General features: G+C 68.3%; 37 protein-coding genes and 5 pseudogenes. 26 read left to right on the top strand and 16 right to left on the bottom strand.

Annotated features, from left to right (window positions below):
• The first annotated feature begins 288 nt into the window (after window positions 1–288).
• Complete coding sequence (locus C6Y14_RS44415; protein WP_159074427.1) at window positions 289–447, top strand: hypothetical protein; 159 nt, start codon at window positions 289–291, stop codon at window positions 445–447.
• 395 nt (window positions 448–842) lie between these two features.
• Here the strand turns inward: C6Y14_RS44415 and C6Y14_RS43525 are convergent, their stop codons facing one another.
• Together C6Y14_RS43525 and C6Y14_RS43520 are read right to left on the bottom strand one after the other, a co-directional pair.
• A complete protein-coding gene (locus tag C6Y14_RS43525) occupies window positions 843–1,751 on the bottom strand; it encodes an SDR family oxidoreductase (RefSeq protein WP_107022464.1) in 909 nt (302 codons plus the stop codon).
• Window positions 1,752–1,873: 122 nt separating this feature from the next.
• Entirely contained in the window at window positions 1,874–3,331 is a 1,458-nt protein-coding gene (locus C6Y14_RS43520) for an aldehyde dehydrogenase family protein (RefSeq protein ID WP_107022463.1), read from the bottom strand.
• Between the two features lie 177 nt (window positions 3,332–3,508).
• Between C6Y14_RS43520 and C6Y14_RS43515 the strand changes: the two genes are divergently transcribed.
• The 3 genes from C6Y14_RS43515 to C6Y14_RS43500 all read left to right on the top strand — a co-directional run bounded on the left by C6Y14_RS43515 (window position 3,509) and on the right by C6Y14_RS43500 (window position 5,823).
• Entirely contained in the window at window positions 3,509–4,378 is an 870-nt protein-coding gene (locus C6Y14_RS43515; protein WP_107022462.1) for a helix-turn-helix domain-containing protein, read from the top strand.
• Window positions 4,379–4,963: 585 nt separating this feature from the next.
• Window positions 4,964–5,461 (top strand): Ku protein, encoded by a 498-nt coding sequence (locus C6Y14_RS43505; protein ID WP_107022461.1) that lies wholly within the window; start codon window positions 4,964–4,966, stop codon window positions 5,459–5,461.
• 74 nt (window positions 5,462–5,535) lie between these two features.
• Window positions 5,536–5,823: an ATP-dependent DNA ligase gene (locus tag C6Y14_RS43500; protein ID WP_107022460.1), complete on the top strand. Its 288-nt coding sequence runs from the start codon at window positions 5,536–5,538 to the stop codon at window positions 5,821–5,823.
• Window positions 5,824–5,963: 140 nt separating this feature from the next.
• Here the strand turns inward: C6Y14_RS43500 and C6Y14_RS43495 are convergent, their stop codons facing one another.
• The 3 genes and pseudogenes from C6Y14_RS43495 to C6Y14_RS43485 form a co-directional block, all read right to left on the bottom strand.
• Window positions 5,964–6,536, bottom strand: a complete 573-nt coding sequence (locus C6Y14_RS43495) for a S1 RNA-binding domain-containing protein (protein WP_107022459.1) — start codon at window positions 6,534–6,536, stop codon at window positions 5,964–5,966.
• A gap of 46 nt (window positions 6,537–6,582) precedes the next feature.
• A pseudogene (locus tag C6Y14_RS43490) lies at window positions 6,583–7,700 on the bottom strand (IS630 family transposase).
• Between the two features lie 458 nt (window positions 7,701–8,158).
• Window positions 8,159–9,130, bottom strand: coding sequence for an SGNH/GDSL hydrolase family protein (locus C6Y14_RS43485; RefSeq protein WP_199855079.1), 972 nt, complete (start codon window positions 9,128–9,130; stop codon window positions 8,159–8,161).
• A gap of 515 nt (window positions 9,131–9,645) precedes the next feature.
• On the opposite strand from C6Y14_RS43485, the gene C6Y14_RS44715 reads away from it, so the two are divergent.
• Window positions 9,646–10,065, top strand: coding sequence for a hypothetical protein (locus tag C6Y14_RS44715; RefSeq protein ID WP_199855078.1), 420 nt, complete (start codon window positions 9,646–9,648; stop codon window positions 10,063–10,065).
• A gap of 16 nt (window positions 10,066–10,081) precedes the next feature.
• Here C6Y14_RS44715 and C6Y14_RS43475 read toward each other — a convergent pair whose 3' ends face one another.
• On the bottom strand, window positions 10,082–10,537 hold the full coding sequence (locus C6Y14_RS43475) for a MarR family winged helix-turn-helix transcriptional regulator (RefSeq protein WP_199855077.1): 456 nt from the start codon (window positions 10,535–10,537) through the stop codon (window positions 10,082–10,084).
• Window positions 10,538–10,670: 133 nt separating this feature from the next.
• Here C6Y14_RS43475 and C6Y14_RS43470 point away from each other — a divergent pair.
• The 4 genes and pseudogenes from C6Y14_RS43470 (at window position 10,671) to C6Y14_RS43455 (ending at window position 14,553) form a co-directional block, all read left to right on the top strand.
• A pseudogene (locus C6Y14_RS43470) lies at window positions 10,671–11,586 on the top strand (SDR family NAD(P)-dependent oxidoreductase).
• Window position 11,587: 1 nt separating this feature from the next.
• Window positions 11,588–12,469: pseudogene (locus tag C6Y14_RS43465) on the top strand (amidohydrolase family protein); the annotation flags it as partial.
• Between the two features lie 43 nt (window positions 12,470–12,512).
• Window positions 12,513–14,060, top strand: a pseudogene (locus tag C6Y14_RS43460) (acyl-CoA synthetase).
• A gap of 34 nt (window positions 14,061–14,094) precedes the next feature.
• A complete protein-coding gene (locus C6Y14_RS43455; protein WP_107022458.1) occupies window positions 14,095–14,553 on the top strand; it encodes a MaoC family dehydratase in 459 nt (152 codons plus the stop codon).
• 206 nt (window positions 14,554–14,759) lie between these two features.
• Here the strand turns inward: C6Y14_RS43455 and C6Y14_RS43450 are convergent.
• Together C6Y14_RS43450 and C6Y14_RS43445 are read right to left on the bottom strand one after the other, a co-directional pair.
• Window positions 14,760–15,596, bottom strand: a pseudogene (locus C6Y14_RS43450) (IS5 family transposase).
• 102 nt (window positions 15,597–15,698) lie between these two features.
• Window positions 15,699–16,379: an NAD(P)H oxidoreductase gene (locus C6Y14_RS43445; RefSeq protein WP_225891576.1), complete on the bottom strand. Its 681-nt coding sequence runs from the start codon at window positions 16,377–16,379 to the stop codon at window positions 15,699–15,701.
• 110 nt (window positions 16,380–16,489) lie between these two features.
• Here C6Y14_RS43445 and C6Y14_RS43440 point away from each other — a divergent pair, with 110 nt between their 5' ends.
• The 5 genes from C6Y14_RS43440 (at window position 16,490) to C6Y14_RS43420 (ending at window position 20,008) form a co-directional block, all read left to right on the top strand.
• On the top strand, window positions 16,490–17,419 hold the full coding sequence (locus C6Y14_RS43440) for an AraC family transcriptional regulator (protein WP_107022456.1): 930 nt from the start codon (window positions 16,490–16,492) through the stop codon (window positions 17,417–17,419).
• 342 nt (window positions 17,420–17,761) lie between these two features.
• The gene (locus tag C6Y14_RS43435; protein WP_107022455.1) at window positions 17,762–18,040 is read left to right on the top strand and encodes a hypothetical protein; all 279 of its coding nucleotides are present in this window, start codon (window positions 17,762–17,764) and stop codon (window positions 18,038–18,040) included.
• A gap of 399 nt (window positions 18,041–18,439) precedes the next feature.
• Complete coding sequence (locus C6Y14_RS43430) at window positions 18,440–18,862, top strand: DUF6924 domain-containing protein (RefSeq protein ID WP_107022454.1); 423 nt, start codon at window positions 18,440–18,442, stop codon at window positions 18,860–18,862.
• 559 nt (window positions 18,863–19,421) lie between these two features.
• Window positions 19,422–19,628 (top strand): hypothetical protein, encoded by a 207-nt coding sequence (locus C6Y14_RS43425; RefSeq protein ID WP_107022453.1) that lies wholly within the window; start codon window positions 19,422–19,424, stop codon window positions 19,626–19,628.
• On the top strand, window positions 19,625–20,008 hold the full coding sequence (locus tag C6Y14_RS43420; RefSeq protein WP_107022452.1) for a hypothetical protein: 384 nt from the start codon (window positions 19,625–19,627) through the stop codon (window positions 20,006–20,008). The genes C6Y14_RS43425 and C6Y14_RS43420 overlap by 4 nt, the downstream gene beginning before the upstream one ends.
• A gap of 269 nt (window positions 20,009–20,277) precedes the next feature.
• Here C6Y14_RS43420 and C6Y14_RS43415 read toward each other — a convergent pair whose 3' ends face one another.
• Both C6Y14_RS43415 and C6Y14_RS43410 read right to left on the bottom strand, forming a co-directional pair.
• Window positions 20,278–21,495, bottom strand: a complete 1,218-nt coding sequence (locus tag C6Y14_RS43415; protein WP_107022467.1) for a CoA transferase — start codon at window positions 21,493–21,495, stop codon at window positions 20,278–20,280.
• A 224-nt stretch (window positions 21,496–21,719) separates the two neighbouring features.
• Window positions 21,720–22,094, bottom strand: coding sequence for a Tn3 family transposase (locus C6Y14_RS43410; RefSeq protein WP_159074426.1), 375 nt, complete (start codon window positions 22,092–22,094; stop codon window positions 21,720–21,722).
• Between the two features lie 379 nt (window positions 22,095–22,473).
• Between C6Y14_RS43410 and C6Y14_RS43405 the strand changes: the two genes are divergently transcribed.
• Window positions 22,474–24,630 (top strand): MMPL family transporter, encoded by a 2,157-nt coding sequence (locus tag C6Y14_RS43405; RefSeq protein WP_107022450.1) that lies wholly within the window; start codon window positions 22,474–22,476, stop codon window positions 24,628–24,630.
• A gap of 340 nt (window positions 24,631–24,970) precedes the next feature.
• Here C6Y14_RS43405 and C6Y14_RS43400 read toward each other — a convergent pair whose 3' ends face one another.
• Together C6Y14_RS43400 and C6Y14_RS43395 are read right to left on the bottom strand one after the other, a co-directional pair.
• Complete coding sequence (locus C6Y14_RS43400) at window positions 24,971–26,422, bottom strand: HAMP domain-containing sensor histidine kinase (protein WP_107022449.1); 1,452 nt, start codon at window positions 26,420–26,422, stop codon at window positions 24,971–24,973.
• Window positions 26,419–27,111, bottom strand: coding sequence for a response regulator transcription factor (locus C6Y14_RS43395; protein ID WP_107022448.1), 693 nt, complete (start codon window positions 27,109–27,111; stop codon window positions 26,419–26,421). The genes C6Y14_RS43400 and C6Y14_RS43395 overlap by 4 nt, the downstream gene beginning before the upstream one ends.
• Window positions 27,112–27,526: 415 nt before the next feature.
• Between C6Y14_RS43395 and C6Y14_RS43390 the strand changes: the two genes are divergently transcribed.
• Complete coding sequence (locus C6Y14_RS43390; RefSeq protein WP_107022447.1) at window positions 27,527–28,657, top strand: amidohydrolase family protein; 1,131 nt, start codon at window positions 27,527–27,529, stop codon at window positions 28,655–28,657.
• A gap of 177 nt (window positions 28,658–28,834) precedes the next feature.
• On the opposite strand, the gene C6Y14_RS43385 is transcribed toward C6Y14_RS43390, so the two are convergent.
• Window positions 28,835–29,731, bottom strand: a complete 897-nt coding sequence (locus C6Y14_RS43385) for a helix-turn-helix transcriptional regulator (RefSeq protein WP_107022466.1) — start codon at window positions 29,729–29,731, stop codon at window positions 28,835–28,837.
• Window positions 29,732–29,850: 119 nt separating this feature from the next.
• Here C6Y14_RS43385 and C6Y14_RS43380 point away from each other — a divergent pair, with 119 nt between their 5' ends.
• The 6 genes from C6Y14_RS43380 to C6Y14_RS43355 all read left to right on the top strand — a co-directional run bounded on the left by C6Y14_RS43380 (window position 29,851) and on the right by C6Y14_RS43355 (window position 34,104).
• Entirely contained in the window at window positions 29,851–30,558 is a 708-nt protein-coding gene (locus C6Y14_RS43380; protein ID WP_225891575.1) for a DsbA family protein, read from the top strand.
• Between the two features lie 32 nt (window positions 30,559–30,590).
• The gene (locus tag C6Y14_RS43375) at window positions 30,591–31,352 is read left to right on the top strand and encodes a nuclear transport factor 2 family protein (RefSeq protein ID WP_107022465.1); all 762 of its coding nucleotides are present in this window, start codon (window positions 30,591–30,593) and stop codon (window positions 31,350–31,352) included.
• Between the two features lie 32 nt (window positions 31,353–31,384).
• Window positions 31,385–31,708: a MoaF-related domain-containing protein gene (locus tag C6Y14_RS43370; protein WP_107022446.1), complete on the top strand. Its 324-nt coding sequence runs from the start codon at window positions 31,385–31,387 to the stop codon at window positions 31,706–31,708.
• A gap of 169 nt (window positions 31,709–31,877) precedes the next feature.
• Window positions 31,878–32,924: a protein-ADP-ribose hydrolase gene (locus tag C6Y14_RS43365; protein WP_225891573.1), complete on the top strand. Its 1,047-nt coding sequence runs from the start codon at window positions 31,878–31,880 to the stop codon at window positions 32,922–32,924.
• On the top strand, window positions 32,846–33,727 hold the full coding sequence (locus tag C6Y14_RS43360) for an SIR2 family NAD-dependent protein deacylase (RefSeq protein ID WP_107022444.1): 882 nt from the start codon (window positions 32,846–32,848) through the stop codon (window positions 33,725–33,727). Before C6Y14_RS43365 ends, C6Y14_RS43360 begins: the two co-directional genes overlap by 79 nt.
• Window positions 33,724–34,104, top strand: a complete 381-nt coding sequence (locus tag C6Y14_RS43355) for a nuclear transport factor 2 family protein (protein WP_107022443.1) — start codon at window positions 33,724–33,726, stop codon at window positions 34,102–34,104. Before C6Y14_RS43360 ends, C6Y14_RS43355 begins: the two co-directional genes overlap by 4 nt.
• 131 nt (window positions 34,105–34,235) lie before the next feature.
• Here the strand turns inward: C6Y14_RS43355 and C6Y14_RS44410 are convergent, their stop codons facing one another.
• Entirely contained in the window at window positions 34,236–34,919 is a 684-nt protein-coding gene (locus tag C6Y14_RS44410; RefSeq protein WP_159074425.1) for an SGNH/GDSL hydrolase family protein, read from the bottom strand.
• Window positions 34,920–35,537: 618 nt separating this feature from the next.
• On the opposite strand from C6Y14_RS44410, the gene C6Y14_RS43345 reads away from it, so the two are divergent.
• On the top strand, window positions 35,538–36,428 hold the full coding sequence (locus C6Y14_RS43345) for a MerR family transcriptional regulator (protein ID WP_107022441.1): 891 nt from the start codon (window positions 35,538–35,540) through the stop codon (window positions 36,426–36,428).
• Between the two features lie 787 nt (window positions 36,429–37,215).
• Here the strand turns inward: C6Y14_RS43345 and C6Y14_RS43340 are convergent.
• Entirely contained in the window at window positions 37,216–38,022 is an 807-nt protein-coding gene (locus C6Y14_RS43340; RefSeq protein ID WP_225891572.1) for a helix-turn-helix transcriptional regulator, read from the bottom strand.
• 61 nt (window positions 38,023–38,083) lie between these two features.
• Here C6Y14_RS43340 and C6Y14_RS45465 point away from each other — a divergent pair, with 61 nt between their 5' ends.
• Window positions 38,084–38,245 carry a hypothetical protein gene (locus tag C6Y14_RS45465; protein WP_225891571.1) on the top strand — a complete coding sequence of 54 codons (162 nt, stop codon included), beginning with the start codon at window positions 38,084–38,086 and terminating at the stop codon, window positions 38,243–38,245.
• Between the two features lie 320 nt (window positions 38,246–38,565).
• Window positions 38,566–39,489 carry an NADP-dependent oxidoreductase gene (locus tag C6Y14_RS43335; protein ID WP_107022439.1) on the top strand — a complete coding sequence of 308 codons (924 nt, stop codon included), beginning with the start codon at window positions 38,566–38,568 and terminating at the stop codon, window positions 39,487–39,489.
• Window positions 39,490–39,736: 247 nt separating this feature from the next.
• Here the strand turns inward: C6Y14_RS43335 and C6Y14_RS43330 are convergent, their stop codons facing one another.
• On the bottom strand, window positions 39,737–41,203 hold the full coding sequence (locus C6Y14_RS43330) for a non-reducing end alpha-L-arabinofuranosidase family hydrolase (RefSeq protein ID WP_107022438.1): 1,467 nt from the start codon (window positions 41,201–41,203) through the stop codon (window positions 39,737–39,739).
• A 478-nt stretch (window positions 41,204–41,681) separates the two neighbouring features.
• Here C6Y14_RS43330 and C6Y14_RS43325 point away from each other — a divergent pair, with 478 nt between their 5' ends.
• Complete coding sequence (locus C6Y14_RS43325; RefSeq protein WP_107022437.1) at window positions 41,682–42,056, top strand: AraC-like ligand-binding domain-containing protein; 375 nt, start codon at window positions 41,682–41,684, stop codon at window positions 42,054–42,056.
• The last annotated feature ends 132 nt before the right edge of the window (window positions 42,057–42,188 follow it).

The raw sequence follows: 42,188 nt of genomic DNA, 5'->3' as shown, positions 1-42,188 counted from the left end.
CCACTGCGCATCACTCAGTTCATGCCGCCGCACCATGCCCCGCACCTGCCCGCTCAGAAGCTTGGTCCACCCCACCCAACAAGAGCCATCAGAAACGACCTAGTGGGACCGTAGCTACACTCGCCACAAATGGCAGGCAAATTCTACCAATTGTGGGTTGGGTCAAGCCTCAGCACCTCAACCGGCGGACCGAACTCCCCGACAAGGGTCTTCAGGCCCGTTCGCCCGCCAACGGTGGCACCCATGTCAGAGACCCATGTCAGAAGACCGTGCGCTGTCATTCCCCGCATGCCCCCTGGGCAGCATGCACTTCGCGGCAGCCAGGGAGACCGGATCGGCCGCCCCAACACGCTCCTCACCGTGATCCCGCTGATGTCCGGTTCCGCCGCCGCCATCGAACTGCTGCCGACCTGCTCCGCGGTGGGACTGGCCTCCTTGCCCAGCTGATCGGGGAGGCACGGGTGAAAGTGTGGGGATGGCGAGTCCTGTTCCTGATCTCACTGCCGCTCGGACTGACGGGCCTGTACCTGCGCCGCCGCGTGGAGGAGAGCGCGGTCTTCATCGAGGTGACCAGGAGGGGCACAGTGTCCGAGCGGCTATGTAATGCGGTCAACTGCCTGGATACCTCGGGCCGGGGAAGTTGGTCAGAGCCCGGTGCCAGGCCGCGGCATCGTCACAGTCCTCGCCGCTGCCGTTCACCCCTTTCAGGGAGGGGTGGCTCGATGGGTGTCAGCAGATACGACTACGTCATGGTCAATCTCCAGATGTTGCTGGGCGTACGACGGCGGAGGCGGGTTGGTCCCGAGGCTGATGACGGGCCGCCGCGCGCCCGATCCAACCAGCTAAGCGTGACGTCCCGCGGTGGCCGAGGCGGACTTGGCCTTGTCCGGGTAGTGCTTGCGCAGATCGGACATGGTCATCCGGTCGAACACCCGGTCGGGAAGGAGGTTGGAGGCGCGGATGAGGAAGGCAGTCAACGCGCCGATGGTGTAGCGAGTGCGGGGCTTACGGGCTGTCGCGGCTTTGGCGATCTTTTGAGCCGCAGTGTCAGAGGTCGCGCCGGCCTCGGTGAACGCGGCGACATGGGAGGGAATCGCCTGCATCAAGGCGCCGTATCGCTCGTTCTGCTCCGCGGTCATCCGGGTGGTGAGGTCGCTCAGGCCCGAGAGTCCGACGCGGGCCATTTCGGTTTTGACACCGCCCGGCTCCACGATCACCACCTGCACGCCGTACGGGGCCAATTCGTTGCGCAGGGCGTCGCTCAGCGCCTCCACCGCGTGCTTGCTGCTGGCGTACACGCCGTAGCCGGCCATGGACACCTTGCCGTTCATCGAGCTGATGTTGACGACACGGCCCTTGCTGCGCACCAGGGCGGGCAGCAGAGCCTGGGTGAGTGCGACGGTCCCGAAGACGTTCACCTCGAACACGCGACGCCACTCGTCGAGCGGCACCACTTCGACCGGACCCGCGCAGGGGAGGCCGGCGTTGTTGATCAGTGCCCGCACGGCGCGGCGGTGCGGGTCGCCGTCGATACGTGCCACCAGCGCCGCGATGTGCTCCTGGTCGGTGATGTCGAGGATCACCGGCTCGACCCCGGCTGCGAGGAGGGCCTCGCCGTCGCTGTCGCGGCGCACGCCGGCCAGGACATGGAATCCGCGCCGGGCCATTTCCCTCGCGGTGGCCGCGCCCATCCCGGTCGACGCCCCGGTCACGACGACGATTTCCTGAGTTTGCGGTGACTTCTTGGACATGCTGTGCTCCTGGGAGAATTGGTACGAACAGTGGCTCATGCCGGTCAGGCCGTCGGCGGGAACTGCGCGGTCCTGACCGGCGCGTGGAGCCGGGGTGTGGGCGGCCCTGCCAACCGCGATCCTCAGTGCTGTCGCGGCACGGCGGTGGCGTAGGTCTTGATGTTCTGGAACTCGCCGATGGCCGAGGGACCGCACAGCACGCCGATTCCGCTCTGCTTGAAGCCACCCTGCTCGAAGTGCTCGGACATCGAGCCCCAGGTGTTGACCCACATCCCGCCGAACCGGAGCTCGCGTCCGACCCGACGGGCCCGGAAATCGTCGTGCGTGTACAGCGCGGCGGCCAGGCCGAAGTCGGTGGCGTTCGCCCGCTGGATCGCGTCGGCCTCGTCCTCGAAGATCTCGAAGGTCTGGACCGGGCCGAAGACTTCCTGCTGTACCAGGGGGACATCGAGCCGATCCACCTCCAGCAGTGCCGGACGGAAGAACGCGCCGCCCGCGAGAGCGGGGTCGGTGACGGGCCCGCCCCTGACGATGACCTCGGCGTAGGAGGAGGCTTCCTCGACGATGCTGTCGACCCGTGCGACGGCGGCCCTGTCGATCAGTGGTCCGAGCTGGGTGGAGGGGTCCTCGGCGGGCCCGACCCTGACCGCCTCCAGTGCCGCGGCCAGCCGCGTGCGCAGTTCATCGGCGATGCCCCGCTGCACGAGCACGCGTGAGCCGGTACAGCAGAACTGCCCGTTCATCAGGATGGATGCCATCACCAACTGCGGGACGACGGCGTCCAGGTCGGCGTCCTCGAAAACGATCAGCGGGGTCTTCCCGCCCAGTTCGAGGTTGAGCCGCTTGAGCGTCGGCGCGGCAGCGGCGGCGATGAGGCGGCCGACGTGTGTGCTGCCGGTGTAGCTGAGCACATCCACGTCCGCCGATTCGACCAGCGCCGGTGCCACCTCGTTGCCCGCCTCGGTGAGGATGTTGACCACGCCCGGGGGCAGGGATTCGGTGGCGGCGACGGCCTCGGCGAGCAGGGAGTTGGTCAGTGCGGTCTGTCCGGGCAGCTTCACCACGGTGGTGCAGCCCGCGCCGATCGCCGGACCGAGGGCACGCACCGTCAGGCATATCGGGGAGTTCCACGGCGAGATGATGCCGGCGACCCCCATGGCCTCGGGCGACGAGTAGAAGTACTGGCCCGGCGTCGGCTCGGCGGCCCGGCCGGCCACCTGGGTGAGTGCGGACGCGGCGCTGTAGCGCAGCCAGTCGACGGAGATCGCGGCCTCCCAGGCCGTTTCGTCCAGTCGCTTGCCGTTCTCCCGGGTCAGGGTCCGGCTCAGAGCGGGGATGCGTTCGGCGATCCGGTCGGCCAGCTCGAACAGGGCCCGGGAGCGCAGTGCCGGATCACGGGACCAGCCGGTGGTGTCGAAGGCGGTACGTGCCGTGGCGATCGCGGCCTCGGCCTCCGCGCGGCCCGCCGAGACGTACGTACCGACGGCCTCGCCGGTCGAGGGGTTGACCGATTCCTGTACGGAGCCGGACTCGCTCCACTCTCCGCCGATCAGGTTCCGGGCGAGCGTGTTTTCAGACATTGACCTCAGCCTGTCGTAGTGGACTGCCAGGCAACCGCCTGCTTGAACCTGAGAGGTCCATGTGCGTTGCCTGCTGCGACCACTGTCGACCGGTGCGAGGGCCGCAACCAGTGCAACAGACAACGGTAGGAATGGCAGTACCACCCTCACCACGAGCCGGGCGGTGATACTGGGACGGTGACCGAGGAACAGAATCAGCTGGGCACAGCACTGCGGCGTTGGCGCGACCGGCTCGCACCTGCAGACGTGGGTCTTCCTGCCACAGGCAAACGCCGGGCTGCGGGTCTGCGCCGGGAGGAGCTCGCCGCGCTCGCCGGACTCTCCGTCGACTACCTCGTCCGCCTGGAGCAGGGACGCGCCAGCCGCCCCTCCGAACAGGTCGCTGCGGCGCTGGCCCGCGCGCTGCACCTGGAGGTGACCGAACGGGATCACCTCTACCGCCTCGCACACCTTCCCCTGCCGGGATCCGGGCGCATCTCCACCCACATCCCGCCCAGCGTGCAGCGCCTGCTCGCTGCCCTCACCGATCAGGCGCTGGGCGTCTTCACCGCGGACTGGACACTCATCACGTGCACCGGGCTGTGGGCCGCACTGTTCGGCGAGCCCGCGCAGCCCCCCGCGGACCAGCGCAACCTGGTACTCGAAACGTTCCTGCCCGCAGTCGACTCCGGCCCTCTGCCTCGCTCCGAACGTGGTCAGGAAGCCCTGGAAGCCGCCCTCGTCGCCGATCTGCGTACCGCACAGGGCACCTTCCCGGACGACCCCCGCCTACGCCGGCTCATCCAGGACTGCACCACCCGCAGTCCCCGCTTCGCGCAACTCTGGTCACAGGGTGTCGCGGGCGCACTCGGCCATGACCGCAAGACCGTCACCCATCCCTCTGTAGGAGACATCACCCTCGACTGCGACATCCTCACCGTTCCCGGATCAGACCTCAGGATCGTCGCCTACACCGCGGCCGCCGGAACACCCTCCGCGGAACAACTCGACTTCCTCAGAGTCACCGCCACACGCGCCCCACTGGCCACCCGCACTGGAAAATCCTGAGCTTGACCCCGTCGGGGATCTTGGAGCCTCCCGGTGCGGCAGCGTGGTCAACGGGCATGCTCGGACAGTTCGGCCGACCGATGCAGTTGTCGAGGTGCCCGTTGTCCCTTCGCCCCCTGTCCGGTGAGCAAGTCCCGTCTCTGACTGCGCAGGTTGCGCGGGCGAGCAACCGGGGGGCTACGACGGCGATATGGGTACGTGACCGGCTGGACAGCTGTGGAACGACGAGGACTTCGCCGACTGGTACCCGCAGGACAGGCGTTCAGGTCTTCCACCTGCTCAACTGGCCCCCGTCTGCGTGCTCTGCAGCGCCTGCTCAGCCCTCCTCCGACGGCCGCGACGGGACCGAGAACGTCGGCGACGTTGTCGGCCTCGTGCTGGACATCCTCTTCGACTGAGACGGTCGCTCAGGCCTCCGGCTGACCCTCACCGCCGGAAACGCGTGCTGTGTCCGGCCACTGATGCCGGGCACAGCACGCGGTCGTAGGGGGCGTGCCCTGCCCGCGGTGGACGTATGTCCCATGCGCGCCGAGACGGGGCGCCGCTCGTAGGCTGGGGGTCTCGGGGCCGTACAGGAGGTTCGTCGTGCCCCGAACTGTCTGGTCAGGTGCCATCTCGTTCGGCCTGGTGACCGTGCCCATCCACGTGGTGTCCGCGACCGAGAACCACGCGATCCGCTTCCACCAGTACCACCTCGAAGACATGAGCCGCGTCCGCAAGATCTGCGAGATCGAGGACCGCGAGGTACCCCAGGACGAGATCGGCAAGGCGTACGAGATCAGCAAGAACACCCTCATCGCCCCGCAGGCCCTCATCGGCCACATGACCCGCGACGGCCAGGCCCCTCCTGAGACACCGGCGTCCGAAGCACCGGCCGGGAAGGTCGTCGACCTCATGGCCGCCCTGGAAGCCTCCGTGAAGAAAGCCCGGAACTCCCGCGGCGAGGGCGACGCGGACGTCCACGAACTGCACCCGAAGAAGAAGACCCCAGCCAAGAAGCCAGCGAAAAAGACGGCCACCAAGAAGACCACCGCGAAGAAAGCAGCCAAGAAAACGGCCACCAAGCCGAAACGCAGCGCCTGACGTGGATCCTGCCCGAGCCGATCCCCATCCATATGGTGCGCATCCCCGTCCTACCAGCGGGGTCGGCCGCGTAATTGAAATGGGACGGCTTCCGCGCTGCCCCGTCCGTCGAAGGCAGCTGGATCGTGCTGCACTCGCGGCGCAGCACCCAAGTGGGGCCTGCGTTCCCCGAAGTCGTGGCCGGCGCCGCGCGACTGCAGGACGCGACCGCCCTGGACGGCGAACTCATTGCCTGGAGCGCCGACGGGCGTGACGCGTCCGAGCAGCTGCAGGACCGGCTGCACCGCCGCGACCTCTCAGCCGTCCAGGCCGCCGCACAGCAGTCGGCCCACGTTGTCACTGAATCGTGTACGGGTTCCTGATGCGCCGCAGCGGAAGCCGGGGAGCACGTCAGCTAGTGCTCTGACCGGGAAGGTTCACCGGCCTGGCGAGTGTGCCTCCTTTGACTGAGCAGGCGGCCAGGAACAGTCGCGCAAGGGAGCTGTCGCAGGAAGGCAGCGCATCACACGTCGGCGGATGAGCCTTGTCGTCGGGAGAGGGCCAGCCTACGTCGCTCTCGGTCGATCTCGGTGACGACCACCGTGATCTTGTCGCCGACCTGGACGACATCTGATGGACTCTCCACCGGTGTCCAGGCGAGCTCTCGCAGGTGAACCAGTCCCTCGATTCCGTCGGCGACCTGAACGAAGACGCCGAACGGGATCAGCTTGGTGACCTGGCCAGGCAGCTTCTGCCCCACCGCGATGGTGTCGGCGAATATCTGAAAGGGGTCCGGCTGTGTGGCTTTCAAGGACAGTCTGGCCTCCAGGTTCCACGTGTCGAACTGGAGAAACTCGCATGAGAGGCGCTGCCCGACCTGCACGACGTCGGAGGCCGCATCGAAATGTCGCCAGGACAGTTCCGCGAAGGAGATGAATCCGACGCCGGGGAAGACCGGATGGTCGGGTCCGTCGTCCAGCGCCACGAACACACCGAACCGTTCGATCGCTGTGACGGTGCCGGAGAGGAGTTCGCCACGGTGCAGTGATTCCAGGAAGGCCCAGAGTTCTGGGTTCTCAGACGGTCCACCCATCATGCTCCCAGCCTTTCACGAGGAGCTGCGCACTGGGTGGGAAGTGCGGTCACGCTGCGGTCTTGAGGGGACGTCCGCCCCAGCGGATGTCTTTCTCGCTGCGGATGCGGGCGCGTTCACGTCGTTCGGCGGCCAGGACGTCATGGTGGCGGGCGCTGGCGTTGCGCCAGCGAAGGTAGGCGTGCAGGGTCCGGGTTTGGACGGTGTGGTTGGGGTGGTGGGAGTTGGCGATGGTGAACTGCCGAAGTGGTCCGAAGTGGGCTTCGATCGGGTTCGCCCAGGATGCATAGGTCGGGGTGAAGTACAGCTCGACCTTGTTCTTCCTGGCCCGACGGCGGATGTCGGCGCCTTTGTGGGCGGATAGGTTGTCCAGGATCACGTAGATCGGGGCACCGTCTGGCCGGGCAGCGCGGATCGACTTCAGCGCAGCCAGCGTGTTGCGGCGCCCTTTCTGCGGCGGTTGACGCCCCACAGGGCGTCGTCGCCCACCGAGTAGCAGCCGTGGAAGTAGCGCACGCCGTGGGTGCGGTGGTAGGTGGCGGGCAGCCGGTCGGGGTGCTTCTGCTCAGCTCAGCCTGAGCCCGCGGTGGGACGGATCCCGAGCGGGCCGAACTCGTCGAAAGCGAAGACCCGGTCGGGGAAGCGGTCGAGGACCTCCTCGATCCGGCCCAGCTTCGCCTCGCGGTCGGGGGATTCCTTCCATGTCTTGGTGCGCTGAAAGGTAATGCTGCGGCGGGTGAGCAGGCAGCGTAACGTCTCGCGTCCGATGCGGATCATGTGGCCGTGGGCTTTGCGCAGGTAGGCGACGAGCTTGCGCAGGGACCAGCGTGTGAAGGGCTGGCCGAGCTTGGCCGGGCGGGTGATGGCAGCCGCCTGGATGACGAAGTCTTCGTCGCCAGAGCTGAGTTGGCGGGGAGGGCCTCCCGCCCACCTAGGGTCCAGGCAGGCCAGGCCGATCTAGTTGAACCTGTGGATCACGTCCCGGACGGTGTCCTCGTCGGCCTGCACCAGCTGGGCGATCACGGGCACCCGGTTCCCGCCGGCCGAGGCCAGCAGCATCATCGCGCGCCGGTAGCGCACCGAGCTGGTGCTGCCCCGCCGCACGCTCTGCTGCAGCTTCTGCCCCTCCTGGTCGGTCAGTCTGCGCACACCGACGGGCTCGGCCACCGCGCCTCCAGCGGTTGCATCGGACGTCACCACCCATCCAACCGTCACGATCACCAAACCGGTCAACCCATGCGGTCAGAGCACTAGTCACAGACACGGGTTCGAGGCGCCTCTCAAGGCGGGGGGGGGATTTCAGTGATCACCCGCAGGTCCTGCAAGTAGCTCTCGTAATCTGCGTCGTTTTGGAGGAATCGGCAACTCCGCGCCTCGTGGTCCTGCTTAGCGCTGATCCGCCGACCCCCTCGGGCTGATGAGGCTCTCCGGGGCGACGGAACGGACCGCCATTCACTACGTCATAAATGTCCACCCCGAGCGTATGACGAAGCTGCGCGGTGATGGCTCGAAGCACGGCCGGCTCGTGCGGATGACACGGGGTAAGGAACGGAGTTGCCTCCGGACCCGACGGCCGGAGGCAACTCCGTCTTGGATCGGATCGAGGGTCGGGTGCGGTGTGCGGGTCAGTCCGTCGGGGCGAGGGCGTTCAGGATCTCCGAGGTGATGTGGTCGGCGGCGTTGCGGTGGCCCCTGGCGTTCGGGTGCACGAGGGCCGGCCTGTCATCGCTGTCGAAGATGCCCTCGACCCACTTGCCGGCGTCACAGACGCTGTGCTCCTCGGAGGAGTCGTAGAGGTTGACGAAGGTGGCCGTGTCCTGCGTGCCGGTCGACTTCTCGATGGTTTTGTTGAGGGGGTCCAGGACGTCCTGGCGCAGCCAGTCCAAGTCCCCCTGCGTGATCGAGAAGAACTGGTGGATGTCGTTGTACCGGCACTTGGAGGTGTCCCTGGGGATGACCGTGGGATATCCGACGGCCAGGATCTTGGCGTGCGGGCCCTTCTCATGGAGCCTGGCGAGCATCTCGTCGTAGTCGCGGCTCACCGTTTTCAGCTTGCCGGGGATACCGGCGGCCAGTTCGTCCTTGCAGGGCGTGCCAACTCCGCCGCTGCCCTGTCCCAGTTCCAGGCATTTGAAGAGGATGTCGGCGAACCCGAGGGTGTTGCCGCCCACGCCGACGGTGATGACGTCGGTGGCGGGCCCGACCGCCTCGGACTGCGGCGGCACCGGGGGGAAGGGGTAGTCCGGGTCGGGGTTGCCCGGCATGTTACGGCCGATCGGCTGCTGCGCGTTGAAGGTGATGTCCTCGATCGTGGCGGCGCCGCAGCTGACGTTGGTCAGCTCGATCAGGGAACCGAGGTCCCGGTCGATGACCTGCGGGTAGGACCGGTCGGTGCGTTCGCAGCCGTCCCGGGGGATCTCGAAGACGTCTCCGGCGGCCTGGATGACCCCGGCGGTGTAGGAGTCGCCCAGCGCGACCCAGTCGTAGTCCGCGGCGGCGGCGGGCTGCGCCCCGACGAGTTGTGCGGGAGTGAAGGCGCCGGCGGTGAGAGCCGCTACCGAGCCGAGCAGTGCCAGACGAGTGCGGAACCTTGCCACGAATCCTCCAGGGATACGGTGTTGGCGACGGTTTGACACTAAAAGAGACGTCACTCACTGCACTAGATTCAATGCGGACAGTTATCATCGGTAGAACCCGAGGGTGCACTCGCTCGCGCCAGACGCGTTCTGAAAGGGTTGCTTCCGTATTCGGATCACACACTTCCGAGACTGACCAGCCCTGCGCGTTATGGGCCGTGATGCGGCGCCCTCGACCGATTCTCCAGCGTCAATGAATGTCTCATTCGTGATCACCGGAAGCCTGGGCGGGGTGGCCATCACCCACCCTCGCTTCAACACTGTCTGGACTCACCCGCGCGGCACACTGGTGTTGCGAACTCACCCCACCCGCGACCTCGGAGCTTGACCGATCACAACGGCCAGCCGGACCGAACCCACTCGTTCCACGTCGGCAACTCCAGCTGGCGAACCAGTTCCGTCAGACCGTTGCCAGATTCTGCGAACCCGTGCGCTTCCGCGTTCGACGTCCTACGCCTGTCGGGTACCGACAGCATGTGCGCCCGAACACCAGGAACGGGCCGACGGCCGGCGGTGTCGGCCCGTCGCCGGAGTCAACCGATCGTTGGCCCGAACGCGCGCAAGGACGTCGGCTGCCAGTCGCGCCAGGTCTGCAGGCGCTCCTGGTAGATCGCCTCGATGCCGGGGAACAGCCGCCCGAGGAGGAGGACCGGCCTCGCGCCCAGCAGGTCTTCGTCCAGATCTACGACCGCCTCGGGCCGCTCGCCGAACTGCACTTCCGGCAGATCCTCGCCACCGTCTCCCCCGAGCTGGCCGAGCTGGCGTCCCACCACGACTCCGCCGCGATCGCGGAGCTCTACGCGTCGCTGGGCGACCGCAGGGCACACGGCGACACGCCCTTCGAGCAGGCCGCGCGGGCGCGCAAGCTGGAAGAGGTGAAGCGCTCCAAGCCGTGAGTGCCCCGGCGTCACGTCAGGACAGTGCCCGGTGCGCGCTCTTCAGCGCGTTCCGGAAGCGCTCGACGTCGGCGGGCGCCAGTTCGGTGACCATGCGCTCCTCCAGGCGCCGGGCCTGCTCGGCGTAGTCGGCGAGCAGCCGGCGTCCGGGATCCGTGAGCCGGATGACCTTTTCACGCCGGTTGCGCGGGTTCGACTCGCGCCGGACCAAGCCGCGGCTCTCCAGCGCACGGACCATGTCCGCCATCGACTGGGCGGTGACGAAGGAGTCCCGCGCGAGCTGGGCGGCCGATACGCCGTCATGCCGTTCGAGCACGGTCAGCGCGGTGTACTGCAGGGCCGTGACCCCGGCCGGCTTGAGCAGCTCCTCCAGCCGGGCCCGTACGACGAGCTCCGCCCGCTTGAGCAGGTAGAGCAGGGAAGGCCCCGCCTCCGCCTCACTCCCGGCCACCGGCTGCGCCGCCTCCGTCATGCCGTGCCTCCGCTGCGGGCCGTTCGGTCCCTCCTGGCGACTCACCCTAGCCCATTGACAGGATTCCTGATGAATGAGAACACTGGAGTCGTCGAACCAACAGGATTCCTGTCAATAGCGAAGAGGGGCAGTCATGGACCTGCACGGCAAAGTCGCCGTCGTCACCGGAAGCGGACGCGGCCTTGGACTGGCCTACGCCGAGGCGCTCGCCGCGGCCGGAGCCTCCGTCGTCGTCAACGACGTCGACGCAAAGGTGGTCGACGCGGCCGTCGCCGCCATCACGGAAGCCGGCGGCAAGGCGACCGGCGCGGTGGCCGCCGTCGGCGACAGCGAAGCGGCCGAACTGCTGACCGAGACCGCGGTGCGGGAGTTCGGACGCCTCGACGTCCTCGTCACCAACGCCGGCATCCTGCGCGACCGGGTGCTGTGGAAGATGACCGACGACGACTTCGACGACGTGGTCAGGGTGCACCTGCGCGGTACCTTCACCTGTCACCTGTGCCCGCTCCGCCGCGGTGCGGATGCGCGAGCAGGGCGAGGGCGGCCGCATCGTGCTGATCTCCTCCCCCGCCGGCCAGCGAGGCAATGGGCAGACCAACTACGCCGCCGCCAAGGCCGGCATCGTCGCGATGGCCCGCACCTGGGCCATGGAACTGTCCCGCGCGAACATCACCGTGAACGCGATCGTGCCGGTCGCGGCCACCGAGATGACCAAGACCATCCCGGCCTTCGGGCCGGTCATCGAGGAGGCCGAGCGCACCGGCGCACCGCTCCCCGACTGGCTGCGCAAGGACGAGGGCCTCGGCACCGTGGAGGACGTGGCCGGCCTCATCACCTTCCTCGGCTCCGACAGCTCCAAGGACGTCACCGGCCAGGCCATCGGCATCGGCGGTGACCGGCTCGCGCTCTGGTCCCACCCGGCGGAGAAGGCGGTCGCCTTCGCCGACGGTGGCTGGAGCGCCGACACGATCGCCGAACGATGGCACGAGGGCGTCGGCGCCGAGCCCGAGACGTACGGCATCCCCGCCCCGAAGGCCCCGGAGGCCTGAAATGAGCGACCAGGCCATCGACGTCGCCGCGCTGGCCGCGATCGACGTCCACACCCACGCGGAGATCTCCAAGAGCGGTCACGGAGCGCTGAGCCCCGAACTCTTCGGCGCCTCCGAGGAGTACTTCAAGGCCCACGGCCACCGGCAGCCGTCCATAGACGAGATGGCCGCGTACTACCGGGAACGCCACATGGCGGCCGTGGTGTTCACCGTGGACGCCGAGCACGCCACCGGCCATCCCCGCATCGCCAACGAGGAGGTGGCCGGGAGCTGCGCCGTACACGGCGACGTCCTCATCCCCTTCGCCAGCGTCGACCCGCACAAGGGCCGGGCGGGTGCGCGCGAAGCCCGCCGTCTGGTCGAGGAGCACGGAGTGCGCGGGTTCAAGTTCCACCCGAGCGTCCAGGCGTTCTCCCCCGACGACCGGATGGCGTACCCGCTCTACGAGGCGATCGAGGAACTCGGCGTCCCCGCCCTGTTCCACACCGGGCAGACCGGGATCGGCGCCGGCGTGCCCGGGGGCGGCGGCATCCGGCTGAAGTACTCCAACCCGATGCTCGTCGACGACGTGGCCGTGGACTTCCCCGAGCTGCGCATCATCCTGGCCCACCCCTCCTTTCCGTGGCAGGACGAGGCGCTGGCCGTCGCGACACACAAACCGCACGTGTACATCGACCTCTCGGGCTGGTCGCCGAAGTACTTCCCGCCCCAGCTCGTGCGCTACGCCAACTCCCTGCTGCAGGACAAGGTGCTCTTCGGCTCGGACTACCCGGTCATCACCCCCGACCGGTGGCTCGCCGACTTCGAGCAGCTCGACCTCAAACCCGAGGTCCGGCGCAAGATCCTCAAGGAGAACGCCGCCCGGCTGCTCGGTCTGGTCAAGGACTCAAAACCAACGACTGTGAACGTCTCACAAGGAGGGCGCCGTGCTGAACCACGGCATCGGTTCCTGGCCCGCGCGCCGGGCCCGCAAAACACCGGAGCGTACAGCGGTCGTCCACCAGGACACGGAACTGACCTACCGGGAACTGCACGAACGGGTGCTGCGACTGGCCCACGCGCTGCGCTCCCTCGGGGTGGCCCGCGGTGACCGGGTCGCCTAGCTCGGGCCCAACCAGCCGTCGTTCCTGGAGACGCTGTTCGCGGCCGGAACGCCCGGCGCGGTCTTCGTGCCGCTCAACACCCGGCTGGCCGCACCGGAACTGGCGTACAGCCTCGCCGACTCCGGCAGCACCGTGCTGGTACACGGTCCCGCACACACCGCCACGGCCATCGAGGCCGCCGCGGGCAGCGGGATCAGGCACCGGATCACCCTCGGAACACCCGCGGACGCCGCCCTCGGCTACGCGGAGTTGCTCGCCGGCAGCGGCACCGGCCCGCTGGACATGACCGTCGGCCCGGACGATGCCTGCATCATCATGTACACCTCCGGAACGACGGGGCGCCCCAAGGGGGCCGTGCTCACCCACGCCAACATCACCTGGAACAGCGTCAACGTCCTGGTCGACGCCGACCTGAGCACCGACGAGGTGACGCTGGTCGTCGCCCCGCTCTTCCACACCGCGGGCCTCAACATGACCTGCCTGCCCACGCTCCTCAAGGGCGGCCGAGTGGTGCTCCTGGAGAGCTTCGACGCGGCACGCGTCCTCGACCTCATCGAGGAGCGGGGGGTGACGTACATGTTCGGCGTCCCCACCATGTACGACGCGATGGCCGCGCAGCCTCGGTGGGCGGACGCCGACCTGTCCAGCCTGCGCTCCCTGAACTGCGGCGGCGCGCCCGTCTCGGCCCGCACCCTGAGGACCTACCTCGCCCGGGGCCTGGCCATCAGCCAGGGGTACGGCCTGACCGAGGCGTCACCCGGTGTGCTCTTCCTCGACCGGGAGCAGTCGTCGGCGAAGGCGGGGTCCGCCGGAGTGCCACACTTCTTCACCGACACCCGGATCACCCTCCCCGACGGGCGTGACGCGGGGCCCGGTGAGCGCGGCGAGGTCCTCGTGCAGGGCCCGAACGTCATGCGCGGTTACTGGAACCGGCCCGAGGACACCGCGGCGGCCGTCAGCGACGACGGCTGGCTGCGCACCGGCGACGTCGCGCGGACGGACGACGACGGGTACGCCTACATCGTCGACCGGGTCAAGGACATATTCGTCTCCGGCGGGGAGAACGTGTACCCGGCCGAGGTCGAGGACGCCCTGCTGAGCCACCCGTCGGTGGCCGAGTGCGCGGTCGTCGGGGTGCCGGACGCCGTATGGGGCGAGGTCGGCCACGCGGTCGTGGTCCTGGCGACCGGAGCCCGGCCCGATGATTCCGAGGTTCTCGCGCATCTGCACGGTCGACTCGCCAAGTACAAGATCCCCAAGACCGTGGTCTTCGCTCCCGAACTGCCCCGCACAGCCTCGGGAAAGATCGTCAAACCGGCCGTGCTCGACACCTACCCGCCCCGGTCCCACCAGCTGACTCCCGACAACTGAGACTTCCTCATCACCACCTGAAAGGCAATGTTCCATGACGACCACCGCCAAGGGCCTCGACGGCCTCATCGCCCTCGCCGACAGCGACCTCGGCCGTACCGACTGGCTGGAGATCACGCAGGAGCGGGTGAACACCTTCGCCGACGCCACTGACGACCACCAGTGGATCCACACCGACCCGCAGCGCGCGAAGGAGGGCCCGTTCGGCGGGCCCATCGTCCACGGCTACCTCACGCTCGCACTCAACATCCCGCTCTTCGGTGACCTGCTGGAGATCCAGGACGTCTCCATGAGCGTCAACTACGGCCTGGAGAAGGTCCGCTTCCCCAGCCCGGTGCCGGTCGGCGCCAAGATCCGGCTGCACGGCACGGTCGGCTCGGTCGAGGAGGTGAAGGGCAACGGTGTGCAGATGCAGCTGACTTTCACGGTCGAGGTCGAAGGCAACACCAAGCCCGCGTGTGTGGCGCAGGCCGTGTACCGGCACTACGCCTGAGTGCAGGCGCGGCGCAGACGGCCGACGGACGCACACGGACGCACCTGGGCAGCCCTCCTTCTTGCCCTGCCCTGGTGGCATCGACGCGGGCCACATCCGGTGTCTCCAGAGGGACCGTCGAAACCCGGCCGTGTCAGCAGCAAATCCTCGTCGGCCTCCCCCGTTGCGTACTCGCGCTGCACCCGTGCCCAACCCGATCCAGCTGCTTACTGTCCCTGACAGAGCCGTCGGACGTAGCAGTGCGTGATCAGGCGGACGGCGAATGCGCGGAAGGCTTCCTGGATGTCGTCGCGTCTTTCCCGGCGGATGCGCAGACGGCGGAACCCGTGGAGTCAGGCGATCGTGCGCTCGACGACGTAGCGGAAGATGCCCAAGCCGGTGCCGTGACGTTCGCCTCGCTTAGCGATCACGGGGCGGAGTCCGCGCTGCCACAGCAGGCGGCGGTACTTGTCGTGGTCGTAGCCGTGGTCGGCCGGCGGGGCATCGGGGCGCCCACGCGGTCTGCCGACCCGGCCTGCCACTGCCGGGATCTCGTCCGGCAGCGGCAGGAATGGGGTGACATCGCTGCGATTGCCGCTGGTCAGCGTGACCACGAGCGGGATGCCCCGGCCGTCGACGATGAGGTGGTGCTTGCTGCCCGGCCATGCGCGGCCGGCCGGGCCGGGACCGCTTTTTCGCCCCTTCGAGCAGCCCGGACGTGGGAGGAGTCGATCACCGCCCGGTCCCCGTCGAGCTGGTTCTTCGACCGCAGCTTCTCTGGCAGCAGCACATGCAGCCGGTCCCAGACACCTGCCTCGTACCATGCCGACAGACGCTGACAGACGCCGCCAGCAGGTCATCCCCGACCCGAATCCCAGCTCCTGGGGCAGGTACCTTCACTGGATGCCGGTGTGCGGCACAAACAGCATCCCGCACAGCACCTGGCGGTCCGGGACCCGCGGCCTGCCCTTGACCAGCATCGGCGCCGGCACGGGCAGCAACGGCTCGATGAGCGACCACAGTTCATCCGACACGATCCACGGCCGCGACCGACGCTTCGCCACAACCAGACCAACGAGCAGACCCGCGCGCGTCCGCCACTGCGCACCGGGCCGCCAGGTTCCGCACCGACTGCCGCAGTGTCGGCCCACGCGATGCGGCGGCCGTCAGGCCGCGACGAGTTCGTCCGCGAGGAACTCCTCCACGAACCTCCGTGCCCGACGGTCGAAATCGGTGTACTGCGCCTTGCGCTCGGCGCCGGCGACCGCTTCGCCGACCAGCAGAACGCCGTCGGCGTCGATGCGCTGCGGTCGCTCCTCCGCGTCCAGGAGCAGCCCTACGGTGGAGCGGGAGAAGCCGCAGTAGTAAGCGATGCCGTCGCTCAGGTTGGCTTCGAGGACGGACTGCATCGACTCCGCGATGGGGTCGTCGGCGGTGGCACCGGCCAGCGCCAGCCACAGCATGCGCCTGCCCGCCAGGCGGGGCTTGCTGCGGCCGTAGGCGAACCCATAGTTCCATACGCGGTCGATCCAGCCCTTGAGGATGGCGGGCACGCTCTGCCAGTACACCGGGAAGACGGCGACGATGACATCGGCGGCGAGGATCCGCCGCATGTGGGCGTGTGTCTCGTCCGAGTACGGCTTGTCCCGGTTGCCCCAGTCCGGCTGATCCTCCGTGTTCATCCGCGGGTCGAACCCCTCGGCGTGCAGGTCGAGCAGGTCGATGCGGTATCCGGCGGCCTCGATCTGGGCAGCCGCGCGGCGGGCGGTGTGGGCGGTGAGGGAATCGCTGCGGTGGTGCGCGACGACCACGAGGGCTGTCCTGGTGTCACTGCTGTGCTGCGGCACGGTGTCTCCCGAAGGCTCGATCTGTGCAGTGAGTCCAGTACAACCGCGCCGCCGTGGATGATCCATGGGAGAAACGCTCCCATACATAGGAGATCGTCTACGATCGTGCTGTGGATCCTCTGAGTTCACTACTGAGCGGCATCCGGGCCGAGGGCTCGGTCGTCAGCCATGCCGTCCTGACGGCGCCCTGGAGTATCACCTTCGCCGACGCCGCTCCGCTCACCATGGTGAGCGTGCTGCGCGGTGGCGGCACACTGCTGCTGTCCGACGGTACCGAGCGGGCGATCGGCGCGGGCGACACCGCCCTCGTCCGGGGCCCCGCACGGTTCCGCCTCGCGGACGAGCCTGCCACTGTCCACCGCCCCCACACCGCATACGAGATCAACTGCTTCGCCCCGGACGCCGCGTGCGACGGCCAGGAACTCGACGGCATCCACTGGGGCACCGGTCCGGAGGGTGCGACCGCGCTGATCGTGGGCGCCTACCGCGCCTCTGGGCACCGCCACGAACGGCTCCTGCGCGCCCTGCCGCCCGTCCTGGTCGTCGCCGAGGACGCCGAGGCCTGCGCCTGGCTGGAGAACTCCGCCGCCGACGCCGCCCGACTCTCCGTCGGTTCGCAGGCCCTGATGGACCGGCTCCTCGACTGGGCTCTGGTCTGCACGCTGCGCACCTGGTTCGACCGGGCGGGCGCCGACGCGCCCGGCTGGTACCGCGGCCTCGCCGACCCGGTCCTGGCCCCCGCTCTGCACGCCTTCCACGGGCGGCCCGCCGAGAGCTGGACGGTCGCGTCGCTGGCCGCTCAAGCCGGGGTCTCCCGGGCACTGTTCGCCCGGCGCTTCACCGAGCTGATGGGCCGTCCGCCCCTCACCTACCTCACCGAGTGCCGCATGGACGACGCCGTGGCACTCCTGGCCGACACCGACCTCAGCATCGCCCAGATCGCCAAGACCGTCGGCTACGCCGACGCCTTCGGCTTCAGCGCCGCCTTCAAACGCCACAAGGGCCTCAGCCCCAGCACGTACCGCACCGCGGCGGCGTGAGTCACGGCACGCGGCCGCACGGCTCGGGCCTGGTCCCGCTCCTTGTCCCGTTCCTCGGGCTCATCGTCGCGTTGAGGCAGAACGGCACGGCCCCTCCGAGCGGCGGCGATGCGGCAGCGATGCGGTCCTCCACCTGAGGCACGGCCGTCATCACCGTCCGTAGCCCGATCCGAGAGCCTGGCATACCCACCGGCAAGACACCCGCCCGCGCAGCCCCCGCAAAACCAAGCATTTTGGTCTGGGTTGAAAGGAGTTGCCCATACATCAAGCCGAGCACAGGATGAAGCCAGATCCGGTCCACAGCCGACCGGTCACGTGCTTCTGATGACTTGTGGGGGAACCATGTTAAAGAAGATCATGCAGACGGCATTTGCGTTGGCGCTCGCCGCCGGCGCTGTCACCGGTGCCGCTGCGACCGCGCAAGCCGGCGAGCAGGCGGCGCAGCAGGCGTCTCACAGGGCGAGCGCCGGCATCCAGAGCCTGCAGTGGCAGGGGCCGTTCGGCACCTACTCCTCCTGCTTGACCGTTCAGAACGAGTTCCGGCGCTATTACGACATCACAGTCGCGTGCAAGTACTTCGCGTCCTCCGGCTACTACTTCCAGTACGACAACGGCCGTTGAGAACCACGTACACGGTAATGCGGTAGCTCTGTGGGCCAGGCCTTGCGGACCTGGTCACAGGGCCCACGCAATGGCGGACCAGACTGTCGGCACACACGAACAGACGCGCTTTCTTGGAGCACTTGCGTTCGCTGGACGCCCGCCACCGGGTGCTCGCCCAGGTCGAACGGCTGGAAAGACGCTCTTACGTCTACCGCCGACTCGCGATGGTGACGGGTGGGCCATGACCGGCGACCAGGATCGGCCGCCGCCCTGCGCTGTGCCGCGGTGAGCGCCGCCTGCCGTCCCTGAGCTCGATGCCTACCGCAACAGCAAGGCCCCGCCTGCCCTCCGGCCTTGATCCAGTCACTTCTGGTGCTGCCTTAGCGACGTTTGTCCTCGGGTGCAAGGATGGCATGCATGCACCTTCCACAACCCGATGATCTGTCCTCACTGGTACTTCGTACCGACTTCAGCAACGAGGCGGCGTGGGAGGTGGTGCAGACAGAGATCGGCGAATCGGGCGACTACCGCGACGCAACGTTCGTCAGTGACTCCTCCTTCACCGATGTCAGTGTTCAGACGCTGATCGACGCGGATGCTGCCGCTGATGGCGACAACAAACTGTTCTATGTGTTCCTCGCTGACGCGACCACCATGACCGGCACGGAGCATCCACTCCTGGCCGTCGACCTCTCTGATGAACCCGGACGGACATTCCGGCTTCCGACCCGTTGGTACGCCGACGTCTCCAACAACTTGGCCATCGCCAACATGGACTTCTCGGAGTTCGCCGACGCCACCGACAACTCGGACACGTACGACGGCTTCGGGGACGACTGAGCACACACGGCGACCGGATCGTCCGCACACAACACCGCGTCCACGAGCCCGATTCACAGTCCGCGACGGGCACAACCGTTCACAGGGACAAGCGGCATGATCGCCGCGTAGGCCCACGTCGGTGAGGCCATCCGCCAGACCGCAGAACAACCAACCGGCGGCGCCAGCGATGTCCGGGGTCCGAAGCAGATAACCGCGCCCGACGGCGACCCGGTCTCCACCAGTTGCGGCGACTTCGGCGTCGAGCGGTGGCTGCTCGCCCTGGGTACCCACTTCAACGGTGACCGGGTCCGGGGCCTGGGCCAGGGCGGGGGCCGGGACCGGTCACCGTCGAGAAAGCCGGCGAGTCCCCGGCCTGACGAAAAGCGGGGCGCGGTGACGGACGTCGTACGACGGGTCCGGCTCGTGCAGTCCGTACGGTGGCGCGGCCGGGAGTGCGGGAGAGGGCCAGTCCTGTACCGGGGCTGGGTCTCGGCGTGAGTGCCTGGCACTCGCACCCGTATTGCCACCTCGCGGCAGTGGGTACCTCACTCGGTACCGGATGGGGTACCTTGAGAATATGCCAGCACTCAACGTGGAATTCAGCGAAGAAGAGATGGCGCGACTGCGGGAACGAGCGGCCTTGACGGGCCGGAGTCTGAAGCAGCACGTCCACGACGTGACGGTCGAGGAGGCCGACCGGCTCGCCTTCGTGGAAGGCGCTGTCGCGGAAGCGGCCCGGGTCCTGCCCGGCATCGAGGCGCGCTTCCCCGCAGGACAGCGATGAGCGCGATCATCCGCGTCGACGTCGGCTGGGTCCTGCAGATCCAGTCCGCGATCTCCCCGCTGAACGTGCCCATCGCCGACTGGGGCGCGCTGGGCTTCATGGCCGACCGGCACACCTTCGAGCGCGAGCGCGGCACCCTGTACTACGAGGAACCCGCTTCCCGGGCCGCGACCTTCCTGCACACCGCGCTGCTGCTGCGCCCCTTCACCGACTACAACCTCGTCATCGGATGGGCCTGCACCAGCCAGTACATGCATCTCTCAAGCCAACCCCTCCAGACCAAGGACGACGACCTGTACGAACTCGCCCAAGCCATCCGCACCCAGGAAGCCGACCTACGCACCATCGCGCAGCGCCTGGAGGCCTGGCGCAGCCAGTGATGCTGCCCAGGTGCTGCGGGTAGTCGGTGGACCGTCCGGAGCGTGACCAATCTTGATGTCGGTCCGTACAGCGGGTGCGGCGACGAGGAGTGCAAAGGGCTCGGAGGGTGCGTTCCCTCCCCGGATCTTCTCAAGAGACGGTGATCGGAGGGTGTCGAAGCGTCGGGGTTTTTGAAGGAGTTTTTGAAGGCGACCCCGGGCCCTCGCGGACCGGTTTCATGATCGTCAGTAGACGATGGTTATTTGAAGACCCAGGGGCCGTCACGGTTTCAGGCCCAGTTCGGCGAATCGGTGCCCCACCGGGTCGGTGCATGGTCCCAGTTCACGGGTGCACCGTTGAAGTGGACCGGGGGCAGGGCATGACGCAGCAGTCCGTAGGACGATTCGGTCTCGGTGAGCCAGACTCCGGAATCGTAGGTGTCGGCTTCGCCCTGAGCGGGGGTGGGACGGATGTCGTGCAGCAGCCAGGACGCTGTGCCTGCCAGGGAGAGGCGAAGATGCCGTCCACCGCCGGTGTTCAGACGGTCGCTCAGTGCACGGAGGACGGCGGCGGCGAGCAGGTACCCGGTTCCGTGGTCCAGCGCCTGCGCGGGCAGTACACCGGGGCGGCCGTCGGCCGTGGCCTCGATCGCGGCGATACCGGTACCGGCTTGGACCAGGCTGTCGAAGCCGCGACGCTCGGCCCAGGGGCCGGACCAGTCCCAGGCGCACAATTGGGCCACGACAAGGCCGGGGTACCGGTCCAGGAGCGCGTCCGGGGCCAGTCCGTGCCGGTCCAGGGCGCCGGGGCGGTAGCCGGTCACCACGACGTCCGCCTGACCGAGAAGGTCCTCGAAGGCGTGCCGGTCGCCGGGGCTGCTGAGGTCCAGCAACGTGGAGCGTTTGCCCATGCCGGTGTCGGTGTGAGTATCGGGGTCCTCGGGGAGTTGGGGGGCGTCCACGCGCAGCACGTCGGCGCCCAGCAGTGCCAGTGTGCGGGTGGCGACGGGGCCGGCGAGGACGCGGGTCAGGTCCAGGACCCGCACGTCCTGGGCAGGTACCGATGCGGGCGCCAGCAGTCGAGGGCCGCTCTGACCCACGTGCCGCGTCTGGACCAGGGCGGGTACGGCCGCAGCGGGCGTGGAAGCCACGGCCACGGCAAGGCCGCCCGCCGCGTAGACGGTCTCCTGGACCTCCCCCGCCGGTCGCGATGACAGCTCTTTCGAAAGCACCCCCGCCAGGGCCTGGTCCCCTCCTGTGTCCGCGATACCCAGGGAGCTGAGCAGCCGGGCTCGGTGGTGCGGGTAGTTGGCGTGGGTGCGAACCCAGCCGTCGGCCGCCTGCCAGAACCCGGACAGCGGGGCGAAAGACGTCGGGGCCCGGCCGGCGATTCGCAGATGGCGTTCGCTGACGAACGCGGTGGCCACCGCCGCCTCGTTCACCCGCACAGCGGGCACCGGCACGCGGTTGCGCAGCGCCAGCATTTCCGCCGCCGCCAACGAGGCCACTCCGACGCCGGCCCGCGCCAGCTCCCTCACCGGCAGACGCGACGGCAGGACTGCGCCCGGTCCTTCGAAGGACACGTTCTGAACCAGCTGGCTCCGGCCCCCCAGGGCCGCCCAGGCGTGTGCGGTGGCCGCATCCTCGGTATGGGTCATCCGCTCATTGTGCGACGCCACCTGGATGACGCCTCGCTCGGCTCTGCCATTTACCAACTGGCCGAGCCGAGGAGTCACGGGTGCGGAACAGCAGGTTGGACATCAGGCGGGCCGCAGTCAAGGGCTGGGCGGATCCCGCCGAGCGGCCGATGGCACCCGCTGCAGGCCGCCTCTGTCACGTCTTCGCCGTCGAGCTGGATGACGTGCTCCGTCAGGTACGGGGAGAGCTCCGCCAGGTCCTCCGGCTCGATGAGGTCATCGTCAGCGGCCACCCCGCAGTTGCCGAAACGCAGCCACCCGGAGAACCCGTTGTACGCCTCGACGTTGTTCGTCGGTGCCGTCATCCGCCGGCGCATCGACGCGCCCGACAGATACGTCAGCAGCCGGACCGAGGTCTGCACGGGCTCGACACGGATGCCGTTGTGGCCCACCGAGATGGATGTGTGCATCGCCGCTGTGGGCGTCGAAAGCAGCGCCGTCGCTTCCGGCTGCCTCGAAGGCGGGGTCGGGCTGGCGGCGATCGACGTCGTCCTGAACGGAGTACGGGTCAGGCAGCGTCTGCGAGGCGGCGAGTAGCCCGCCGCCACAGTGCTCGTCCGAGCAGCAACTGGCGGGCCGAGCATGGCCCGTACGGGCTGTGTTGGCCGGGGGACGCACTGCCGTGGTCGTGCCGCGGTCAGGGCCGCCAGGCTGTCGCCCGACCACCGAACCTGGGCACCTGGTTCGGCCAACTCGGCCTGAGCGGCCCTATTAACAGTCGTCTCAGGTTCGCTCGGTACGAAGTAGGCGTCCAGATAAGCGATGTAACCCGTATGTAGGAGGCTAGTGATGGCAGTCAACGCAGCGCCGTCCGGGAAAGCGCCGGCCGGCCGGTTGGCAGGCCGGTGGGTGCCATGGTTGGTGATCGGCCTGTGGCTGGTGCTGGCGGCGAGCATGGTGCCGCTGAGCGGAAAGCTGAGCTCGGTCACCACCGACAGCGCAGTAGACACCTTGCCGGCCAGTGCCGAGTCCACCAAGGTGGCGGTGCTGGACGACAGTCTCCCCGGCGGTGACAACAGCACGTTCGTCTTCGTGTACCACCGCGCCGGCGGCATGACCGACGCCGACCGCGCGACGGTCGAGCGCCACTACGACACCCTTGCCAAGCGGTACCCGCCGAAGGCGACGGCGGCGGCCGGCGAGGACGACGAGGGCTCAACGACGAGCCCCTCCACCGACCGCAAGGCGATGATGTTCACCCTTGAGGTGAGCACGACCTACGGCGCGCCGGAGGACCTCGTCGGCCCGTTGCGTGACGCCGCGAAGGACCGCCCCTCCGGCCTGGAACTCGACGTGACCGGCCCTGGCGCGATCGACGGCGACATGGATGCCGTCTTCGACGGCATCGACGTGCAGGTCCTCCTCACCACCATCGTCGTCGTCACGCTCCTGCTCATCCTCACCTACCGCAGCCCGGTGTTGTGGATCATCCCGCTGGTGGCCGTCGGCGCGGCCGCACTGACCTCGATGGGGACCGTCTACCTGCTCGTCAAGGGCTTCGGCATCGTGGTCAACGACCAGAACAACGCGCTGCTGACGATCCTGGTGTTCGGCGTCGGCACGGACTACGCGCTGTTGCTCATCGCTCGATATCGGGAGGCACTGCACCACCATGAGAACGTCCGGGTCGCGATGGTCCACGCGCTACGCGGCGCGGCGCCGGCCATCGTCGCGTCCGCGGCCACCGTGGTCGCCGGCCTGCTCTGCCTGCTCGTCGCGGACCTGAACAGCACCAGCGGGTTGGGCCCGATCGGTGCGGCCGGCATCCTGTGCGCACTGGTGGCCATGCTGACGCTGTTCCCGGCGGTGCTCGTGGTACTCGGCAGGCGAATCTTCTGGCCGGCCATCCCGCGGTTCAGCACGGCCGTGGAGGAGAAGCCAGGGCTGTGGGGACGGCTCGGCACCGCCATCAGCCGCCGCCGGTGGCTGGCGGCGCTCGGCTCGCTCGGAGTCCTCGGTGTGCTCGCCCTCGGTTTGGCGGGCAACACCGGCGCCTTGCGGGAGCAGGACCAGTTCCTGTCCGCGCCGGAGTCGGTCACCGGCTTCACCGTTCTGCGCCAGCACTTCCCGGAGCTCGGCGGCCAGCCGATGACGGTCTTCACGCGGCCGGCGCACCAGAAGCAGGTACTCGACATCGTCAAGGACACTCGCGGCGTGGCCCAGGCCGTCCCGGAGCAGACCAGCCGTGGCTGGGCCAACATCTCCGTGTTCCCGAAGGACGCGCCGGACACCGTCGCGGAGTACGACACGATCAAGCGGGTACGCACCGCCGTGCACGCGGTGAGCGGGGCAGAGGCAATCGTCGGTGGGCCAAGTGCGGAGAATCTCGACACCGAGGTGACCACCAAGCGCGACGAGAAGCTGGTGATCCCGCTGGTGCTCGCCGTCGTCCTGCTCGTCCTCGGGCTGCTGCTGCGCGCGATCCTGGCCCCGCTGCTCCTGATGGCGACCGTGATCGTCTCATTCGCCGCAGCCTTCGGCGGCAGCGTGTTCGTCTTCGACACGATCCTCGGGTTCAAGGGAATCGACTATTCGGTGCCGCTGCTGGCATTCCTGTTCCTGGTGGCACTCGGCGTCGACTACAACATCTTCCTGGCCAGCCGGGCCCGGGAGGAGACCGTACGTCTCGGCACCAGAGAAGGCATACTCAAAGCCCTGTCGGCCACCGGTGGCGTCATCACCTCGGCAGGCCTGGTCCTCGCGGCCACGTTCGCGGTCCTCGCCACACTTCCGCTGGTGATGCTGATCGAGGTCGGGTTCCTGGTCGCCTTCGGCGTGCTGCTCGACGCCCTGCTGGTGCGGTCGGTCCTGGTGCCCGCCCTCACCTTGCTGATCGGCCGCCGGATCTGGTGGCCGAGCCGGCTGTCCCGTCCAGCGGCGGAGCTGCCGGACGGCCAACAGCCGCTCGCCGACGACGAGGAGCAGGAGCCCGCGCTGCAACGGTGAGCGCGGCGGCACGGACGAGATCCGGGACGGGCCCCAGGCCCGTCCCGGTTTTTTCATGGGCCCGACGGTCGCCGCCATTCGGTCCTGCGCCGTGTGGTCGAGCCGTGCGGTCGAGTCGTGTGGTCGAGCCGTGTGGTCGGGGATGGGGCCGACGCATCGCAGTGTCCTGCCCGGTGGTGGGCCGCGCGGGGCGTTGCCCGACGGCCACCGTCTTTTGGTCCTGCGCGGTGCGGCCGGGGCCGGGGTCGCCGCATCACGGTGTCCTGCCCCGACGGTGAGCCGCGCGGGGCCATGCCCGAGGGCCGCCACCCTTTGTCCCGCGTCGCGCCGCCGGGGTGGGTCAGCGCGCCGCGGTGTCCTCCCCGGGGGCGCGGCGCGCGACCGGGGCGGGCGGGGCCGCGGCCGGAAGGTCGACCCGAAGCAGCGCGCCACCGCGTGCGGAGCGGGCGACAGCGGCCCGGCCGCCGTGGGCGTCGACGACCCTCTGCACGATCGACAGTCCCAGACCGGATCCCGGCAACGCCCGGGCGCTGTCGGCACGGTAGAACCGGTCGAACACCCGCGGTACGTCGGCGGCGTCGATGCCCGGTCCGGCGTCGTCGACCTCAAGCACCGCCGACTCGCCCTCGGCCCTGAGCCGGACCTGGACCGGCTGGTCCGTGGGGGACCACTTACCGGCGTTGTCGATGAGGTTGAGCACCGCCCGCTCAAGCGCGGCGGGACGCCCGTTCACCCACACGGAGGTCACGTCGAGCGCCACCTCGATGTCGGGCACGCGGGAACCCGCCCGGGTCGCGGCGGCCAGCACCACGTCGGCGAGGTCGAGCACCTCGGTGCTCTCGTCGCTGACGTCACCGCGCGCCAGGTCGGTCAGCTCGGCGACGAGGGTGCTCAACTCGGCCACCTGGGCGCCGAGATCGTTGAGCAGCCGGGTCCGGCTCTCCGCAGGCAGCGCGCTGTCCAGGGTGCCGCGCCGATCGAGCCGGATCAGCAGCTCGGCGTTGAGGCGCAGGCTGGTGAGCGGGGTCTTGAGCTCGTGGGCGGCGTCCTCGGCGAGCAGCCGCTGGGCCCGCCGGGAGTCCCGGAGCGCGGCGAGCATGTCGTTGATCGACCGGATCAGCCGCCGGATCTCACCACCGCCCTCATCCGGGATGTCGGCGTCGAGATCCCGGGTGTGCGCGACACGTACCGCGGCGGCGGTCAGCCGGTCGATCGGTGCCAGCCCGGTCCGCGCCACGGTCCGCCCGACCAGGGCGCCACCGACCACGCAGAGCAGCCCGATCAGCAGCATGCCGAACCCGAACTGGTTGATCGGGCTGTCGTCGACGACGCGGGCCACCTGGACCGCGCCGTCGCCCGCCCGCAGCGTGTAGATGACGTAGCCGTCCTCGTCGCTGTCGTTCGACTCCATCAGGTCGGCCGACGCGCCCTGCGCCACGCGCCCGGCGTCCTCGCTGACCGGGGGCAGCGCGGGTTGGCCGGCCGGCGTGCGGATCGAGCCGTCGGGCAGGATGACCCGCGCCAGCCGACCGGATCCGGGATACGGCGGTAGCTGGACGCGCGCCAGACCGGCGCGCTCCGCGTTCGTCGCCAGGACGCGGGAGTCGGCGCGCAGTTGGTTCTCGGCGGTGTCCTTCAGCTCCCAGTCCATCAGCTCGCTGGCCACCTGGAAGGCTACGAACACGCTGACCGCGATGGCCGTCGCCGCGATCACCGTCAGCCTGGCCCGCAGGGACCGCCGGCGCCACCATCGGGTCAGCCGGCGTGGTTCCCGGCCGACGTGCCCGCTCACGGAGGAGTCTCCCGCAACGTGTATCCCAGGCCGCGCAGCGTGTAGATCAATCGCGGCTCACCCTCGGCCTCCATCTTGCGGCGCAGGTAACTCACGTACACCTGAAGGTTGTTGGCAGTGGAACTCATGCCGAAGCCCCAGATCGTCTCGAACAGCGCGTCGCGGGTCACGACCCGGGTCGCGTTGCTCACGAGGACCTGCAGGAGGGAGAACTCGGTCCGGGTCAGTCGCAGCGGCCGCGTGCCTCGCCATGCCTCGAACCTGTCGGGATCGAGCCGAACGTCGGCGAACGACAGGATCTGCGAGTCCTCGTCGGCCGGCGTGCGGCGGCGCAGCAGGGCCCGCACCCGGGCCAGCAACTCCTCGGTGGCGAACGGTTTGGGCAGGTAGTCGTCGGCGCCCGCGTCCAGCCCCGCGACCCGGTCGGAGACCTGGTCACGGGCGGTCAGCATCAGCACCGGCAGATCCCGGCCCGCGGCCCGCAACCGCCGGCAGGTCTCCAATCCGCCGAGGCGGGGCATCATCACGTCGAGGATCAGCAGATCCAGCGTGTCACCGCCGGCCCCACCGACCCCGTCGAGCACGGCGAAACCGTTGCCGACGGTGCTGGTGTCGTAACCCTCGACCTGGAGCACCCGCTCCAGCGAGTCGCGGATGGCCGCCTCGTCATCCGCGATCATGATCCGCACGCCGTCCCGCCCCCCTTCAGTCGATGCTTTTTCGTTCATTGTCCCCGATCAACCTGAGGGCAGTGTTAGAGCGTTGCCGCTGTGGTGCCCGCAGGTTGTGCTCACGAATGCTTGAGACCGTGTCCTGCGTGGTGAGGCCAAGTGGGCGTCGACGCCTTGCTGATCCGGCCCGAGAGCTGTGTCGCCTTGCCCGTGCCCGCCGGGCAGGACCTCGACCGGGCAGGACCCCGACGCCACCACGCCGTTCGTGCGCTGTGCACCTGCTTCCACAAAACGGCCTGAGCGGCCGCATTAACGTTCGTCTCAGGTTCGCTCGGTAGGAAGTAGGAATCCGGATAAGCGAGGTAACCCGTCGCGTCCTGCAGACGGATGCCCCCTGGATACCGCACCACACAAACACCCGAGGGGAACTGACATGACGTCCAACGCAAACGCTGTGAAGCGCCTCACGACGGGGCGCCGCGGTTTTCTGGCCGGTACGGCAGCACTTGGCATCGGTGCCGGCTTGTCCACGCATGCCATCGCCTCCCACGTGGCAGCGGACGACGAGACTACGAATTTTTCGCAGCGAGATCAGGACCTGCCCTTCATCGGCGCGGAAGAGACCTTTTCCACCCGCGAGTTGATGGTGCTGAACGACAGGCTGTTCCTTGAGGACACTGGTCTTGCCGAGCTCGGCCCGCGACGCATCGGCGCAATGGATGAGGCGGGGCTCAACGTTCAGATCCTCTCCGCACACACGCCAGGCGTGCAGAATGTCAGAGGCCAGAAGGGTATCGATTTCGCGTATCGCCTCAACAAGCTGCTCGTCGATGGACCGATGGCCACCTATCCGGGGCGGTTCAAGGCATTTGCAACCTTGCCTCTGCAGAATCCTGAGGCATCGGCGGACGAACTGGAACGCACAGTTCGGGAGGATGGCTTCCTGGGATGTCTGACCAACGGAATCATCGGGAAGAAATTCCTCGACCATCCCGACTTCGAACCCTTGTTGGCGCGCGCAGAAGCCCTTGATGTGCCGATATACATCCATCCGGGCCTGCCGCCTGAAGAGGTTTTCGACATCTACTACAGCAATATGCGGCCGGAATATCAGAAAGAGTTCCAGGACCAGGTTCTCAGCATCTCCGCATACGGATGGCACCAGGAAGTCGTCACTCAGTGCCTCCGCATGATCACCTCAGGAGTATTCGACAGGCATCCCAAGCTCCAGATCATCATCGGCCACATGGGAGAGGGCCTGCCGTTCTTCTACGAACGCGTCGTGGAGAAGATGAGCGAAGTGACCGAGAAGAGCCTGGACAAGCCGTTCGAGCAGTATTTCCACGACAATTTCTGGTTCACGACCAGCGCATTCCCACAGACCGAACTGCTCGATCTCCTACTGAAGCACGTAAGCGTGGATCGAGTGATGTTCGCGACCGACTACCCGTTTGCAGATATGAAGACTCAGACCGACTGGTTCCGGGGAGTCGCTCTGCCACGCGAAGCCAAGGAGAAGATTGCGTTCCGAAATGCGGAAAAATTGTTCGGAATCAAAGTCTGACACGTCCCGACGGGCAGCATGATGCCCGTGAAGTGACGCGCCGGCGTCGACAGAAGTGGAGAATGCTTTGGCTGTCTGGCGAAAGTGCCGCCAAAGTATGTGATCGGCCCAGGCCCTGGCGTTGAGGGTGCGGATCGCCCTGCCGTTTCGGGGCCCGAGGTGCCGCCGATGGTCACCTCACCTCGGGGTGTGTCCCCGGACCGTTTCGCGGAAGGCGATCGGGGTCTGGCCGGTGCGCTGGTGGAAGTACTTGCTGAAGTGGGTGGGGCTGGAGAAGCCGAGGCGGTCGGCGATTCGGGCGGCGCTCTGATCGCTGTGGGCCAGAAGGCGCTTGGCTTCGAGGACGACGCGGCGGTCGATGAATTCCTTGGCGCCCAGGCCGACTGAGGCCAGGGTGGCTCGCGCGAGGGTGCGGGCCGAGTAGCCGAGCGCGTCGGCGTAGTCCTCGACCCGGCGGGTGCGGGCGAAGTCTTTCTCCACCGCGTCACGGAAGCGCAGGTAGGTGGTGTCGGGTTCGGGGGCAGGGCTGCCGACCGGCGCGGTGAGGTGGGCCAGTCGCAGGACGAGGACGGCCAGCAGGTGGCGCAGGGCCGCGGTGTGAATCTCCAGGGGCAGGCGTCCGAGGGCGTGGAACTCGGCGGCGAGATGGTCGGCTGCCAGGCGAAGAACCCTGGCGTCCTCAGGCAGGGGCCGGCGCAGGATCGGCGCGTGCGGGTCCTCTACGTGGGCGCCGGTGGTGGTGGCCGGATCGAGGAAGTCCTGGCGGAACAGGATCAGGGTGCCCTCGGCGTGGGTGAGGTCGCCCCACTGCTGCACCTGACCGGGGCGGACCCACAGCCAGGAGCCGGGTTCGAGGGCGTAGGCGGTGAAGTCGACCGTGTGCCAGAGGCTTCCGCCGGTGAGGGTGATCAGGTGGTGGAAGTCCGGACGCTGGGGAGCCGCGAGCCGCTCGATGCGCACGCGGTGGCGCAGGTCGACGAGGGACAGCACCTCGACCCCGGCGGGGGTGCCGGCGGGCGCCGCGAATGAGATCTCCTCGATCCCGCGGTCGGCGTCATGTCGGTTTTTGACCATCATCAGTCGCCAGCGTATCCGATTCAGCCTGTTCAGCGGCTCTAGCGTGGAGGTGTCAGCTCATCCGGCGTACGTCGATGTCGGAAAGCAGTAAGAGAGCGAGAGAGAGGAGGGGTGTGATGCATCGGGCGGAGCGGGCCTGCCTGACGTACGCCTTCGACGCGTACTGTGCCTGGCGCTGCGGCGTCGGCTTCGGCTGCGGCTTCGGCTTCGGCTTCGGCTTCGGCTTCGGCCCCATTTTGCGGACCTTCGCCGAGGACATCGCTCACCGCATCCGGCTCAGCGTCGTGTCGGCCGGCCTCTACACCGGTGCTCGGGCGCTACCGGTGGCGGCCTATCCTCACCAGCTGGCCGAACGCCGCACCATCACACGGCTGACCGGAGTCGCCTGCGGCATGGGCTACGACCGTGCCGTGTCGCGGGGGACGACCGTGCTCGACTCCACCGACGCGGCGGCGGGGCTGCCCGCGCTGCGCGAGCAGCCCGGGATCAGCGAACTGGACGCGGCCGAGGTCATGCAGCGGGCCTGGTTCGTCGACGATCGCAGCCTGTCTGTCCGACGTACAGGTCTACCGGGGTGTAGCCGGCGAGCTCGGCCTGAACGCGGACGCCGTGACCGCGGCATACACGTGCCCGGCCGGCCGGGTGCGGGCCCGCCCCACTTCCGTACGCTGCGTCGCCTGCGCGTCCTCCGCTACCCGACGCTGCTGCTGGACACGGCGCACCCTGCCGACCAGATGGGTGGCGCAGCCCCTACCGCCGCCTCCCCGGCCTCCGCACTCGACCAGCGGCTGACCACGTCCACCCCCCAAGTCCCCGCCCAATGAACCGCCTTGCGAGGAGAACCGTCATGAGCCTCATGAGCCACGCCAAGAACACCGTCCTGACCGCGGCCGACGAGCTGTTCGGCCAGAAGGACCCGAGCGCGGTGGACCGCTGGGTCGCCGCCGACTACACCCAGCACAGCGCCCTGGCCGCCGACGGCCCCGAGGCCCTGCGCCGGCTGGTCGCAGGCCTGCCGGAAGGTTTCCGCTACGAAGGCGCCCGGGTGATCGCCGACGGCGACCTGGTCGCCCTGCACGGCACGTATCACGGCTTCGGGCCCGACCCGCTGGTCGCCTTCGACATCTTCCGCGTCGACGCCGACGGCAAGCTCGCGGAGCACTGGGACGCGCTGACCCCGATGGTCACCGACACCGCTTCCGGGCGCTCGCAGACCGATGGCCCCACCGAGGTCACCGCGCCCGAACAGACCGAGGCCAACCGGGCCCTGGTCGCCGAGTTCGCGCAGAAGGTCCTGGTCGGCGCCGACTACTCGGTGCTCACCGACTACATCTCCACCGAGACGTACAAGCAGCACAACCCGGAGGCCGCCGACGGCCTCGACGGTTTCGGCGCCGCCGCCGCGAAGTGGGCCGAGCAGGGCAAGAACCTCGTCTACAAGACCGTCCACAAGGTCATCGCCGAGGGCGAGTGCGTTCTGCTCCAGTCCGAAGGCGAGTTCGGCGTCCCCGTCGCGTACTACGACCTCTTCCGCGTCCACGACGGCAAGATCGCCGAGCACTGGGACGTCATCTCCCCCATCCCGGCCGAGCTGCCCCACGGCAACGACCTGTTCTGAAAACCGCGCACCGCCAGCAGAAATAGAACGCGATGAGTGAGCTCACCTACGCCGGGAAGACCTTCGTCTTCCACGTCGACAACGGGGTCTATTCCCGCAGCACGTACGCGGCCGACGGCACCACTCTCCGCTACGAGAACCTCGACGGCCCGGCCCAAGGCTCCGAGGAGAGCGTCACCCTCCACACCGCCGAGGTGGCCCCCGGCCCGATCATGCTCGACCGGGCCGAGAAGCCCGGCATGACGGTCACCCACCTCATGAACCCCAACGCCCGTACTGTGCACGCCTTCTGGGCCTACGAGACGGGCGACGGCCGCGTCGCCGAACCGCACACCGGAACCCTCGGACCCACTTGAGGGGCCCTCACCTGCCGCCGCCGTACCCCCCGCCGGCCTGCGGGTTGCGGGTGCGGGCATGGCGGCGTGCCGTTCGGCATATCTGTCTCACCTTCGACCCTTCACGTACCTACTCGACCCGTCACGTAGCCACTCGTCCCGTCACGTACCCACTGCCCGGAGGGCCACCGTGCACCCGACCCCGACCCCGACCCCACCCCCGCTGCCGCTGAACCTGCCCCTGCCGCTGCCCGTCTACCGCGCCGCCATCGCCTTGGACGAACCGTTCCGGCCCGACGCCGGCCACGACACAGACGACCGGGCCGCCGATCTGGTCCGCGAGGCACTCGGCCTGTTGGGCGACGACCCGACGGCAATGAGGGCCGGGCTGCGTCCCGGCGCAGCGGACCGGCTCGACGACGCCGCCGCCCGGCGCCTCCTGCGCGCCGTGCTGACGGTCCGGCAACCGGCCCCGCTGCCCACTCGGGCCGCCCGCGTCCTGGACGCGCTGTTGACCGGCGAACGCCTGGCGCGCGACACCACCGACGCGGCCTCGCTGCCCACCGTCCGCGACACGCTCCCCCACGCCGCGTACCGGGCCGCCGACCGTACGGTGCTGTGGCAGGGCGACCTCACCACCCTCGGCGCGGACGCCGTCGTGAACGCCGCCAACAGTGCCCTGCTCGGATGCTTCCGGCCGATGCACCGGTGCATCGACAACGCCCTCCACGCCGCGGCCGGCCCCCGCCTGCGCGACGACTGCCACGCGATCATGTCCTTGCAGGGCCATCCGGAGCCGACCGGCACCGCCAAGATCACCCGCGGCTACCACCTGCCCGCCCGCTACGTCCTGCACACCGTCGGACCGATCGTCGACGGCCCCGTGCTCCCGCAGCACCAGCAGGCGCTGGCGGCCTCCTACCGTGCCTGCCTCGACCTCGCCGCCGAAGTGGGCAACATACGCGGCGTCGCGTTCTGCGGCATCAGCACCGGCGTCTTCGGCTACCCAAAGACGCCCGCCGCCCGCATCGCCCTGGACACCGTGGCCGAATGGCTCGACCTGCACCCCGAGCGGCTCGACCGCGTGATCTTCAACGTGTACGCGGACGACGATCTCGCCGCCTACGTCCAGGCACTGACCGAAGGGACCCAGCCCCGATGCCCCAGCCCGGCTTCGACTTGGAAGCCGCCGCCGAAACGATACGCACATGGCTCGACGAGGCCGAGCGCGTCCTGATCACCGCCGGAGCCGGACTCAGCGCCGCCGCCGGATACGACTACGGCGACGAAGACCGCTTCCGGGAACTCTTCCCCGCCCTGCACCGCCTCGGCCTGCGCTCCCGCTACCTCGTCGGTGTCCCCCTGCCGCCCGAGCTGTGGTGGGGTTACTGGGCCGTCCACATCGATGACATCCGCTTCTCCCCGGAACCCAACCCCCTCTATCAGCGGCTGAGATCCCTCGTCGGCGACAAGGACCACTGGGTGATGACGTCCAACGTGGACGCCCTCTTCGCCCGGGGCGGCTTCGACCCCGACCGGATCTTCACCCCGCAGGGCGACTACGGCCGCTACCAGTGCACGACCCCCTGCACCCCGACCACCTTCGACAGCCGCCCCCTCGTCGCGCAGCTCCTCGCCGCTTACGACCCTGCCACCGGCGCCGTCACCGGTCCCCTGCCCAGCTGCCCGAACTGTGACGGCGAGGTCGAGATCAACGTCCGCATCGGCCCCGAGTTCGTCGACGACCCCTACCTCCCGTCGAGCCGCCGCCTCCAGGACTGGCTGGTGACCGCAGCCGACGCCCGCCTGCTCATTCTTGAGTTCGGCGCCGGATTCAACACCCCTGGCGTCATCCGATGGCCGGGCGAAAACCTCACCCGCCGGATCCCACACGCAGGCCTCATCCGCATCAACCCCACCCACCCCGAGACCCCCGCCGACCTCACCGGCAGGACCCTGTCCGTCCCGGCCGAGGCCGACCAATTGCTCGACCGACTCACCGTGCCGCACCCGGCACCCGACCCTACGGCGGCATCATGAGCGACCCGGAGAAGAACAAGAACACGGCTCAGGCCTTCTACGACCTGATGTTCAACCAGTGCCGCCCCGCCGAGGCCATCAGTCTGTACGCGGGCGACATCTACATCCAGCACAACGCCCATGTCGGCGACGGCAAGCAGGCGTTCATCGACTACTTCGAGCGCATGGCCGTCGAATATCCCGGCAAGCGGGTTGAGGTCAAGCGCGCCTTCGCCGAAGGTGACCACGTGATCCTGCACTGCCACCAGACCTGGCCCGCCGAGGAGTACGCCGGCATCGACATCTTCCGCTTCGATGCACACGGCAGGATCGTCGAACACTGGGACGTCCTCCAGGTGATCCCACCCACCTCCAAGAACACCAACACCATGTTCTGACCCTCGCCCCACCCGCGCCACACTGAAACGCTCACACGCAACCACCAACGCCCCCCCCCACACGGGGGCAGAACGCCAGCCGGCCGCGTCCGTCGTCGCGCTGCATAGAGCAGGTTCAAAACACTGCCTCCTCACCAGTAGAACTGCGGAAATCCGAGATCACGGTGGCCCGTTAGTACCTGACCGAGTCCCGCCGTCTGATCAGCGGCACGATCGGCCCGCACGTCCGGCTGCGCCGCAGCGGCAGTTCGACGGTCGAGGTCGTCTTGGTCCGGACACGGAAGAAGACGCGGTACTTCTCGAACTTCGCGGCCAGCACCTCGGGGGCGGCGCGGGCTTGAGGGTGGGTGACGGATGAAGTGACGCAGGGCGTGGGCGGCGTCTTTGGCGGCGTAGAGGTCCACGAAGTCGGCGTCGTTGTCCGCGGCGGCCTGCTTCATGCGGTCGTCCAGCCGCTTCTGCACCTGGTCCAGGAGGGGCAGCGCCTCTTGGGGGATGTCGGCGAACGGCAGTTCCGCCCGGCTGTGGGCCGCGGCCAGGCACTTGGTCGTGTTCTTGGGCACGAGCCGGGGGTAGCCGGCCAGGACGCGCTCGACGTCCGGGGCGAAGTAGCTCATGCGCGTGAGCATCTGCTCCAGGTCCCCTTCGACCTGATCGAGCATGGATTCCAGCCATGCCTTTCCGTCTTCTGATCCAAGGAAGTCCCGGCACTCGCCGACCGGTTGGTCCGGGGCCACCGGCCCTTCGGGCAGCAGCGGAGGGCGGTTGCGGAGTTGGTCGGAGCACTGATTGAGGACGCCGGTGAAGCCCAGCATGTTGCCAGCCACCACCAGCTGGGTGTCGTCCCTGAGCGCGTCCTGCTGCGCCGGGACCGTCCCAGCGCCGAAGGGCAGCTGCTGTTCCTACCCCGGAGTTTCGACGAGCGCGCCGCCGCAGGAGACGTCCGGCTGGACGTCGAGGGTGATGTCCTTGTCCTTGAGGAGGCTCTGGGTGGCTTCGGCGGGTTAGTTCTCCGCAGCCTGGAAACACCGGTCCCTCCGCTCGAACACCCGGACCGGGCGGCCATGCTCCGCGGTGAAGTGGTGACCTGGTGCTCTCGGGGTTCGAAGAACAGTCCCGGAGAGTCCCCCCCCGGGTGTGTACCCGGGAGGCTCGCGCAGCCCCCTTTACCGTCCCGTATCCCCGCGAAGGCAAGAGTGGCTGTTCAACGCTTCCAGGTATGTCGGCGGTCACTGGGACATCCCCAGCGGTGGCCACTTGGCGGGGAGCGATCCGACCGCCGGTGGTCACTCTGCGTTCCCGGATGGTTTGTCGTTCTTGATCGCTGCCAGCACAGCCAGGACCTGGGTTCTGGAACACCTGGATGGGGTTGTTGCACATGCCGTAGCGGCATGTGGTGGGGTCGGGGCATCACACGAAAGGCTCTGTCTGCCATGTACCCCTCCTTCACGCCTCCCCGGCAGGTCAAGATCGGTGATGCCGCTGCGTTCGCCGGGATCACCCCACGCGCCATCCGGCATTACCACGAAATCGGTCTGCTGCCGGAACCCGAGCGCGGTGGGGACGGCCGCCGCCGCTACGGCTATGACGACATCACCCGCCTGCTGTGGATCCGCAAAATGGCTGATGCTGGCATCAGCCTGGACGACATGCGGGCCGCCTTCGGTGAAGCCCGGGACGAGGCTGGAGACGAAGCCCTGGACCAAGGCCCGGATATCGAGTCGGTCCTGAGCAGGTTGGAGGAAACCTTGGCGGCGCAGGAGGCCGCCATCAAACGTCGGCGCGTGGCTGTCCAGCGTCTGCAGGCCGTGGGCAGCCCGCTGGGGCTGCTCTCCGAACTGGTCACGGACCGGCTCAGCCACCTGCCCCCGGGAGCGTTGCGCCCCTCCGATCTGGACGCCCTGCTGATCACGGAGCGGATCTTCGGGCGGCTGGGTGCCGCCATCCAGGCCAGCACGTTCATCGTGCTGGCCACGCACTCCGACCTGCGGGCCGAGGAGGACCGTCTTGAGGCGGCCGAGGTCGCTCTCGACGACGGCGTCGAACCCGACGACCCGCGCGTCGAAGATCTCGCAGTACAGCGATGCGCTCACCAAATGGCCCTCAATCAGGCCATCGAGGCAGCTGGCCTCGACGCGGCCGAGGAGAAGATCTTCGATATCTACGACGCCGACCTGAAAGAGGAGGAAGGCACAGGGATGACCGCCGCTGCAGCGATTACCAAGATGCCCTACAACTTCTCCCCTGCCCGGATGCGTTGCGTGGAACTCGCCGGACGGCTCCTCGGCGAGGCCCTTGCCGACGCCCACCCCGCGGACAGTTGATCGCCTGCGCCTGGCACTGACGTGGCCAGACGACCGGTCGCATCCATCCGCATGTGACCGGTCGGGTCAGACGTCGAACCCGGGGCCGTGACCAAGAGTGACATCACAACTGGCCGTACGCGGGATCCCGAACTGGCCGCTGACACAGGTAGCGGCGGATGAACTGCGCCCCCCCCAGCACACAACCCTGCACCTCGCGGGCACGCGCGGCAGACACGCAGATGCTCCACGTAGGCGTCGTAAGTGCGGCGGACAGCGGGCGTCCGGTCCATGTGGTCTACCCGGGACACGCACCGTCACGCGCTCCTTGCGGAGCGGGCCGACCTCCGGCTCAATCCGAGCATGAACCGCACGCATTGCACTCGTTCCTGCCACCGCGGACGGCGGCACGGCGCACGACTACCGCACGAGCTTCCTGCAGCGGACGGTGAAAGCCCATCAGGAAATGCTGCACGCTGATGGGCGGGCAGGTCACATTGTGGTGGGACGCTGCTGGCATCCGGCCGCCGCAGCGCGCGTGCGGCGGCGGCCGGAAAGCGCGAGGGATCCGAGGACTCCCCCTGCTCGGGACCTCGCGCGAGGTGCCCTCCCGGCGAAGCGAGACAGCACGAGTTGCCTCGCCGGGCGTGCCTGGAGAGCGGAGGGCTGGAGCCGCGTAGCCGGCGGGGCGACTTGAGCCGGCCTCGGCAGTTGATCACGGCAGTCGATCACGGCTCGGGGGGCTGGGAGCCAGCGGGGCGCCCCACGGCCTGCACTTGTGCCAGAACCGATGATCTGTGACGGTCCATCACGGGTGTGCTGTAGTGCGGTGCTGACGCATGCCAGGCGAGGACGCTATTCCGTCGGGCTCCTCGAAGTACGCGGCGCTCTCCGCGTCCGCGGGGTAGTACGACTCGATCGCGACCTCGTCCAGAGTGATGTATATGGGAGTACCGAACGTGGTGATGGTCGAGAACAGCCGCACCTGTCGTCCGTGGAGACGAAGGATCATCGGGATCACCACATCGGATTGGACAGACCGGCCCGACGCGTTCTCGGAGTGGGGCTCCAGCAGTTCCTCATAGAGCGCGGTGAGTTCGGCGTCGGGAGCCATGGCGAGCTGACGCGTGATGCGGGAGCGGAACACCGCGCGTACATCGGCCAGGTTGACGACCAGAGGGGCGAATCCGCTCGGGTCCAGGCCCAGCCGCACCAGGTTGACCGGCGGCTGTAGCAGGTCGGGGTCGACGTCCGCGAAGAACGGCTCGACCGCGCGATTGGTCATCAGGATGTTCCACCGGCGGTCGAAGGCCAACGCCGGGTACGGCTCACGCGCGCGGAGCACCCTGTCGACCGCGTCCCGGGCCGCCGACAGCGCGGCGTCGTCGAGTGGGCGCTCGGTGTACCGGGGCGCGAAGCCGGCCGCGAGCAACAGCTGGTTGCGGTCACGCAACGGCACATCGAGCTGGTCCGCGAGCCGGAGGACCATGTCGGCGCTCGGGTTGGACTTGCCCGTCTCGACCAGACTCACGTGACGAGCCGAGACGTCGGCCGCGATCGCCAGATCGAGTTGGCTGAGTCGTCGGCGATGCCGCCGCTCCCGTACACGCGGCACTCCCGCATCTCGCCGATATGCAGGTCGAGGTCCACCACCTGCTGGCGGAGGGGATCGCGTCGTGATGCATTCGCGGCGGCAGCTTCCCGATGCCGGGCCGGAGATCGCGGTCGTTGACGTCTGGCGGATCGACGACGGGCTGATCGCCGAGGCCTGGGAGATCATCGAGCCGGTGGCTCAGGCGGCCGCCCATCTGGTGTGGTGGGAGCCCGCTGAGCGCTGACCGCCTCTACATCAGCGGCGTCCGCTGGGAACGCGACGGCGTCGACGCCGTCCTCCGATCCCGCGCACGGATAACGAACGGAGACTTCGACACCTAGCGACAGCTACCGACACCTGCCGACACCTTCACTCCGGCCGGGGACGCTCCTATGACGGTATGTCCCACGAAGGCGGAGCTGTACACAGTCCCGGTACCAATGGCGCTGTCCGGTCAGCGCTGTGATGTGCATCTCAGCCGGTTGCCCCTCACATCAATGTCAGAGGCGAGGATGGCGACGACGCCCGGCATCACCGGGTCGATCCTACGAGAGGCGGCGGAAGATGGGGCAGGCATGGGGTTTCGGCAGGTACGGCGGGCCCGAGGTGCAGGAGTTCTTCGACCGTCCCGATCCCGTCCCCGGTCGCAGCGAGGTGCTGATCCAGGTCGACGTCGCCGGTGTGAATCCCCTCGACCACATTCTGCGCTCGGGTCTGGTCGACGGGCTCGACGGCGGGCGCCCGTTTCCCCGCGTGCTGGGCATGGAGGCAGCCGGAACCGTCCTCGCCCGGGGCGAGGACGTCAACGGCCTCGAAGTGGGTGACGCGGTCTTCGGCTTCGCACTCACCGGTGGCGGCACCTACGCCGAGACGACGGTGCTGTCCGCGCCGAACACCGCGCGCATCCCGGAGGGTCTGTCCGCGACCGTGGCGGCAACACTGCCAGTGGCCGGGACGACCGCGGTGGACGTGCTCGACCAGCTCAGCCTCCCGGCCGGCGCCACGATCCTGGTGAACGGAGTCGGGGGCGGGGTCGGCCTCGCCGTCGCCCGGCTGGCCATCGGGCGCGAGCTGCGTGTGATCGGCACCGGGAGCACCGCCAAACGCGAGCACGCCGAGGCCATCGGGGTGCGGTTCATCGACTACACCGCCGAGGACGTCGCCGGCGCGGCACGCGAGCTGGTTCCGGACGGCTTCGACGGGATCGTGGACCTGGCCGGAGGCACCTCGCTGCGGAAGGTCGCTCCGCTGGCCCAGGATCCCCGCAACGTCATCGCTGTGGGTGACATGTCTGTGCCCGATCTCGGTGGGCGTTTCGTCGAGCGCCGCCTCGACCGCGAGAATCTGGAGCGGTCGGCCCGGCTGGCCCTCGAAGGACTCCTCGCACCCGTGATCACCGCGGTCCATCCGCTCTCCGACGCCCCGGCTGCCCTCGCCACCGTCGAGAACGGTCACACGTCGGGCAAGGTTGTCATCAAGGTGGCATGAGAAGTGCCCGGCTGCCTGACGTAGTCGATGCACGATGCACGAGCGCGTCATGCACCCTGGGCCGCTGCTTGTCAGCCAGTCAGCCTAGTGGCCGTCAACCACGGCAACCGCGATGAGCGCTGATGTCTCGCCTGGCTCGGGCGGGCTCTCACGGGTTCGGAGGGGTTCGGACGGGCTCGGGCGGGCTCGATCTTCCGCCGAGCCCGCCCCGCCGGCTCCGTACCGCAGCCGGACCCGTGCCATGCCGTCAGCGCTGCAGTGTCAGCAGACCAGGACGGTAGGGCAGGAGGCCGTAGTCGCCACCGGAGTTGGGGCTGCGGCCCTGGTAGAGCAACTGCAGATTGCAGGCATCGACGGTCATGGTCTGATCGGAACTGGTACGGATCAGCTCGCCGTGGCTGATGTCGTTGGTCCAGGTGGCGCCGCTGTTGGCCTTGCCGGCGAACGGGTTGCTCTCCGTCGCGGCTTGGGGTGTCCATGAGCCGTTCAGGCTGGTGGCCGTGAAGGAGCGGAAGTAGCGGCCCTGCGCGCCGATCGCCTCGACGATCATGAGGTAGCGGTTCTGGCCCTGCAGTTTGTAGACCTGGGGGGCTTCGAACAGGTTGTTCGTCGTATCGCTCATGACCACTGTGGAGGTCGTACCGAAGCTGCCGGGGAAGTTTCCGATCGGCATACCGGCCCGGTAGATCTTGCCGTTGTCGCCGGCGAAGAACAGGTACATGTTCGTCCCGTCACCGATGAGCGCCTGGTCGATGGGGCCGGTTCCGGAGTCGGAGATGCTTCCCGAGAAGAGCACCTGCGCGGATGACCAGCCATTCGGGTTGGTGGGGTCGCTCGACGTCCGGTAGGAGAAGGCGGTCCCGCCCCACTGGTAGGCGAGCACCCACACGTTCTTCGGCGCGAAGTAGAAGAGCGTGGGCGCCACGGTGGGAGTCGACATCGCGTTCTGGCCGGCCGAGCCCATCTCCGACCAATTGGTGAACAGGCCGAAGTTCATCGAGCCCCAGCTCGTGCCCGTGTCGTGCGTCGTGGCATAGACGAGTTGCCGCCCGTTGTAGGGGGCGACGGTGAAGTCCTTCAGCGAGACCCACCCGGACTTGGGCTGCGCCAACGCGGCCGTGGATGTCCAGCGGTACGTCGACGGAAGGTCGCACTGGCCGGGGGTGTCGGCGCCGACTTGGACGAGTTGCCACTGCTGGTTGGTGCCGCCCCAGTCGTCGTACTGGACGATGTTCGCGTTGTCGGCAGTGGAGGCGCCTTGTACTTCGAGAGCCTTGTTGCTGTGACGCGAGATGAGCCTCACATAGCCGTCCGAACTGTCGGCCAGTCGCCACTGCTGGTTGGTGCTGTTCAGGTCGGCCCACTGGACGATCGAACCACCGTTCGCGGTGGACCAGTTGTAGAGGTCCAGCACCTTGCCGGAATGGCGGGACTTGATGCGGTAGTAGCCGTCTCCGGAAGCGACGAACTGCCACTGCTGCTGGCTCTGATCGTTTCTGCTCCACTGAGTGATGCGGGCTCCATCGGTGGTCGCCATGTTGTAGACATCCAGGGCCTTACCGCTGTTGCGGTTGACCAGCACGTACGAGGCATCGGGATCCACGGTTGCCGCGTCGGCGGGCTGGGCGCCGAGGAAGGCAGCCACGAGCAGCAGGGGTGAAAGAACGGCGAGCAGGCGTCTGGGCCGGACCGGGGACGGGCGGCGGAACCACATCAGAGAGCCTCCTTGAGGGTGGGGCGAGGCGACGCGGACGAACCGAGGAGCTGTCCTGCTTGGAACCCAGGACAGCGCCGAAACATTCGAGGAATTCCCGGATCCTTCGACGCCACAAGCTAGGAACGTGCGACCCCACGGTCAAGGCTTGTCGCGCACATGTCCACAAACGGCCCCTCACCCCAAGGACTCTGCGAGCGGCACCAGGGACCGGAAAAGCTCCGACAAGCAGACCATCCGGCTCCACCGATCCAACGGGCGTTGCGTGGAAGCGGGAGGTGAGCGCGCGGCGTCCCCGCGCTCACCTTCGTCTCACCCCGGACCCTATGGCGCCCGTAGGTGGCGACATCGGGAGTTCCCACCCTGCTCGACAAGGGATCGAATGTTTCGAACAAGAAGGGGAAACTTTCTTCTGATGAGCATCGGTAGGGCGAAGCCGTAGGCCTGACCCCCGAGCTCGCCCGGCCAGGGCCAGGATGTGCTGTCGTTCCGGACGACGGATGTGGACGAGGCCCGGCAGGTCATCCACGAAGGCTTATACACGAACTTCATCGACGTGCCCGACGGCAGCACCGGGTTCATGGCCCGGTACGACATCGCCGCTTTCGGTGCGCTCACGCTCGGACGGCTCTCCTTCGGCTCGGAGGTGGGCATACAGTTCGGGGAACTCCGCTCGTACCACGTGGACATCCCCCTGGGCGGCCACTTCGCCTGGCGTCAAGGACGGCACACTCATGCGGTGGCGACCACCGCGAGTGCCGCCGTCTTCCAACCGCACGGCGTGACGACCCTGGATCGGGTTAGCACCGACTGCTTGATGCTGGCCGTGAAGATCGATTCCCAGGCCCAATGATCCGCGGGGTGTTCGACGAGATACGGGCCGGCGAGTTGCTCACCCAGCCGATGGTCGCCCCCCCCCCCCCCCCCCCCCCCCCCCCCCCCCCCCCCCCCCCCCCCCCCCCCCCCCCCCCCCCCCCCCCCCCCC

The sequence above is a fragment of the Streptomyces dioscori genome (genome assembly GCF_003024195.1).
Classification (GTDB): domain Bacteria; phylum Actinomycetota; class Actinomycetes; order Streptomycetales; family Streptomycetaceae; genus Streptomyces; species Streptomyces dioscori.
This window is presented reverse-complemented; position numbering and strand designations above follow the sequence as displayed.

Bases quoted from the DNA above. Each gene is read 5' to 3' on its own strand.
- C6Y14_RS43520 (WP_107022463.1), bottom strand. From the start codon at position 3,331: ATGTCTGAAAACACGCTCGCCCGGAACCTGATCGGCGGAGAGTGGAGC.
- C6Y14_RS43335 (WP_107022439.1), top strand. From the start codon at position 38,566: ATGGGGCAGGCATGGGGTTTCGGCAGGTACGGCGGGCCCGAGGTGCAG.
- C6Y14_RS43420 (WP_107022452.1), top strand. From the start codon at position 19,625: ATGAGCGCGATCATCCGCGTCGACGTCGGCTGGGTCCTGCAGATCCAG.
- C6Y14_RS43410 (WP_159074426.1), bottom strand. From the start codon at position 22,094: ATGCACACATCCATCTCGGTGGGCCACAACGGCATCCGTGTCGAGCCC.
- C6Y14_RS43330 (WP_107022438.1), bottom strand. From the start codon at position 41,203: ATGTGGTTCCGCCGCCCGTCCCCGGTCCGGCCCAGACGCCTGCTCGCC.
- C6Y14_RS44415 (WP_159074427.1), top strand. From the start codon at position 289: ATGCCCCCTGGGCAGCATGCACTTCGCGGCAGCCAGGGAGACCGGATC.
- C6Y14_RS43355 (WP_107022443.1), top strand. From the start codon at position 33,724: ATGAGCGACCCGGAGAAGAACAAGAACACGGCTCAGGCCTTCTACGAC.
- C6Y14_RS43380 (WP_225891575.1), top strand. From the start codon at position 29,851: ATGCATCGGGCGGAGCGGGCCTGCCTGACGTACGCCTTCGACGCGTAC.
- C6Y14_RS44410 (WP_159074425.1), bottom strand. From the start codon at position 34,919: ATGCTGGGCTTCACCGGCGTCCTCAATCAGTGCTCCGACCAACTCCGC.
- C6Y14_RS43345 (WP_107022441.1), top strand. From the start codon at position 35,538: ATGTACCCCTCCTTCACGCCTCCCCGGCAGGTCAAGATCGGTGATGCC.
- C6Y14_RS43360 (WP_107022444.1), top strand. From the start codon at position 32,846: ATGCCCCAGCCCGGCTTCGACTTGGAAGCCGCCGCCGAAACGATACGC.
- C6Y14_RS43430 (WP_107022454.1), top strand. From the start codon at position 18,440: ATGCACCTTCCACAACCCGATGATCTGTCCTCACTGGTACTTCGTACC.
- C6Y14_RS43405 (WP_107022450.1), top strand. From the start codon at position 22,474: ATGGCAGTCAACGCAGCGCCGTCCGGGAAAGCGCCGGCCGGCCGGTTG.
- C6Y14_RS43390 (WP_107022447.1), top strand. From the start codon at position 27,527: ATGACGTCCAACGCAAACGCTGTGAAGCGCCTCACGACGGGGCGCCGC.
- C6Y14_RS43495 (WP_107022459.1), bottom strand. From the start codon at position 6,536: ATGATGGGTGGACCGTCTGAGAACCCAGAACTCTGGGCCTTCCTGGAA.
- C6Y14_RS43425 (WP_107022453.1), top strand. From the start codon at position 19,422: ATGCCAGCACTCAACGTGGAATTCAGCGAAGAAGAGATGGCGCGACTG.
- C6Y14_RS43475 (WP_199855077.1), bottom strand. From the start codon at position 10,537: ATGACGGAGGCGGCGCAGCCGGTGGCCGGGAGTGAGGCGGAGGCGGGG.
- C6Y14_RS43370 (WP_107022446.1), top strand. From the start codon at position 31,385: ATGAGTGAGCTCACCTACGCCGGGAAGACCTTCGTCTTCCACGTCGAC.
- C6Y14_RS43525 (WP_107022464.1), bottom strand. From the start codon at position 1,751: ATGTCCAAGAAGTCACCGCAAACTCAGGAAATCGTCGTCGTGACCGGG.
- C6Y14_RS43455 (WP_107022458.1), top strand. From the start codon at position 14,095: ATGACGACCACCGCCAAGGGCCTCGACGGCCTCATCGCCCTCGCCGAC.
- C6Y14_RS43385 (WP_107022466.1), bottom strand. From the start codon at position 29,731: ATGGTCAAAAACCGACATGACGCCGACCGCGGGATCGAGGAGATCTCA.
- C6Y14_RS43375 (WP_107022465.1), top strand. From the start codon at position 30,591: ATGAGCCACGCCAAGAACACCGTCCTGACCGCGGCCGACGAGCTGTTC.
- C6Y14_RS43435 (WP_107022455.1), top strand. From the start codon at position 17,762: ATGTTAAAGAAGATCATGCAGACGGCATTTGCGTTGGCGCTCGCCGCC.